Consider the following 57,671-nt stretch of genomic DNA (forward strand, 5'->3'; position numbering starts at 1 on the left):
GCTACGAATACAACTGGCTTGGTGAGAAACATCCGCTGAACAGCCCCGGCGAACAGTCCCGCCAGTATTCCCGTGCCGATAATGACAATTGGAACGGTACATTGACCTTGAATTACCGCATTGCCAGAGTCCACATGCTGACTTTCAATCATGTGTTGAGTGCATTCCAGCGTGATAATACTTCACTGTTGGCGGTGGAAGAACAGACGGATGCCATTGCCAAGCAGACCCGCAAGAATATCTCCGGTTTGTCATACCGCCTGATGCCTTCCGAAAAGTGGAACTTCTCGGCATTCGGCAAATACTACCGCCAGTATGTGGCAGGACCTATGGCCGAGGATGATACCGGTAGTAATTATGTACGCACCAGCCGTACGGTAGACTCTTGGGGATATGGTGCTGCCGGAACCTACTTCATCCTGCCCGGCTTGCAGGCGAAGCTCTCTTATGAAAAAGCTTACCGCCTGCCCACTATCGAAGAGATGTTTGGTGACGAAGATCTGGAGAGTGGAGACATCGGCATCCGTCCCGAGAAAAGTGACAACATCAACTTGAACCTGAGTTATTCCCGGAGTTTTGGAAAACATTCCGTCTACGTGGAAGGCGGTGTGGTATACCGCAATACGAAGGATTATATCCAGCGCAATATCCAGGACTTGAGCGGAGGAAAAGAAGGGGCCACTTATACCAACTACGGCAAGGTGCTGACGAAGGGATACAATGTATCGGCACGCTATGGCTTCGGACGCTGGCTGAGTGTGGGCGGCAACTTCACGCAGATGAATGTGCGTGACAATGAGAAGATGCAAATCGGCAGTACCGGCAACTCTGTGGAAAATCTCGGTTACAAGGCACGCATTCCCAATGTGCCCTATCAGTTTGCTGATTTTGACGTAAACTTCTATTGGCGCGACCTCTGGAAGAAAGGGAATATGCTGTCCGTGACTTACGACAACCAGTACATGCACAGCTTCTCCTACTATTCGCAGGCCATCGGTAGCAAGAACAAGGATTTCATGGTACCCGACCAGTTCTCCCATAACCTGACATTGAGCTATAGTCTGAAGAATGGCCGCTATAATATCTCGTTTGAATGCCGCAACTTCACGAACGAGGATTTGTACGACAATTTCAGTCTTCAGAAAGCCGGGCGTGCGTTCTATGGCAAGGTACGTGTACATTTTGGTGATTAATAAATATAATGGTTTTAATAGGTGTAATTAATAAGAAGAACAAATGAAGAAGAATTATCTTTTGTCCGGCCTCTTGGCAATGGCAATGACCGGAATGGCTTTAATTTCTTGTACAGACACAGACGAACCGGGTTCCGGCTCCGGTTCCGGTTCAAAGGGTAACTATGTGATAGCTGCCACGGCTACAGTTTCAGGTAGCTCCGTTCCTGTCCTGCTGACAGCCGAGTCACTGGAAAGCGGTGAAATTACTGCTGCCGGCAATGGCCTTGTGAACGATGGGGCTACTTACTGGGTGTTCTACGGAAACAAATATCTGTATGCCTTGAATTATCACCAGGGAAATGCAGGCACTACCCAGTCGTTCATTATGAATACAAACGGTGAACTGGAAAAACGTAGCCAGGAGTATAACGTCAATCGTTTCACTACCTACGGCTATTATGACCAATTTATAATGACGACTTCTACCGGCGACGGCCCTACGGAACTGAATGATGCAAATGGATATACTCCCCAATCTTTTTTGATTTCCTATCTGGATGTCGAGAAACAGACTTATACAAAGAACTCGGTAACAAAGGATACTCCATTTCTTGCCGAAAATTTCCTTGAAAATGGTGAATACGTAACACTGGCCGGTATAGAACAAGTGGGCAGTAAGGTTTATGCAGCAGCCATTCCCATGGGGCTTAGCCAGTATGGTTGCATGCAGAAGAATGAAGACGGTAGTTACAAGTGGGTGCTTTCCGGTAATGAGGATTTAATAAAGACAGAATCCGGCGGGCAGGGTAGCGGTGCCTATGAGAAGGACGAATTGCAATGGACCCAGTATCCTAATGAATGCCATATCGCTATCTTTGGTGATCAGACACTGAATTCTCATAAGGTCATCACTACAGACAAAATCAGTTATGCTGCCGGACGCATGAAGTCACAGTACTACCAGATGAACTGGCTTGCCGACGACGGCTATGTATATGTATTTTCTCCGAGCTATGCCAAGACCATGAGTGATTCGCGTCAGCAGACTACATTGCCTGCTGGAGTTGTACGCATCGATACCAAAGCAGAGGAATTTGATGCCGCCTATTACTATAATCTTGAAGAGAAAGCCAATGGCGCCTCTTTCTTGCGCACTTGGTATATTTCAGGTAATTATTTCCTGTTGCTGATGTATGATAAGGCAATTACGGCATCAGACAAGGTTGCCAACCAACTTGCCGTCTTCAATGCCTCCACCGGAGCTTTGACTTATGTGAACGGCCTTCCAAGCGATGTCTCCGGCTTTGGTAATACCCCGTACATGGAAAATGGCAACGCATATGTGGCAGTCACTACCTCTTCCGGCTATCCTGCCATCTATAAGGTAGACCCTGCCAATGCAACAGCTACCAAGGGTCTGGTTGTCAATGCAACCCAACTGAACGGTGTAGGTAAACTGGAATAAAGCTCCTATGAAGAAAGTTTTTCGTAAAATACATTTATGGCTTTCAGTCCCCTTCGGGCTACTGATTACCCTTATCTGTTTTTCCGGAGCCATGCTGGTATTCGAGACGGAGGTGATGGAGCTCTGCCGCCGCGACCTCTACTATGTGGAGAAAGTCGGGCCGGCATCGCTTCCCATGGGCAAGGTGGCCGAAAAAGTGGCCGCTACTCTGCCGGATAGTGTTTTTGTGACGGGTGTCACAGCCTCGTCTGCTCCGGAGCGTGCCTGGCAGGTGAACCTTTCCAAACCTCGTCGTGCTTCCGTCTATGTAGACCAGTATACGGGTGAGATAAAGGGCAAGTATGAACGTGCGCCGTTTTTCACGACCATGTTCCGCCTGCATCGCTGGTTGCTGGACAGCATGAAGCCCGATGGAGGCATCTTCTGGGGAAAAATGATTGTGGGCACTGCCACGCTGATGTTTGTCTTTGTCCTGATATCGGGCATTGTTATCTGGTGGCCCCGTACAAAAAAGGCTTTGAAGAACAGTTTGAAGATTGTTTCCGGTAAGGGTTGGTGTCGGTTCTGCTATGACCTGCATGTGGCAGGCGGTATGTACACGCTGGTTCTTCTGTTGGTAATGGCGCTTACGGGACTGTCATGGTCTTTCTCCTGGTACCGCACCGGCTTCTACAAAGTTTTCGGAGTGGAAACCACGCAAGGGGGTGGAGGACATGGTGCTTCGGCACAAACTGCTGCCCAGGGAGGAGAACGGGCTCAAGGCCGGTCTGGTGGCAGACCAGGAGGTGAGCATCGTGAAAGAAATTCTTTCTCTCCTTTTACAAGCTGGCAGAAGGTTTACGAAGAACTGAAGGAACTCAATCCTGATTATAAACAGATTACCGTGTCCAAAGGCTCTGCTACGGTTTCTTTCAATCGGTTGGGCAACCAGCGTGCTGCCGACCGCTATACGTTCAATCCCCGTAGCGGTGAAATCACCGGGGCTACCTTATATAAGGATGCCGACGCTTCAGGAAAAATCCGTGGCTGGATATTCTCCGTTCATGTAGGCAGTTGGGGAGGGCTGACCACCCGTATATTGAGTTTTCTTGCCGCTTTGGTAGGGGCCAGCTTGCCGCTGACGGGCTATTATCTTTGGATTCGCAGATTGGTTCGGAAAGGCAGTAGGAAAGCGAACATGCAATTAAAGAAAGTTGCTTAGAAAAAGCAGGCAATTTTATAAAAGGATGAAGATGTCCGCAAGATGCGCAGGCGTGCGTGTTTTGTGGGCGTTTTTTTATAAATACTTTTGGGCGGAGATTTCATTTATCCGCATTTCCTTCTCTTCTATCCGGATGCATCCTTCGCTTGCCAGCTCCGATAAGGCACGTGCTAGCGAGGGACGAGCCACTCCCAGTATTTGTGCCACTTCCTGCTGGTTGAGTATTGTGCCATGCATGCGTAGATAGTTCAGTATGCGCGATTTTAGGCTTTGCAGGGCAAAGGCATTCAGCTTTTTGGAGAGAAACAGAGTTCTGTCCGATACCAGTTGCAGAAAGTTGCGCATCACAGTGGGGTGTCGATGCAGGAATTCCAGGAAGACATTCTTGTTTATGATGAGTATCTCACATTTCTCTTTTGCTTCGATATTTACCGGGAAGCGGTTTTCGGAGGCAAAGACAAAAGCCGGGGCAAGTAGTTGCGGGGCTTTCAGCGTTTCTATGGTGAGTTGCTTTCCCTCTGCACTGACCATTTGGGTACGCACACTGCCGCAGCACAATATGAATAGAGAACGGTATGCTTCTCCCTGCATGGCAATAAAGTCAGCAGGTTTGTATTGCCTGCGTGCATGTTCGGGTGCCAGGATGAGGGATAATAATTCTTCTTCTGTTATGCCTTGAAAAGGAGGCATTTTCAATAATGTATGGATTTCCATTCTCTTTTTTACTTTTTTGTGATTCGATGTAACATTCGTGACAGTTTTCGCGTTGTAGAACTCTCATCTTTGCACAAAGATAATGCAAACCGAAAGTAATAGAAAATAAGCTTGCTTATTTTTATTGCTGAGGTGCCGCTTATCTTATGGAAAGATGATGTAAACTTTTAAATGAATAAGAATATGGAACCGAACATGTTTTGTTATCAATGTCAGGAGACAGCCAAAGGAACCGGCTGTATACTGAAAGGTGTATGTGGAAAAGAAAGTCATACGGCTCAAGCTATGGACTTGTTGCTGTTTGTGGTTAGAGGTGTCTCTGTCGTTGCCGATGTTTTGCGCAAGGCAGATTGTCCAGTCTCCGAAGAAGTGAATATCTTTGTGACGGATGCTCTGTTCTGCACTATTACGAATGCAAATTTCGATGATGAAAGCATTTTGAAGCGGGTAGATAAAGGAATCACCATGCGTAATGGATTGATTCAAGAGGCCAAGCATAACAAAGTGCTCTTACCCAAAGTAGATGAACTGACTTGGCAGGGAACGCGTGATGACTATGCCGGAAAAGCGAAGACAGTAGGTGTTCTGCGTGAACAGAATGAAGACCTCCGCTCGTTGAAAGAATTGCTTGTCTATGGCTTGAAAGGTATGGCTGCCTATCTGGAGCATGCCATGCGTCTGGGATTCAATGATGATACGGTTCATGTTTTCATGCAACGCGCACTGGCTACCATTGCAGTTGAGTCTCTATCGGCAGAGGAGTGGGTGAAGCTGGTTCTCGAAGCTGGTGAGTTTGGAGTAAAGACAATGGCTCTATTGGATGCAGCCAATACTGGTACTTACGGTAATCCTGAAATTACAAAGGTGAATATCGGTGTGAAGAACCGTCCGGGAATTTTGATTAGCGGCCATGACTTGAAGGATATGGAAGAATTATTGAAACAGACTGAAGGCACAGGAATAGATGTCTATACACATGGTGAAATGTTACCTGCTCACTATTACCCGGCTTTCAAGAAATATTCCCATTTTGTAGGCAATTATGGCAATGCCTGGTGGAAACAGCGCGAAGAATTCACTTCCTTCAACGGACCGATTCTGTTTACCACCAATTGCATCGTTCCTCCTCTGGCAAATGCTGTGTATAAAGAACGTATGTTTACCACCAACTCTACCGGCTATCCGGGTTGCAAGTACATTGATAAGGATGCTGAAGGTAGGAAAGACTTTTCTGAAATCATAGAGATTGCCAAACAATGCCAGCCTCCGGTGGAGATAGAGCATGGAGAAATTATCGGCGGTTTTGCCCATAACCAGGTGCTGCAACTGTCAGACAAGGTGGTAGATGCCGTGAAGACCGGGGCCATACGCCGCTTTATCGTAATGGCAGGTTGTGACGGACGTATGAAGAGCCGTGACTACTACACGGAATTTGCCAAAGCCTTGCCGCAAGATACCGTTATCCTGACCGCAGGTTGTGCCAAATACCGCTATAATAAACTTGGTTTGGGAGACATCAACGGCATTCCCCGTGTATTGGATGCCGGGCAGTGCAATGACAGCTATTCACTGGCGGTAATAGCCATGAAGCTGAAAGAAGTATTCCAGCTGAACGACATTAATGAACTTCCCATAGTCTACAACATAGCGTGGTACGAACAGAAAGCAGTTATTGTATTATTGGCATTATTGAGCCTCGGTGTGAAGGATATTCACTTAGGACCTACATTGCCCGCTTTCCTTTCTCCAAATGTCGTCAAGGTACTGGTTGATATGTTCCATGTTGCAGGTATCGGTAGCGTGGAAGATGATTTGAAGAAATTCGGATTGTAAATAAGATGATGGGGTGATATCCTGCTATCACCCCATCATCTTATCCTCTTATCACATTATTTATCGCTTCCTCCGTTCCGCAGAACGGCCCGTGCGATTGTAGCTTTATGGTACACATGGCGGCGGCAAAGCATCCGGCTTCTCGATAAGACGCGCCTTTGTCGCGCATATACAGATATCCTACCATATAGGTGTCTCCGCATCCCGTTGCATCTGTAATCTGCAGGGCAGGGTAGGCGGGTATTTCGTGGAATTCTCCTTGGGCATAAATCAGCGAACCTTTATCTCCCAGGGTCAGCAGCACTTCCTTCACGCCCCAGTCTGCAATCAGCAATGCAGCTTCGTGCGGTTCACTGCATCCGGTCAGCACTTCCATTTCAGCTTCGTTGGCTTTCAGGATATGGATATACTTCAATGCTTCTTTCTTTTCCGGCCAGTCTACGGCCAGCACCTTTTCATTCTCCACCTTGCGGAGAAATCCTTGCACGTCTACCGAGAGGAGTCCCTTGCCGGACAAGAACTTGATGACCTCCAAAGAGAAGTCGTCGGCAAGCAGACTGCCCAAGTGGATAATCCGTGCATCGGTATCTTTCAAACCTTCCACGGTGAAAGGGTCTGCTTTTGCCGTGACACGTTGTGTACGTTCGTTTTGATTTTCTCCATAAATATTCTCGAAACAGACGGAATGTGTGCTGTGCAAGGCTTTGACGGAAATACCTTCTTTCCGAATGTCTTCCACAATGCCCATGTCAGTATCAGCCAAAGCTGTTACCAATAGAAAATCGTTAGCATTCAAGTGCTTGATGGCATGTGCGAAGTAGAAGGAGGTGCCTCCCGGCATATATATGGTATTTTTAGGGGTTACGACTTTATCTTGGGTAATATAACCGATGCAACATAGACTGTGTGTGTTCATTTCTTTGTTGGCTTTTTATTTCTTTATTGTATTGATTCCGTAAATTGGGCGCGAAGATAGTGATTTAATAACAATTCGACTATATTTGCAGCTGTAAATGTAGCTTCATTGAATATGAATTCATTAAAAACGAAAAGAGTACGTATGATAGTTGGCATTATAGTGGGTATTGTGGCTGTTGCGGTCATAGCGGGATTCGTTTTTGTCAATCAGCCGAGTTTCGGGAGGGCTCCTCAAGGAGAACGGTTGGAGAGGATAAAGAAGTCGCCTCATTACAAAGACGGAGAATTCCGGAATCTGCACAGTACGGTGATGATGACTTCCCAAAAGGGACGTTTGGGAGCTTTCTGGGGATTCTTATTTAAGAAAGAAACCGATTTGCGTCCTGAAACGGAGATTCCGGTTATAAAGACGGACCTCAGCAAGATAAGCAAGGACGAGAATGTATTGGTATGGTTCGGACATTCATCCTATTTTATCCAGGTAGACGGAAAGCGTATACTGGTAGACCCCGTATTTTGTGTGGCTTCTCCGGTTTCGTTTGTAAACAAGCCGTTCAAAGGAGCGGATGCCTACAAGCCTGCCGATATGCCGGAGATTGACTATCTGGTGATATCACATGACCATTGGGACCATCTGGATTATGAGACGGTGATGCAGCTGAAAAACCGGGTAGGCAAGGTGGTCTGTCCTTTGGGGGTAGGCGAACATTTCGAGTATTGGGGATTTGACAAATCATCCCTGGTTGAGCTAGATTGGTTTGAAGATACTGTACTGGATAAGGGATTTCTGCTTCATTGCTTGCCCGCCCGGCATTTTTCGGGCCGCTCGTTGAAGGCAAATCAGGCATTATGGGCTTCTTTCCTTATCGAAACCCCTTCGCAGAAGATTTATATGGGTGGTGATAGCGGATATGACACGCATTTTGCCGAAATAGGCAAGCAATATCCCGGCATTGACCTTGCCATATTGGAGAATGGGCAGTATAACGAAGATTGGAAATATATCCATACCATGCCCCAATATTTGGGGCAAGCGGCCAAGGACTTGAATGCGGAAAAGATTCTGACTGTTCATCATTCCAAATATGCTTTGGCTAGACACCGCTGGGACGAACCGCTGAAAAATGCCATGAATCTGAAAGAGAAAGACTCATTGAACGTGTTGATGCCTATTATAGGGGAAGTGGTCCGGTTAAAATAATGAGTGATATTGATTATAATACACCTGGCAACACGGCTATTGACGAGTTATTAACGGAAATATATATCCCTATCGAAAATAAAAGTAAGATAATATGTTAGAATTACCCGAAGTTATCACCTTGAGCAAACAAGTGAACAACGCCTTGAGCGGTAAAACAATCACGCAGGTATTTAATGCCACCAAACCGCATAAGTTTACGTTCTATAACGGTGAACCGTCGGAGTATGGTAAACTGCTCGTAGGCAAAACCATCCTTTCATCCGAAGGATATGGCATGTTTGTCAATTTCAATCTTTCGGATAATGTGATCATGAACATAGGCGACGGAGTCAGTGTCCGTTATTATAGTGCGGGAGATGAGATTCCTGCCAATTACCAGTTGTTGCTGACGTTTAATGATGATTCATTCCTTGTCTTCACGGTTGCAATGTATGGTTTTATCAATGTTTATTCTGATAGCTATATCGACAATAAGTACTATAAATTGAGTCGGGAAAGCATTTCGCCGTTGAGCGATAAATACACCGAAGCGGAATTTGAGAAACTCGTTGCCGAAGCAAAGAAGACCCTCTCTGCTAAAGCTCTATTGGCAACCAATCAGCATATTCCCGGTGTCGGTAATGGCGTAACGCAGGATATTCTGTTCAATGCACGGATAAATCCCAAACAGAAAGTGCTACTTCTGTCGGATAATCAGAAAGAGGTTCTTTTTAATGCTCTAAAAAAAAACATTGGTGGATATGACTTCCGAGGGCGGACGCGATACGCAAACAGATCTTTATGGCAACGCCGGAGGTTACAAAACCATTCTTTCTGCCAAAACATGGAAGAATCCTTGTCTCCGTTGTGGCAGTACCATCATAAAAGAGGCTTATATGGGTGGTTCGGTATATTATTGCCCGACGTGTCAACAGATAAAAGAATAAATGTCCACATTCTGTTAGCTCCCTTTATGTACGATGCAAGGAATTAATATTCTGTATAACAGTTTATTAATTCCTTGTATCGCATTCTGTTAATATCGTGTCTACACGATATTCGTATCCTGCGAACACGATATGAATATCTTCTTTTCTTTATACTTTGTACGGACAAAAGGGGTATTTTATAAAGCCCGCCCTTTGTAAACGTTTGACTGGGACAATGGAACCAGGACTCCGTTCAGCGTCAGGGTATTCGAATTGAAGTTCGGGCTGATTCTTGCCGATGCATTATTGCCGCCCTTGGTCAGTGTGATATACACTTGTGCGGATATTCCGATGCCTTGTACGCTGAAGCTGCAATTCACGTTTCCCTTTTTGTCGGTCGTGATTTTCATTTCCTTTCTGCTGCCGTCCACTGTGATGCCGCCTATTCCGTTGGGGCCTGCAAGGGCATTGTTGGCAGCTATTTGTACGGATGCGTGTTCACCGTCCATCAGAACGAAGTTTGTTGTCGATGAAACAAATGCGCTCCGTCCTCTCTTGAACACCAGCTGGTCTGCTTCCAATACAAACTTGCCCTCTTTCAATGCCTGGACGGCAATGGCATAGTTCCTTTCATTTTCCGCTTTTTCGCGTGCTTTCTGGGCTTCGCGTTGGGCTTTACGCTCTGCTTGGCGTGTTTCGCTGCTACTCTGTGCATACATCAGGGTCGATGCACTTACCAACACCAGTGTGATTAATGTAATGATTCGTTTCATAATTGTTCTTTGTTATTTAGTTAAGACCTTCTGGTTAATTAACAAATGAAAAACCAAAAAGATGCAGCTTGAATCTTAAATAAGCGTAAGACTTAACACTTCTTGGGTTTTGTTGGAAGTTTGTATTAAATTTCTTCCAAGGCATAATACTGGTAGTCCCGGAGAATGGTTTGAAGAAAGTTTTCCGGGTTACCGTCATGAGGAGTGATGGAGAGAAGTACCTGCACTTTTTTCGCAAGGGAGGCAATGTGTCGTGTACGGTCTTTCTTACCCGATTGCAGGGTCCGAGTAATGACGTTGATTTGCTCCAATGACAAGTCGGAAGCTTGTGGATAGGTAGGCCGGTAGTCTTTGGTCAGGTAGTCGAACTCATCGAGGCTGACGTGTATCTTGCGGTAATTCTTTTCCTTGATTACCATGGTGCCGGCAGCAAGGTCGCCCATTCGCTGGCTGTTTTTGGTCAAAAGGACGACCAGAAGTCCCAGGCCACCGGTCACCGGTCCGTCGATAGGAAAGAGAAGCCATCGGAGCAGGTACGAGCCTATACCGGGCGTGGAACCGTCTGCTTTTACGACACGGATGTTCATCAGCCGCTTGCCGAGACTTTGTCCCTGGTTGAACATTTCGCAGAGAAATGCGTAAAACAAGACCGGCAGGTAGACGATAGCGAGGAAGAAAAGCATCGTGAAATCAGAGGGCAGATGAATCCGTGAAAACAAGGCCAAAGTAGAAAATACATAGAATCCGAGCAGAATATAGTCTATGACCAGTGCAATGAGCCGTTCACCGATACTGGCAGGCGTTTGACTGATGCGGACAAACTGCCCGGTGATAATTGTAGATTCTGCCATTCCTGATAAAACATTTTTAGTATTTCATTGCAAATATATCATTATTCTCTTATTTTTGTTACCGATTTCAGACAAAACTTCTCTGAAATATTCATGGGGTATGAAAGAAGTGACGTTTATCCGGCGGAACATCGAAAAATGGAAACAAGCAGAAAAAATAGTGGAGCAGGCGGACAGTCTGTCTCCCGATGAGCTTGCCGACGCATATACGGAGCTTACGGCAGACCTGGCTTTTGCCCAAACGCATTTCCCCGCTTCCCGCATCACTATCTATCTGAACAATCTTGCCTCGGCATCGCACAACCGCATTTATAGAAACAAGCGCGAGAAATGGTCAAGAATTATCACCTACTGGACCCGTGAAGTGCCTTCGGCCATGCACGATGCACGCCGTGAGTTAGTGGCTTCCTTCATTATATTTGTGGTCAGCGCATTGATAGGAGTGGTATCTGCTGCCGGAGACCCCGATTTTGTGCGTTTGATTTTAGGAAACTCTTATGTGGATATGACTTTGAACAATATCGCTAATGGTGAACCCATGGCTGTATATAACGGTTCCTCCGGGTTCCCCATGTTTCTGAGTATCACGCTGAACAATATCATGGTCTCCTTCAACTGCTTTGCCATGGGGCTGCTGACCAGTTTTGGCACCGGATACATGCTCCTTAACAATGGCATCATGATAGGGGCTTTCCAAACCTTCTTTTATCAGCACGACTTGCTTTGGGAGTCCTCCCTTGCCATTTGGCTGCACGGGACACTCGAAATCTGGGCGATTATTGTAGCCGGTGCCGCCGGTCTTGCCTTGGGCAACGGATGGCTCTTTCCCGGAACCTATTCAAGGCTGGAATCTTTCAAACGGGGAGCCAAAAAAGGACTGAAAATAGTGGTGGGTACGGTACCCGTATTCATCATGGCAGGATTTATAGAAGGATTTGTTACCCGTCATACCGAACTTTCGGATGCTTTGAGGTTCGGCTTTATTCTACTTTCTTTGTCGTTTATCTTTTTTTATTATATTTATTTACCTAACAGAAAGAAGCATGGAAGCACAGAAACCTAAAATCGCACTGTATGTACAACGTTCTTTTGGAGAGAAACTAACTGCTACCTTTGATTTTATCAAAGAGAACTGGAAGCCGTTGATGAAATTCACTACATATCTGATGTTGCCGCTTTGCCTGCTTCAGGGGCTGAGCCTGAACGGGCTGATGAGCGGTACAATGGTTTTGGGTGATATGACCGGAGGCTCGTTCGACTCTTCTGTTGTCGGAGCGTCCATCATGGCGCTGGTGACTTATTACAGTCTGTATGCCGTTCTATATCTGCTGGGAACTGTCATGCTGACCTCTTTGGTCTACGCATTGGTCCGTACTTACAATGAACGGGAAGAACGCTTGGAGGGAGTGACGTTAGGGATGCTGAAGCCCTTGTTGTTCCGTAATGTCAGAAGGGTATTTCTGATAATGATTGTCAGTGTGCTTTTGGTGCTGTTTGTAGGGCTTATTGTTGGTTTTATAGCCACCATCATTCCGTTTATAGCGCTTGCGTTCTTGTTCGTTCTGCTTGTTGTGGTGGTGTCTGTGCCACTGGCTATTTGGGCTCCAGTCTATCTGTTCGAAGATATCTATATCATAGATGCCTTGAAGAAGGCCTACCGACTGGGTTTCGCTACCTGGGGAGGTATCGTACTGATTTCCATTGTTATGGGATTCATTGCCGCCATCTTGCAAGGAGTGACGATGATTCCATGGTATATCGGGACCATTGTGAAATATATCTTTGCAATGACTGATGCAGGTGGCGGTGCCACTGTATCGGCAGCCTATAGCTTTGTGCTTTATCTGCTGGCGGTGGTCCAGGCATTCGGCGTTTATATGTCCATGATTTTCTCATTGCTGGGACTGGCTTATCAATACGGTCATGCTTCGGAAAAGATAGATTATGTGATGGTAGAGAGTGATATTGACAATTTTGATAAACTCTGATAACGGACTATGAATATGGTTCCGGCTGATACACTGGTTTGTGATACTGCACAGATTGCCGTTTGGCAGTCCGACCCGGCGTTTGCTTACAGCCGTGAGCTGATAGCTCCCGAAATTAATGTACTTGAGTGGTTCAGCAGATGGTTCGGCAAGCTGCTGGACAAGATATTCGGGAATACGTTGGTGGCAGAATATTCGGAGGTCGTGTTGATATGCATTGCCATTCTTATCCTTGTATTGGTCATCTGGTTTGTGTACAAGAAGCGTCCGGAACTGTTCATGCATTCGCGCAAGAGTACCCTGCCCTATACAGTGGGGGAGGATACCATCTATGGAGTGGATTTTGCGGAGGGAATTGCCGATGCGCTTGTCCGGACGGATTATCGGGAGGCGGTGCGTTTGCTCTATCTGCAGACGCTGAAACAGCTCAGCGACGGAAAACGTATAGACTGGCAGTTATATAAAACGCCTACACAATATATCTATGAAGTCCGTCTGCCAGCTTTCCGCCAAATGACCAGCCATTTTCTACGGGTACGTTACGGAAATTTTGAAGCGACCGAAACATTGTTCCATGCGATGCGGGATTTGCAGAAAGAAGTGGAGAAAGGAGGGATGGCATGAAGGGGAACCATTGGTTTATAGCCGGTATCATTGCTTTTCTGGTGTTGATGTTTGCGATAGAGTGCCGTCTGCCGAAGAAGTTTGTCTGGAACCCTACGTTCAGCCATTATGACAAGCAACCGTTCGGCTGTGCCGTGTTCGATAGCCTGGTGTCTTCATCGTTGCCGAAGGGATATTCGTTGTCGAGAAAGACTTTTTATGAGCTGGAGCAGGAAGATACGACGCTTCGCCGCGGAATACTGGTTGTTACCGATAACCTGCATCTGACGGATGTAGATGTGGAGGCGATGTTGAAGATGGCGGGACGGGGAGACCGGATTATGCTGGCGGGGAGCTCTTTCAGCCGTATTTTGAAAGATACGCTGGGATTTGAGTGCAGCTATTCCTATTTCAGTCCGTCGGCTTTGAAAAAATATGCCACTGCATTGCTCTCGAAAGACAGTTTGTGCTGGGTGGGGGATTCGGCGGTTTATCCGCAGCAGACTTTCTGTTTCTATCCCCAACTTTGCCAGTCTTATTTCTTTGCAGATTCCATTTCTTGTAAAGTGTTGGCGGAAAAAACTGTTACCGGAGAAGCTGCTCATCCGGTTGCCATGTCAGTTTCTTGGGGAAAGGGGGAGGTTATACTGGCTTCCACTCCCCTGCTTTTTACGAACTATGGTGTGCTGGATGGGAAGAATGCGGCTTATCTTTTTCGTATATTGTCCCAAATGGGTGGATTTCCCATTGTCCGTACCGAAGGCTATATGAAAGAAACAGCCCAGGCACAGATGTCTCCTTTTCGCTATTTCCTTTCGCAGCCTCCGCTTCGCTGGGCATTGTACTTGAGTATGGTTTCCATCCTGCTCTTTATGATATTTACAGCCCGTAGGAAGCAGCGTGCCATTCCCGTTATCCGCGAACCGGAGAATAAGTCTTTGGAGTTTGCAGAGTTGATAGGTACCCTTTATTATCAGAAGAAGGACCATGCTGACTTAGTCCGCAAGAAATATCTCTATTTTGCGGAGGAACTGAGGAGGGAAATGCAAGTGGATGTGGAGGAAGTGGCAGAGGATGAGCGCTCTTTCGGCAGGATTGCCCGGAAGACGGGTATGGAAGCGGGGGAAATTGCCGCATTCATCCGCGAGGTGAGGCCGGTGGTGTACGGAGGGCGCAGCATCTCTGAGGAGGAGATGAAACGGCTTGTCGATAAAATGAATGAAATAATCAATCATATATAAAGAAGATATTTATGGAAGAGAACACAGAAAAACGGGTGGACTTGACTCTCTTTTCCGAGAAGATACAAGCGTTGAAGGACCGGATTGCTACGGTCATAGTGGGGCAGGAGCAGATAGTGGACCTGGTACTGACGGCTGTCCTGGCAAACGGCCATGTGTTGCTGGAGGGAGTGCCGGGGGTGGCAAAGACGCTGCTTGCCCGTCTGGTTGCCCGTTTGATTAAGGCGGATTTCAGCCGCATTCAGTTTACTCCGGACTTGATGCCGAGTGACGTGTTGGGGACTACGGTCTTCAACATGAAAACCAATGACTTTGACTTCCATCAAGGACCGGTATTTGCCGACATCGTGCTGGTGGACGAGATAAACCGTGCTCCTGCCAAGACGCAAGCCGCCTTGTTTGAGGTTATGGAAGAACGGCAGGTCAGCATTGACGGCACCACGCATCAAATGGGAGAACTTTATACGATTCTGGCAACCCAGAATCCGGTGGAACAGGAGGGTACTTATAAATTGCCCGAAGCGCAATTGGACCGTTTTTTGATGAAGATAACCATGGGATACCCTTCGTTGGAGGAGGAGGTGGATATTCTGGAGCGTCACCACACGAATGCTTCGCTGGTGAAGCTGGATAGTCTGACGCCTGTCCTTACAAAGGAAGAACTGCTGTCATTGCGCAGGCTGATGGAGCAGGTGTTTGTGGATCGTACACTGCTTCAATACATCGCGCTGATAGTGCAACAGACGCGTACCAGCAAAGCTGTGTATTTAGGAGCCTCTCCACGTGCATCTGTGGCAATGATGCAGGCTTCGAAGGCGTATGCACTGTTGCAAGGACGTGATTTCGTGACACCGGAGGACATAAAGTTCGTTGCTCCGTATGTACTTCAGCACCGCCTGATATTGACGGCAGAAGCCGAGATGGAAGGTTATTCACCGGTAAAAGTGACGCAACGTCTGATTGATAAAGTGGAAGTTCCGAAATGAGACTGGGCCGCCGCTTCTATATGACTCTTGTGCTGATTATCCTGCTGATGGGTATCGGGTATGCTTTTGCTCCGTTCTTTACAATCGGGCAGTGGGCGCTGTTTGTCCTGGCCTTGTCGGTGCTGGTGGATGGGGTTATGCTCTATCGCGTTCGTGGCATCCGGGCTTTCCGTCAGTGCGCTACCCGTTTCTCCAACGGAGATGAGAACGCTGTGAACATACGTGTGGAGAGCAGTTATCCGTATCCGGTAGCTGTGGAAGTGGTGGATGAGATTCCTTTTGAATTCCAGTTGCGGAATGTTGATTTCAGGATGAAGCTCCGGGCGAGTGAGGGCAGGACGATTACCTATCATCTGCGTCCCACGCGGCGGGGGATTTACTCTTTCGGACGGATTCGGGTGTTTGTGGCAGGCAGGATGGGACTGCTTTCCCGCAGATATACTTGCGGTGCTCCTCAGGATGTCAAGGTATATCCGTCCTATCTGATGCTTCATCGGTATGAGCTGCTGGCCATCAGTGACAACCTGACCGAGCTGGGGATAAAGCGCATCCGCAGGGTGGGGCATCATACGGAGTTCGAACAGATAAAGGAGTATGTGAAAGGGGATGATTACCGCACGATAAACTGGAAGGCGAGTGCCCGGCGGCACGAACTCATGGTCAATGTCTATCAAGACGAACGTTCCCAGCAAATCTATAATGTGATAGACAAGGGGCGGGTTATGCAGCAGGCATTTCGCGGAATGACTTTGCTCGACTATGCAATCAACGCCTCCCTTGTCCTTTCATACGTTGCCATGCGGAAGGAGGATAAAGCCGGACTGGTGACGTTTAACGAGCACTTTGATACATTTATCCCCGCTTCCCGACAGCCCGGACAAATGCAGGCGTTATTGGAGAACCTTTACAGCCAGCAGACTACTTTTGGGGAGACCGACTTTTCCTCATTGTGCGTACACTTGAACAAGCATGTCAACAAACGGAGCCTTTTGGTGCTGTACACCAACTTTTCCGGTATAAGCAGCCTGAACCGCCAACTGGCTTATCTACAGCAGTTGAACCGTCAGCACCGGTTGCTTGTCATCTTCTTTGAAGATACCGATTTGGAAGAGTACATCGCCACGCCTGCAAAAGATACGGAAGGTTATTACCGTCATGTCATTGCCGAGAAATTTGTATTTGAGAAGCGGTTGATTGTTTCCACCTTGAAGCAGCACGGCATCTGTTCTTTACTGACTACACCGGAGAATCTTTCTGTCGATGTGATAAACAAGTATCTGGAGATGAAGTCACGTAACCAGATATAAAGACAGTAACTAAGGTTATATAATCCGTAATAAGGGTAGTGAAAGTATCCGGATTTTCCTCTAATTTTGTAATTGGGATATTGTGAACGTTTGGAAAACATATCCTTAACGATTTTAGATATCTGAAGTTGCAATAATTGAGAATGGCTTTATAGGTGATGAAAGACAATACATTGGACATAAAGACTGTATGTGAGTGTAACCGGTGTTTGGGATGCAAAACGCTGCATCCCCAGGTAAGCATTATTAATCTGGAAAATCCTAATGTGTATCAGGATGCCGTGAAGTTTGAGTTCTATGCTATCCTGCTGATAGAGGATTGTGAAGGGGGATGCGACTGTTGCGGGCGGAAATATTATGATTATTCCAATGCTACGATGGTATTTCTTACTCCCGGCGAGATATTCCGGATGAACAAGAATAATACGCTTCCGGACAAAGGCTGGCTGCTGGCATTTCATCCCGATTTATTGCTTTGTACTACGTTAAAGAATCATATCGACAACTATACTTTCTTTTTCTACCGCAAAGAGGAGGCGTTGCATCTGTCACAGCGCGAAACGGCCAAAGTGACGTGTTGCTTTGAGAATATCGAGGATGAACTTCATCATTCCATTGATACGCATAGCAATACCATCTTGTCCCGTCACATCGAATTGCTGCTGGATTATTGCTCACGTTACTATGAGCGGCAATTCATCACCCGTGAGAATAAGAACAAGATGATTCTGGGGAAAATGGAAGGGATATTGGACGAATATATCACTTCCGGAAAGTTGCAGGAGGGGAAGCTGCCCACTTCCGGATGCTGTGCCGGAAGACTGAATCTTTCGACGGCTTACTTTGATGATTTGCTGAGGTTTGAAACCGGCAAGACATTGGCTGAACATTTCCAGCTCAAATGCTTGTACACGGCCAGGAAGATGTTGTCGGAAGGCGGTAATACACCTGCTGCCGTAGCGCGTCGGCTGGGCTATCCGAGTGTGCAATATTTCAGTCTGGTGTTTAAGAAAGCAACGGGAGTTGCACCGAATGAATATAGATATTCACAAAATTGAGATGAGGGAAATATATATAATTTATTAGACCAAAATATTTTATAATGGAGACCAAAGCTATATTTTTAGATGTAGACGGAACATTGGTGAGTTTCGACACTCACCGCGTTCCGCAGTCGGCTATCGAAGCGTTGCAGCAAGTTCATGAATCCGATATAAAAATCATAATAGCAACTGGGAGGGCGTTTACCGATCTTCACGAACTTGAAGAGATTCCATACGATGCAGTGATAGCTTTGAATGGGTCCGATTGTGTACTGAGAGATGGCACTCCTATATCTCGTAAACAGATTCCCGAAAAGGATTTTCAGAGGGTACTGGTATTGGCTCAACATTATGGGTTTGCTCTGGCTATCGAAACGAATAAAGGTATTTTTGTCAACGAACTCAATCCGACCGTCGTCGAATTGGCCAGGCTGGTCAATCACCCTACACCGCCGGTGGCAGACATTGAAAAGGAATTTATGGGAGGCGAATGTTGTCAGTTATGCATATATTGTGATGAAGAAATGGAAAAAGAAGTTATGGCACAACTTCCCGGACTTTCTGTTTCCAGATGGAACCCTTTCTTTGCGGATGTCAATGTGACGGGAGTAAACAAGGCTATGGGTATCAATGAGTTTGCTTCCTATTATGGATTTGATGTTTCAGGAACCATCGCTTTTGGTGATGGCGGGAATGATATTTCCATGATTCGTGCAGCCGGGATGGGAATAGCTATGGGAGGAGCTTCTGAGGCTGTGAAAAGCGTTGCCGATTATATAACGGAGACGGTGGATGAGCATGGTATCCGGAACGCTCTGGTTCATTTTGGTATTGTGGAATAAAAATCGGCTGTCAAAACTTATAAAAACTATAGTCAGTGAATATTATGCTTTTAGAAAAACTGCTTAAAGAATTTAATTTTAGCATCAATACTTTTAATTTGGAGGAATCTAAGTTATTTGACCGATATTTTGAGCGGATATTGATTAGTAAAGATACATTTTTGATTAAGGAAGGAGAAATAGAAAGATATAGTTATTTCGTTTATGATGGGATGTTACGTTGTTGGCTTTTGAATCATAAAGGGGAAGAGCAGATTTTTTGGTTTTGTAAAGAAGGTACGTTTTCAATGTCGAACATATCTTTTACCTTACAAACAAAATCTGCATTTAATGTGCAGACAATTGTAGATAGCGTTATTTACCGAATAGACAAGAAGCGAGTAGATGAACTGTATACTGCTATTCCTAAGGTGAAAACTGTATTTGAAGATTTGAATGCTATACTACTGAATAAACTCTTGAAAAGAAATATCGACCTGATTAAATATTCTCCTGAACAGTATTATCTACAGATGATTGAAGAATATGGCATTACATTAAACTATATACCACTCAAAGATATAGCTTCTTATTTGGGTATCACGCCGCAAGCACTAAGCAGAATCCGTAAACGTATTTTTTAACCTGGGTTCAGTGCATTGAATGTATAAGTTCCGAACTTTGCGGCTTTAAATAGCAATTACAATTATGATTAGAAAAATTAAAGTTACGGATTATCCACGTTTGATAGAAATTTGGGAAAGTGCAGTATTGAGTACACATGATTTTCTTAAAGAGGAAGATTTTCTATACTATAAGGAACAGCTTCCGGTATATTTTCAGTATGTCACTCTATTCGGATTTGAACAGGAGGGAATCTTAATCGGATTTATGGGAATTGCAGAAGGAAATCTTGAAATGTTGTTTATTGACAATAATTATCGAAGCATAGGAATTGGGAAAAAACTGGTTACTTATGCCATAAATCATTTGCAGGTAACGAAAGTCGATGTGAACGAGCAGAATATTCAAGCTGTCGGTTTTTATAAATATATAGGCTTTAACGTATACAAAAGGTCCGATTTGGACGGAGAAGGTAAAGAGTATCCTATTTTACACATGCAGTTGTAGCCCGCATCCAATTTTAAATAAAGATGTAATTGACAGCACTACTTTTTCTTTTCATTTACAGATTTAATTTCTGATAGTAAGAACTTAACGATGCTTTTTTACCCTAATATCTATTAACACCGATTTAGGGCTTATTCTTCACTTTCTTCGTACAAATACTGCATTTAAGGGGGCAATCCCGTTGCATGCAGTGTCGGAAGTGTGGCTTTTACTCTCCGGATGTGGGTACTTTTTCCCTTGATGTTCTATGTGTAATGTGGAGAAGCTTGATGTATAATTCCCAAATCCTTATCATAAAACCTCCGTGATAAAAAGTATGGGATATTATGGATTCTGCCTATATCTTCTTCAGGTCTTACCCTTATCCAGGGGGCGATCTATCCATTCATTGCTGCTCAGTTTCTTATTCTTGCGATGTAAATCTGAGAAGGCTGAAACCCGAAAGTTGCTTGTGCACCGGATATTTCGACTTCCCATTTTTGTCGGAAGAATAATAAAGTAAACCTCTGAAATTTAATAATTTCAGAGGTTTACTTTATTATTCGCGGTGCGTACGGAAGATGAACCTTAGTTTTATTCTTCACATACTCAATATCTTAGCAATCTCTAAAATCTTTCTCCCACTAATAACCCCACGTGCGCAATTCTTTAGATTGCTTGGTGTTGCGGTGGTTGTTTGAGTTGGTGCAAAGATAGTAATATTTAGAATGTATTTCTGCTTTTAGGCAAATTAATCTTCAATAAGTTGTTCAGTTTCCTTTAACTTATTCTTGGTGATGTCTGCACACATTCTTAATATGATTTCATTATCTTTCTTAATTTGCTGTTTTTGATGTTCATCAAGGGAATTATCTTCATCTACTCTATTATTAGACTGATTAATTATACATTCAACAGCTTTATCTACCGTTGTAGATTTTATTTGAGATTTATATCCCATTGCATTAATAATAATAACATTTAAAAATTCAGCGCATTCAGGAATGCGAATGAAAACTTTTAAACATTTTACCATGTTTTGCGATTGTGTATCTTTATTTTTAGACAGAATATCTATAAACAAATCTACTATTGTAACATTTTTATTTTCCATTTTATTACTATTATATGATATTTACTTATTGAACAAACCTAATCTTTGAGCAAAATTTACAGCCTCAATCGAATTATTGGCTTTTAGCTTTTGCAATATATTTTGTCTATGAGTATTCACCGTATTGATGCTAACTTTCAAAGTGTTTGCTATCTCTTTACTTAACAAGCCTTGCTTCATCAAACGCAAAACCTCCAACTCTCTATTTGTTAAAGGTTCATCCAATGTATCAGATAAATCTATAAAAATCTGTTCTCCAGTTTTAAAGTTATATAGGTGGCTTTTAATAATTTCTGATTCATGGCTTGCGTCAACATCAATAACCGACAGCATAAGCCAAATATTGCCTGATTTATCCAACTCAATGACCTGTTCCTGCTCTATTATACGGATATATTCACCTCGTAGATTCCTCACCCGCATTTCATGAATGGCTTTATAGTTCATTTTTTCTTCATTGGAGAACGAACTCAATATCGAATAGATTTTCTTTCTTACAATTAATCCGTAGTATATATCATCTGGATGTATAACCTCTACTACTGGCTGATGCCCGTCTATAAACAATCTATGGGAATCAAGCCCATATAATTCAGGAATGTTATCAGAAACAAATACAAATTTTTTAGTGTAGCAATCAAACGCCAACACAATACTGTGCGTAACTTCCGAGAGTTTTTTCCAGTCCTTTTTCCTTTCTTCGAGAATGGAATAGTCTACCTCATCAAGTAGTATGTTTGATGTCGGGAGTAAGTTTATTATTTGCTTCTCAATTTCCTCAATTATCATATTTTAAAAATATCTGATTATTAGATATTTGCACGTTCTCTCATTATAAATGACTATTGCCTTTAGAGTCTATTGCTTCTATCTTTGCACAAAGATAATGAAATCAGTATAAGTATAAGATAAATAGATGTTTAATATTTTAATTCATGTAGTATGATAAAGAAAATTTGTTTAATGACACGTGGCGGAAAAGAGGTTGTAGGACGTAGAGTAGTTGTTACTTCTGAGTTTGAAGCTAACAGGGAAAATATTTGGTGTAAAATTCAGGATATTGATACCTTAAGAGAAATTTGCAAGCCAAAAGCCAGTTTTGTATCTTATAATAATACTTCTCCTACTTGGAAAGAAGGGAAATCTTTTTGCTTTAAAATGTTCCTACATGGATTTATTCCAGTAGGAAAACATACAATAAACGTAATCAAAATGGATAAAAGCACAGGAGAGATAGTAACAAATGAGTATAATAAAAAAGTAACTATATGGAATCATTATATCAACATGGAAGAAATTTCTCCTAATGTAACAAGATATACAGATATGGTTGATTTATATGCAGGTGGTTTAACAGCTCTTGCCGCTTGGTGGACGCTTAAATTTTATAAACATAGGCAGAAAAAATGGCAGAAGATAGCAAAAAACTTATAAAACAATTACACTTTTTCTTCTAAGAAATATTATGCCAAAATGGGATTTAACAGAAAAGCAAATATATAAATTGCTAAAGCATCCTTGCCAAAAGGAAAAATCTGTGATAGAAGAAATAACTTCTGCATATCTTGAATTTGTTGAAGATTTATTCGATTATCTCAATAAAGAGCACGATAATAAAATACGTATCAGGCAATTAAATATGAGTTATATAGATTTTGGAACAATAAAAGCATTAGAAGAAACTTCTCCTACTGAAAATAGTAAACTGAAAATTATATATCTTGATAAACTCTTGTCTTTAATAAATATGGAACAAGAACTAATCTATCGCCAAATGGAATATCCAAAATTTTTCATCAATATAGAATCTGATTGGAAATCTCCATTCTACTTAAACAATGAGGTTATTAAAATTGTAGATATAATGGAATTGGTTTGTGGTATTTTTTACATCAAAGATGGAATAGTTCGGATTGATAACAAGGACATATTTTTAAGTGATGTTGCCCGGATTTTTGAAAAGATGTTCAACATTAATTTTGGAGATATATACAAAAAAGAAAATGCGGTTATCAAAAGGAAACCTACTAAAATAACAGAATTTTTAGATAGCTTGAAAGTCGCTATTATAAAAAAGAGCAGAGATAATGGTTATAACCATTTGTAAAAAGGAATTTTCTGTTATATTGATAATCAACGTACTACAAATTATTTATGGGGGATTAGGTGTACCATTCCCCCATTTTCTTTGCTTCCCTTTTCCGAACTTTGCTTCATCAATCGATTGGTAAGCATTAGTGTATAACCTGAAAAATGAAGCAATATGTATGTAGATAGTTACGAGTTCAAAGACTGGATGCAAAAGCTACTTGATAAACTGGAAGAAGTCGGCAAAGATGTAAAGAGTTTGCAAACCAACCCAGAAGTAATGCCGAATGACAAACTTTTGGATAATCAGGATTTATGCCTGCTGTTCAAAGTCAGTACCCGGACATTACAGAGATTAAGAAGCAAAAAACTGCTACCCTTTATGATGATTAGCGGAAAAGCCTACTACCGGGCTTCCGATGTGCGTGAGTTCATAAAGGAACGGTTCGATGTGGGCACGCTCCGAAAGTTCGAGAAAGAACACGGAGCGAATAAGTAAGAGTGAAATTCATCCCGGAGCTGTACACGTGGCAGTTTCGGGATGTTTTTCTTTTGGCAAGTCTGTATTTACTTCCCTGCTGATATTGTTCCCTCTTCCCTATAAGATGCTTCAAACTGTTTGGTAAGCGCAATAATCTGCTGGTTCGTCTTTACCAGTTCAACAGTATATCGTTCCAGTTTGTAAAGCAAGGCAAGTGCTTTCTTTTCCGCAAAATTGGAATGGAGTTCTTTCACCGTTTGGTTATACAGTATGCCTATGCTCCTGAATTGTGAAAACAATTGGGAGAGTTGGATGTAATAATCTACCTTGCTTTTATCAATTCTAAGCACCTTAAACGATTTCCCGAAAATACAGTTCTTAATGAAATGCGCCTTTACCTTGTAGCCTGATTGGTCATAAAAGGCTAAGAACTTAGCGTTCTCCACATCGTCTAAATTAAGAGAATAGCGGTGTGTTCGTGGGTCAAGTTTAGGCTTGCGCCCACCTTTGTTAAATGGCTTCTTTTTCTGTTCCATAATGATAATTATTTACTGATTTTACGACTTCGGAGTAAAACCAACCACCTTAAAAGGTGGCAAGGTTTTGAGGCACAAAAAGCGAAGCGCGGGCCTCAAAACACAACTTGCTGTTATCATGTGATAACAAAAATCTTCCCTATAGTCAGATTGCAAAAGCAAGCGGTTTGGCTTTATCCTCTGTCTGTTTATCAGTTGCAAAATTACAGACAGTAATTCCCTCCCGAAATATAGGCGGTTGCGCCAAATTGTGACATAAACAGACAAAGTAACCCCATTTTTAAAAGCGTTTGTTTTTACCTCTTTCTTTGCTGAAAAATGATTGAGTGGTGGCAATATATAAGACAGTAAAACAAGGTCTGAATATAGTTTTAAACCATGTTTGAAAGCTATTTAAAGATAAAGGGACATAGTTATAAAACTGGTTTGCATTTTTTCAATCAGTATCGGGAATCAATCAACTTATTTATAAATCATTAAAAATTAAATGTATGGAAGAAGTAAAACAATCATTACAGGAAACAGCAAGTAAGGAACGGGAAAGTTATAAATCGGTGTTCCTTAAAAAACGGTCGGTTTGCAACCGTCAAAGCGTGTACATAAGCGGAGAGATACAAAAACGTATCGTTCAGATTGTAGGCGTGATTACAAACAAACAAGTAAGCATCGGAAATTTCATTGATAACGTACTGGAAGAACATTTAGGTGCGCACAATGATGTCCTTTCGGCTCTCTACCGGGAAGAAATACAAAAAGGAATATTCAACCAGCCAAAAGAAAAAGACGTATGAATATCGTAACTATTGAGGAACAGACTTTTAAACAAGTATGTGGGCGGTTCTCCGGTTTCATCAGTCAGGTGGAACGGATTTGTAAAGAGAATACCCACCAGCCGGAGAAATGGTTGTCAGGTCGTGAAGTGTGCGCCCTGCTCGGTATCAGCATCCGAAGTTTGCAGAACTACCGGGACAGTGGCAAATTGGGTTACTCCCAAATCGGTAATAAACTGTACTATAAATCTGCCGATATTGAAAGACTGATTGCAGAATGTACGGAAAACAAGAAAGCGAATTATAAATCAAACAATAAATAAATATTGCCCTATGAAAAAGAAAGAAGAAAATAATACAGGAGTAAACCAGTCATTCAAATTGTCTGTTATTGTCGGAATATGGGAAAGTTTAAATCTTCATCCTACGGTGATGATATACCAAAGCAAGAGAAAGTATTTCCTTTCGATGCTCCATTTATCGGATAACGGACAGGCAAAACCAGCCGTTTACGAGATACAGAAAGAAGATAGCCGTTACTTCATCGTTTCAGCCTTTAAACGGCTTTATATAAGCTATGATGCGGTCAAAGATAGTATTTCCTTATCTTACTATGGCGAGTATCTGCGTAACTGACAAGGTGTGTGCCTGTCATCATTTAAACCAATTATAAACCAATAAAACGATATAACAATATGGAACTGATAAACGGCAACAGTGAGATAATTAAGGATTTCTTTCAGTCTATGGAAAGAATGTTAGAGGGTATCGGTAAACTGGTAAAAGAAAGCAAACCACACCTGAACGGCGAAAAGTTTCTAAGTAACCAGGAAGCATCCAAATATTTGAAAGTAAGCATCCGGACGCTGCAAGAATGGAGAGATACGGGCGTTATCCCTTATATTCAGATAAAAGGCAAAATAATCTACCGTGAAAGCGATATAGAACGGCTTTTGCAGACCTATTACAACAAGGAACGACAGGAATGACCTACCGTCCTAAAAAAATACATTTTTTCCGAAACTGACTAAGAACATTAACTCTACCAGTGTAGTAATCCGTCTGTGCAAGCCTTTGGAAGAAAATACTACCCGGAGCGTAGCGCAGGCGTGGAGATTTTCTTTCAAACCCGTAGGGCTTGGACTTGAACGGACGGAATACGGAGCTTACCTTTGTTAATGTTTTATTCAACTTCGGAAAGTCTATTTACAGAATGAATACTTATAGTAAATTTATGGTTTATCATATTACGAAATAGCAAAATCTATTATTCATCATGTGTCGTTATCAATCTAATCATTTTGTCTAACAATGGTTTTGTCTTTATTTCGACATCTTTTGATTTATTGACCATATTTGAGAAAGCTATGAAAACAAGAAAAGCTTTCAATATCGCACTATCAATATTAGTTGTTATCAGTGGTTCATTATACTGTATTTGCATTAATCCTGATATAGAGAGAAATAAGAAGTATGCTAAATAAATAAGAAAATTCACATTATTCTTATTGATAACATAGAGAGCTAATTCAGTCTGAACAGCTTCATATTTATGGTTTTCCCAATTCTTCAATGGAGAGTGTTCTTTTATCATCCAATGAATAAATTTTGCCCCGTGAACACTGATAATAGAACCTACTGCAAGTGTAATGAAAAACATAGTCTCCCATGAAATATTCAGACCAAGCAAGAAGTTTAAAACTATCACAATTACTATAGGTACTCCAAATGCATATGCCCCCAGACACATGTAGCTCATTAAAACTATTATTGTTGGATGCATTAAATTGAACAATATCTTAGTAATTACTATTGGTAAAGAAATTGCAAAATTAATTGTCTTTACTATTCTATTTTTACTCTTACTGATTAGTGATTGTAAAAGCATAAATATAACGATATATCCAATAAAAAAAACAATGGCTTTCCATTCTAATTTTATTATTATCCATGAGTATAAAGAAGTTAAAGCAATACCTATGCTAACAAATGCGAGTATAATTAATGAAAGTTTTACTTTTTCGGGTATTGTAATCTGTGTCCACCATTTAATAAGACTCCTTATTTCTATAACTTTTTTATGTTCAGGATTTATACATTGTATGGGTCTTTTTATAAACTCATGATATGCATGTTCTGTTTTTGTAGGCTTATGATACTTCAATTCATATTCTAAAATTTCTCCATTAGATAATAACACTAACATATAAGTACCAGTTATAATACCGTATGTACCTTTTGTATCTTGATGGAATTTACGCTTCACTTCATAGACGTTTTTATCATACCTTTTTAATTCATTATGCAGACGTAAGTTCACATTTTTGTTCATCATCATCTCCTCTACCACTTCATTATCTTTACATGGATAAACACACCAGTACATAAAAGTAAACATAAATAAAAACAGTAGGGGAAATAAACTATAGGTAGTATTAAAGCATAGATATTCAGCAAGTATCACAGTTCCAATACATGCACCTATAATTATAATTATTAATGGTTTCTCCATTGGTTGTTTCATATTATAGCTAAAACAAAGATTTCCTTCTTTGTTCTTCCAAGTCCTTATGCTCTTTGTTGTCGTATTCATAAAAAATAAGTGCTTATATAATAATATCACAAATACAATTATCTGCTGCTTACCAAAGATATAGTTATTATATATATTATCAAAATACTCGTTAGAGATTTATTGATAAAAAGCAAACATCTACTGTTTTCTATTAAAGTTTTTTTCTACGTTTATCATATCACGCATAATGGAGCTATCCAATATCCGTGCATAATGCTGTGTCGTTCTGATATTGGAATGTCCCAAAATCTTAGATACATTTTCCATTGATACATCATTAGCGAGAAAAACAACGGTAGCCGCAGTATGACGGGCGGTGTGGAAAGAAAGAAGTAATATGAGTAATGGCAACGAAAAGAAATCATGACGCAATTTGTTGGTAATTAACTATTTCTCTATATTCTTCAACATGAGGAAAAAGCAAAAAAGCGAGGCTTATTGAGAATATTCAGTTACCAAATCGTTAGCAGGGCTGTTACCGGCAGGGATAAGGTAACGAAGAGTGGATCAAACAATTTAAAACAGCGATATATTACATTGATTGTCATAGTTTTGCATATCAAAGAACGCTTATAAAACAGGTAAATTTGCCACTAAAAATATAAGCGTATGAAAGTAGAAAAATTCAAGGTGTTGCTCTACCTCAAAAAGAGCGGACTGGACAAATCCGGCAAAGCTCCGATAATGGGACGCATCACCGTTAATCGGACGATGGCGCAGTTCAGCTGCAAGCTCTCCTGCACTCCCGAGTTGTGGAATCCCCGTGAAAGCCGTCTGAACGGCAAGAGCAAGGAGGCGGTGGAAGTCAACGCGAAAATCGACAAGTTGCTGTTAGCGATAAACTCCGCGTTCGACTCCCTTGTGGAACGAAAGACCGATTTCGATGCGACAGCAGTCAAGGAAGCCTTTCAAGGCAGCAAGGAGACGCGGATGACCTTGCTCAAACTCTTCGACAGGCATATAGGGGAAGTCAGGGCACGTGTAGGCATCGATGTGTCTCACCGCACCTTGCCCAACTACCTTTACACCCGTAACCGTCTCGCTGACTTCGTCAGCAGCAGGTTCAAAGTATCCGACCTTGCTTTCTGCCAGCTCAACGAGCAGTTCATCCGGGAATTTCAGGAGTTTGTCGTGATAGAGAAAGGTCTGGGCGTCCAGACAGTGCGCCATTACCTGGCTATCCTGAAGAAGATTTGCCGCATAGCCTTCAAGGAGGGATATTCAGACAAATATTATTTTGAACACTACAAATTACCCAAGCAGAAGGAAACTGCTCCAAGAGCGTTAAGTAAGGAGGATTTCGAGAAGATACGGGATATAGAGCTTACCAGATGCCGCCCGGAACACTCCATTGTCAGGGACATGTTCCTTTTCGCCTGTTATGCCGGAACCTCGTACGTGGATGTGGTGGCCATCACTCCCGACAACCTGTCAAGGGACGACAACGGGGCATTGTGGCTGAAATACCGCCGGGGGAAGAATGGGCAGTTGAGCCGTGTTAAGCTGCTGCCCGAAGCGGTAGCCCTTATCGAAAAATACCGTGACGATACACGGGGCACACTGTTTCCCGTAATCCCGTATCAAGCCCTGAAATGGTGTCTGACGAGCATCAAAATGAAAGCCGGTATCAAGGGGCGTCTGTCCTATCACATGGGACGGCACTCGTTCTCGACCCTCATGACCCTTGAAAACGGCGTACCCATCGAGACTGTCAGCAAGATGCTGGGGCACGCGGATATAAGGACCACCCAAGTGTATGCCCGTGTAACCCCTAAGAAACTCTTCGAGGATATGGACAAATACATCGAAGCGACAAAAGATTTGAAACTCATTCTCTAACCCTATAAATACACTTTGATTATGCGAAGCACTTTTTCCATTCTATACTACATCAACCGTGGCAAGGTCAAAACAGACGGAACTACTTCAATACTGTGCCGTATCACCGTTGACGGCAAGAGCAGTGTATTTGCCACCAGTTATTACTGCAATCCCAAAGACTGGAACGCCAAGGCAGGGGAAGTAAAGGATGCAAGGACAAACAATCTCCTTGTCGGACTCCGTTCCAAAATTGAGACCTCATATGACAATCTGTTGAAGGATGCGGGTATGGTCACGGCAGAAATGCTCAAGAACGAGATTACCCATGTAGCAACCGTTCCGGTCACATTGCTGAAAGCCGGGGAAGAGGAGCGGGAACGGTTGAGAATCCGTTCCGAAGTGATAAATTCCACTTCCTCTTACCGCCAGTCCAAATCCTCGCAGGCATACCTGCACGAGTATCTGCTGTCGCTGGGTATGCGGGACATCGCCTTTGAAGATATTACCGAAGACTTCGGCTGGGGCTACAAGCTTTACCTGAAAACCAAAGGCTGCGGGAATGGGCATATCAACCACTGCCTTACATGGCTGAACCGTCTTATCTATATTGCGGTGGACAGGGAGATACTCCGTTTCAATCCGCTTGCGGATGTCCCCTACGAGAAGAAACCGGACTACAAGTTGAAACACATAAGCCGGGCGGAACTGCAACGGATCATGGAGCTGCCCATGTCGGAGAGGTTACAGGAGCTTACCCGTAGGGCGTTCATCTTTTCAGCCTTCACGGGGCTGTCATATGTCGATGTAAAACGGCTTTATCCCTCGCATATCGGAACGAGCGCGGACGGCAGGAGGTATATCCGTATCAACAGGAAGAAAACCGATGTGGAATCCTTTATTCCGCTGCATCCCGTAGCCGAACAGATATTGTCGCTGTATAATACCACTGATGACAGCAGGCCTATATTCCCCCTACCCAAGCGTGACATGTTGTGGTACTGCATACACGAAATCGGGATAGTGGCAGGAGTGAAAGAGAATCTCAGCTACCACGCGAGCAGACATTCGTTCGGAACCTTGATGCTTTCGGCAGGTGTGCCGATCGAGAGCATCAGCAAGATGATGGGGCACACGAACATCCGGACCACGCAGGGATATGCCAAAGTGACCGATGATAAAATCTCCGAGGATATGGATAAGCTGATGACAAGGAGACGTGAAAACGGGGCATCTTCCAATTAGAATCCCTGTTTCGCGGTCGCCCGCTTCCTCGCCGCCCATGGAAGTTAGTACAGACTTCATTGAAAGTGAAAAAGTCGGGCGGCAGGCCGTTTCGGGCTGAATCTTCCTCCTTCGGAGCGTATTCAGCCCGAAAACTTTTTCCCTTTCACGTCTGTACAATGGACGCCGTCGGCAGCGGAAACAAGCGACCGACGGAAAAGTCGGAACAAAAAAACAAAAGAGAAACAGCATACGGTCAGTAGAATACTACCGGTCCGTATGCTGTTCCGATATCCTATAGGAGGGATATTTTTTTGACAGCCGAATGAAGCGGGCAGGCGGCAAACTGCGCTCCCTCCAGAAAAATCAATCCGTTTTTTCGACCACCTGCCAATATCCGCCTTTGTCTGGTCCGATTCGTCGGAGTACCCCGTCCGCTTTCAGCCCGGCAATCTGTTTTTCCACGGCTTTGGGGGGTATCCCTATCCGCTTGGCAAGTGCCGTTGCGCTCAGTGTGTTGTCCTGTGAAAGCAGGGCGATGATTTTCTCCCTGCTTTTTGAGTTTATACTACTTCTCTCTATTGTAAATGACATCCAAAAGTTCGTTTGCAAGTTTGATGTCTGTAACTTTTACAATACTATATTCTTCTGTTGGATAATCAAGAATATTGACGCTGACATATCAAATGGTAGATATAGTCAAGCAGCCAGATTATGACCGTATGGATAATGATTTGAAGTCTCGTCATATCAAGATAAAAGGCGAAGCTCCCAATAATATATGAATAGGCAGACATCTTTGAACTCAATAAAGATAACGATAAAATCCGCCAAGTGCGTAAATGCGTAAAGACGTAGAAATCTGCGAGAAAGCGGTACGAAAACGAACAGCTCTTACTGAACAAGTTAGAATCACATAACAGTCTGTAAAGGAGCAGTAGGACAAGGCAAAGTTTATCAAGGGCAAGACGATCCAAACAAATAAACCTAATTTAGTTTACAATAAGTATAAAAATATTATAATTTGTAAAAAAACAGAAGTCGCAAGATTGTATTGTTTGTTCGACAATTTCCTGTTTGATTATTTTACGGCTTTCATATTTTTGAAATAATACGCCATGTTTTTGAAATAATATTCCAAGTGTTAGCGATAATAATTGGGGAAATTACTACCTTTGCAAAATTTTAAATGGAATCATGCAACATCAAACATCCGTATCATGCAGAAAGGTGCAAATATCAATAGAATAAAAGCAGTGCTTGCGGAACAAAATAGAACCAGTAAATGGCTTGCTGGAGAATTGGGCAAAGATCAGGCCACTATATCAAAGTGGTGTACCAATACATACCAACCAAGTTTAGAAACTTTGGTAAAAGTAGCAGGGCTGCTTAATGTTGATGTAAGAGATTTGATTGTAAAAACTGAAATTAAATAAGTTCATGTATAAGATAGAATGGGATAAAGAAACAGGAGGTGTTTTGTTAAGTTCCAAAGTCTCGAAAGAGACTTTGGGCATTTCGCCTCGTCCTGTTTGGTTTGAAGAACTTGATTTACTTGGACTTGACAAATTAGGATATGTATATCCGCAGTCAGAGGCTCCACTTATGTGGGCAGTTAATAAACAATATTTCTATCGTGGCGACTTGGTGTTTCAGGCTAAAGGGGCAAATTTGTATGATTCGGCTACCATAACTATTATGCCGGGATTTGAGAATCTTGAACTTATCCCGATTGATGTCAAGAAAATGATAGAGAGAAACCGCGATATTATGTTCTTGCTGGAGAGCGAAGCCATTGAATTTATACGCGAAACATTCTTCATCTATTCTACAGCTTCTAAAAAATTCAATGAGATAAAAGCCAATCAACTTGATTTTGAAGCTATCGCTGCATCTATTGAGCAAAAACAAAAGCGGAAAATGGCTATTGTCAAGGAGGAGTGCGACAGCTTCGATGTAATGCCCTTGGATATTGCAGAGCAACAAGGTAAACAACGACTACTTGCCACCAAAATTGATGTTTTTTTGGCATCATTTTCAGGCGGCAAAGATTCACAAGTAGTCCTTGATCTTTGCACAAGAGCTTTACCGCCCAGCGTTTTCGAAGTGATATATAGCGACACTGGGTATGAATTGCCGTCATCGCTCGATCTTTACGAAGATGTCAAACGACACTATTCTGCGCTTTATCCTGGACTTAAATTTTCCACCGCTCGCAACCACGCTTCGGTGTTAAGCTATTGGGATAAGATTGGTACGCCGAGCGATACCCATCGTTGGTGCTGTTCAGTAATGAAAACCGCACCTCTTTACCGTTCTCTTAAAGTCCAGGGTACAAACAAGCAAGCTAAAGTTCTTACTTTTGATGGTGTAAGAGCAGAAGAATCTGCCCGTCGTGGCAATTATGAACGTATGGGTAAAGGTGTAAAACATTCAACAGTTGTAAATGCTCACCCGATATTATATTGGAATACATCGGAAATATTTTTATATTTATTCTCTTATGCTCTACCTATTAATGATGCTTATCGTTTAGGAAAATCAAGAGTAGGGTGCATTACTTGCCCTTACTCTTCCGAATGGGATGATATGATAGTAAGCCGTTGCTATGGTGCAGAATTAGAACCTTTTATTTCAAGAATTTATGATTGGTCCAAGCAAGAGGGTGTCAAAGACTTGGAAGTATATCTAAAAGAGCGTAAGTGGAAATTTAGAGCTAGTGGTAAATTTATGAAAATTTCCACGCAGGTGAATTTCAAGAACTCTCCTAATAATTTCTACGCCCAAGTAAAATCTGCAAAATTACCCATTACTGCGTGGTTGCCCGTCTTGGGTGAATTCACTCTCTTTAATATCTCTAATGAATTTCACGGAGATATAAAATATAAAAATACTGTCTATTCTTTTGAGATTAAGGGGAATGATACAGATTATACTTTTTATATTAAAGGGATTAAAGATTTATCTCTTATCTCTTTATTGAAAAGAGTTATATACAAAGCGGCATATTGTATTAATTGCGAATCATGCGAGGTTGAATGCCCAACAGGGGCATTGTCCGTTTTTCCAAAAGTAAATATTGATTTAACGAAGTGCATCCATTGCCACAAATGTTTGAACTTTCACGACAGAGGATGTATCGTTGCTAATTCTATAAGTATGACAACAGAAACAAATATAAAAGCGAAAGCAGGAATTGATAGATACAACACCTTTGGACTCCACGAAGAATGGATGAGCGAGTTTCTATTAAATCCTACTGAGTTCTGGGACTATAATGGACTTGGACCAAAACAAGTTCCGAGTTTTAAAAACTGGCTCAAAGAAGCTGAAATAATAGACGCTAAATTAAATCTCACTGAGATTGGGAACGTTTTATCTGAAATATATGTTGATGACCCCAACTTGGTTTGGTCTGTGGTTCTTACTAATCTTGCTAAAAACTCATTCATTGTGAATTGGTTCTTAACTCATATTGTGCCCGGACAAATTTTCGATAAAAATTCTATTTCAGAAAACATTTCGGAAGAATATCCAGTTTACGGAAAGCGAACAGTTGACAATGCAGTCTCGGCGTTATTCCAATTATTTAAGTATTGTCCTACGGACAGTGCTTTTGCTATAGCTGAAGAAATTGAAGGTAAGCAATATCGACGTAAATCTTTTGAAGATTTATCCGATACCGCTTTAGCTTATTCTTTGTATCGATATGCTGAAAATGTTGGATATAAATCTTTTCGCGTTTCTGATTTAAAAGATTCAAAATCAGAACTTGGTCCATTCGTTGAATTTGGAATTTCGCTTTCTGGATTAGAGAAAATATTACGAACCCTGAACTCAGCTAACAACCGTTTACTTGTAGCAGAGTTGAATATGGGGCTTGACCATATTACCTTGCGAGAAGATGTGAATCCAATCTCTATTCTTAAAACTTTGATTTAATTATGGCTACTAAGTATTCTGATATCGTTGATTTGCGCTCTGGGCGTAGCACATATTACCTCGAAGAAGAGAAAGCTGGGGATTGGAGTGTATTCATTGTAAACGACCAATTCAATGATATACTGCGTACTGTAGTCCGCTCTGTAATGAACAATGACCTCGATGCGCATAAGTCTTTTTGGATAGAAGGAACATATGGTACGGGAAAAACTCATGCCGGAGCGGTGCTAAAGCATCTACTTTGTGACGATGTTAGTGCTATTGAAGAATGGTTGCTTGGGGAATACAAATTACCGAAATTTGAGGGCTTGTGCCAGTCTGTTTTCGATCTCCGTAAAAAGAAACGGCTGTTTCCCGTTACCTTGTATGGAGCAAGTTCAATTGCCCATCCTGATGACCTCTCCCTACAACTTCAACAAAAGATACAAGAGGCTTTAATCAAAGCCGGACTTACAGACCTTGAAGTAAAGACCGACTATGATACCTATATCAAGCACATTGATGAAAATCAGCAGTTTTGGGAAATGCTTATAGAACAATCTCCAAAACTTTCAGCGGTTACTCCCAATGTGGATAAGTTGCGTAAAGAACTTTCCGACCTTGAACCAAAAATATTGCGTGTGGTGCAAGATGCTTTGCGCGATGCCGGCTTTCATATCCGTATGGAAAATGCCAATATCACACAATGGTTTTTTGAAGTTCAAGAGAAACTGAAAGAGAAAACCGAATATGACGGACTACTGATTATTTGGGACGAGTTTACGACCCTGCTCACTCTTGATATAGGTCTTAATATCTTGGTTCAGTTACAAGAGCTGACTGAACGTGCTATGGCACAAGAGAATGACAGTTATTTCCTTTTCATTTCTCATCCATCGGCTCTCAACTCTCTAAAAGCGGAAGAACGTCAAAAAACTATTGGTCGCTACCACTATATGAAGTACAACATGGAACCCGTGTCGGCATATAAGATTATGTCGCGCAAGTTCCGTATGACTGGTACCAATGAAGAATATTTGTCTGTTTTCAGTCCCGTTTTAGATAAGTTTGATAATCTTATCAACCACTATACGGAAAATTTGCCTAATGCAGTGGAAACGACACGCGATATCAAGAGTTTGATGCCAGTACACCCTGCAACCGCTTTACTCGCCACATTCTATGCTCGTGAAGCGGGTTCATCTTCTCGCAGTGTATTCCAATTCTTGGGAGAGAACGAAACCGTAAGAGAGTTCTTGAACAACGAAGTCGTTTTTGCCAAACGTGATACAATTACAGCAGATTTTCTTTGGGACTATGTGATTGGTGAGTTTAACGAAAATGTGACAAAATTCGGAGCTGTTACCGAACGCTACAACACCTACTGCTCAAACATTGAGAATGAAGGTGAAGTGGCAATGAAAGTATTCAAAGGAACACTTTTGCTTAATGCACTTAATAACATTGCTAATCATAAAGAGGTAACTCCAAGCGAGGAGAATATTCTTCGTTTGTTTGAGGGTACTTCGTTTGCAGAGCAAGTTGTCGATGTCCTTACAATGTTTGATAACAAAGGCTATATTCAACGTGCACCAGGTAACGTGTTTTCTATTCAGTTCACAGCTCTTCCCACTAAAGAAATCGAAGACGCAAAAGAATCGTTGCGCAACCGTGAATTTAAATACTTATCACAAGTTCTTACTTTCAACGACTCAGCATCTAAGGAAGTCGACAAAATTCTCATTAATCTTTGTCGTCCGTATACGTTTAAATTCTATTCGTTGGATATAAATGAATATACCTTATTCAATAAGATAGAGAACGGTAGAAAAGATGCTAAAGGTTACGAACTATTCTTAGCTTTGTTGTTTGGCAAGACAACTACTGAAATTCAGACTTTGCGTGAATATGCAGAACATGCTTCTGTTGATCCACGCTTTGCCGACACTTGCTTTATCGTTTTCGATGCTCCTTTCGGAGAAAAAGAATATGAGCGTTTCATTGAATATCAGGCAAATGCTAAGTGTGCACAAAAATTCAATTTCACCGATCAATATCAGGCACACGTTAAGAATGCGGCAAGTATTCTCACCGACTATATCATCAAGAATGTGCGTCGTGAAAATTTCTATCTGTATTTGGGAGAAAGTCATAATACGTATTCGGCTTCAAAATTGACCTCTACGCTTGATCGTGTCATTGCGCCACGACTGTTTTGCAAAGGTCCAGAAGCGTTGGAGCAATGTGTGGGTAAATCTAAAACCTATTGGAAGAAAGAATCTACCAAAAAGATTGTGCAGTTAGTGTTGAGTTTTAACACGAAAACAGACATTATAAATCAGCTCAATGCTCAACAATCATTGGTAAAGATACTTCTTGAAGCAAGCGTGGACGAAAATCTTGAGTTCAAGCCGGATATTGACCAACAACGTAATCCATTGTATCTTGTTTACAAGTTTGTAGAGGACAAGATAAAAAGAACGGATAAGCAGAATCTTTTTAATCTTGCTGAAAAGTTTGAAGAACTTTCATATCCTCCATACGGCTTGTTCCAAACGTGTTCTTGTATGGCGATGTTGGCTTTTGCCCTCCGTCCGTATATCGGCAAGATGTTTGACACTAACGGTAAGCCTCGTGAAGCACAGCATTTGGTTGAAGATGTAGTAGCCACATTTGATTGTTGGGAAAAGGGTAATAAAAACCCAAAAATTTCATTCAAATTTGAAACCAAGGAAGAAGGACAGTTATGCAAGTCACTTATCAAATGTTTTTCTTTAGATTCATTGAATGGCTATCACGACATAAGCAGTTTGAAAGATGCTCGTTGGGCTATTTTGCATGAATACTCCGTTCTAAAGGGGTATCCTCTTTGGGCGTTGAAGTATGCCATACCAGCAACAATAAAGAATGCAGGTCTTGAAGAACCTGCTCAAAAGCTCATAGATGATGTACTTACTATTTGTTTTGAAACCACACACCGCAACCCATCTATGATGGTTGACATTGTGGAGGGTATCAAATCAATGAACTTTGAAATCAGAGCATGGTTCAAAGATAATACCTACTTCAAACAAGGCTTTGAGCAATTCCTTATGTCAGAGCCGAATGTTGCCCTTCAGTCCGAAGATTTAGATAAAGCATTTGCCTTTATCAAACAGAATATGCAGGGAGAAATTGGACTTTGGGGAGAGACTGAAGTGCTTGATCAACTTAAGAACTGGGCATTGTCACAAAAGCCAGCACCTACTCCTACACCTCCTATACAACCTATACCGGGTGGTGCAGCCCCTATTCCCCCTGTGCCACCGACAGCGCCCGCACCGGGAAGACGTGAACAGGCTAAAGAAAAAGTTCAGTTTATAAACAATGTAGAAGATGCTAAAGACATACTTCTTCGGCTTATAGAACTTGATATGGAAACGATTATAGACACCATACTCGAATAATTATGTACCAAGCATTCGAGAATTTTGACTATCTTCTACAATGTGTCGAAGAGGATAAAGTTTCGACAGGGATAAACGCTGCTTCGGCAGGGCGTTTCCCCGTCAGGTTTGTCATGTTCAACAACTTCAAGGATTGCTATGATTTTGTTGACCACCTGACCGATAATGGTGTGGAACTTCAAAGCGTGGATTGTTGGTTGGATTCACAATATCCGGATTTATTGATTACATACAGCAAACTTTCTGATAAAATTTGCTCTTTCGTTCGCAGTAAGGAAGACAATGATATTGTCATTGCACCATTCTCCGAACTTGCTCGTTTTTATAACAACAATAAACCCGATATAGAATTTGATACGCTAATTTCTGACATTAAAGCGATTCAAGCATCGCATATTGCCTATAGAAATCATCAACGAGTTTACATTCCTATAGTGGGATTGGAAGCGAAGATGTCGAAGTTTTATAATGATAGTCAGATAACGGTTTGGGATTATAAAAATCCTAAACCACAGCGAAATTATCGGTTAATACTCACTAATGGTTCTACGTATGGGGTTAATGGTTTGGATAATAATTATAGCGTGGTAAGCTCTGTTTCAGAATGGCTACGCCTTTGGCGTGACCAAAGAATGAAACGGGATATCATTTGCACCTCTCGCTCCATATTTGCTTATGCAGAGTACGCACAACCCGACAATGCTTTCGATTTTGTGCCATGTAATTCAGTCCATAAGTTTCTCACCAATGGATTAGGGCTTCACCTTAGTTTTTTATCTAGCAAAGAAGCAGATAAGCATTGGTTGGAGTTAGCTAAAGAAATCAATATTGAGTCTTTTGATTTCAAGACTTTTTTCAATGCTAAATTCGACATACACGCTCTTGCTGGTTTTGAAGTTTTTGTCAAAACTTGGTTTGAAAACGAACTTCCATTTGATCGTTGGTTACTCACTTCATACTATCAGGAAAAGTTCTGTTCAAAAGGATATATTTGTGAGTCCATTAAAAATTTGAATGGATATACCAATTCTGACTTGACTCAAGCAATAGCTCTTACAATCTTCAACCTTGAAAATCCCGAAGATTATTTGTATGAGCGAAGTGCTATCCTATCTCATATATACAAAGAGAAAGTGGTACTTTCTGAAATAATTCAGCACAAACTGATTGAAAAAATCAATCAAGTTGTTGAAACTTCCGGATATAGTACAGCCTTGCAATATGTGTCACTTGTCACTAACGCAGAAAAAGCACTTTTGATTGACTGGGTTAGCCATTCCTATATTTCAAAAGAAGATATTCGAGAACTTTATCCGCAGTTGTACTACTATCTTGGCACTTCCTTTGGTATAAAAGAAGCCGAAAGCAAGTGGGTTCTCAAATACATAGATGCTTATAAAAGAGCGAAAGTCTGTAACGTGTACACAGATGAAGTGCTTAATACCATCTGTGAAAAGAATCATGACACTATTAAATTCAACTCTTGGTATCATAATTTCAGTACTACTCGAACCGTACTCAATAGTCGCAAGGATATTGATGTATTTTATTGGATAGACGGTTTGGGATTGGATTGGTTACCATTCATCCAATATGTGATAGGGCTACGCAAACACGACAATTTCTTCTTGAATGAAGTTTATGTTTCTCGTGCAGATATTCCTACCAAAACAGAGAATAACAAAAAATCATTGTTACTTCTTGCAAATGACAACTTGCCGAAAGAGGGAGATTTAGACACTATTTCTCATAAAGTTCGGCAATATCCGCAATACATCATAGATGATATGGAGAAGATTGCTGAAATTATCAACAATATTCTTGATAACAATCCTGATAAGAAAATAGCTATTGTTTCTGACCATGGCATTTCTTATCTTCCGCAACTCTGTTCCGGTCTGAATTTGCCCGGATTTGAAAGTGATCATGGTGGAAGAATTGCCTCGGTGAAGAAACCTACTATTGATAATCGCTATATTATTCTTGATGATAACACTACCGTTTGTGCATTACAGCACAATTCGTTATGTGCAAAAATTCATGACGGTTCAGGTTGCCATGGTGGATGTACTCCCGAAGAAGTACTCGTACCGATATTGATAATTTCTTCGCAACCAAATGCCACTAATTGGACTGCAAAATTGCAGGATTTTGAAGTCTCTGCTTCAAATCCCGTTCTCAAGTTTGACATTCGCGGACTTTCATTTAATGACATTCCGATTGTTGAGTATAATAATGTACACTATGAATTGATTGCTCAATCAGGGAATAGTTACATTACCCCATGCCTGCCGTTGTTGCAAGATGCTAAAAATATTCGATTGATTATTGGAGATAAGTACCGCGACTTCAAACTCGAACTTAAATTAGGTTTAGAGGAAGAAGATTTGTTCTAACTGCAAAATTTTTATATTATGCGCGAAATAATATCAGAAAAGGTGCGTCAGCATTTTGCACCAATGTCTATACATAAAGACCCCAATTCAACAGATAGTTTGTTTGCGGGGCGAAATCTTCCTGCATTTGTTAAGGACTTTCTGTTAAAAAAACATCTAAGTCCAGACGGGAGCGTTGATAGAGGAAAACTGACATCATTCTTAGATATAGTTATCCCCAAAAATTCAACGGATGTTAAAGATAAATTAGCACAAGGCGAAACCCTCACTTTGTTGGTTCGCTTCATTATTTATATTGACCTCGTGAAAGGTGTTCGCCGCTTTGCTATTCCTGACATGGGTATCAAACTTAACGAGGGCGTTATCCCTGAATATGTTTATAGCCAACATACAGGAACACTTGTTGACGGAGAACGTTGGGGTATCATTAAATTGGCTCTCTTACCTGATGATGACGGCAAAAAGAACCATGTAGAAATGGTGGACTATAAGCCATTTAAGCCTTACAAGTCAGTTGATGTTAATTATTTACGTGATGCTCGTAAATCGTTTACTACCGATGAATGGATTGATTTGTTGCTATCCGCAATGGAATACGATGCAGATTCTTTTGAGAATATGCACCAAAAATTGGAATTTCTTACTCGTCTGTTCATCTTCGTTGAGCCTCGATTGAACGTAGTTGAATTAGCCCCTAAAGGAACTGGTAAAAGTTATGTTTTCGGTAACCTCTCCAAATACGGATGGCTTGTCAGTGGCGGAAAAGTTACTCGTGCAAAACTTTTCTACGACAAGCAGAAACAGCAGAATGGTATTATAAAGAACCATGACTTTACTGTTTTTGATGAAATTCAAACAATCACTTTCCAAGAGCCTTCTGAAATTCAGGCAGCGCTAAAATCATACCTTGAAAGCGGTAAGACCACCATAGACAATAATGAATTTTCGTCAGAGTGTGGCTTAATGCTGATGGGAAACATCCAACTTACTTCCGAGCGTCTGCCTCAAAGTAAGAGATATTTTGATGCATTACCTTTGTATTTCAGAGAGTCAGCTTTGCTTGACCGCTTCCATTGTTTTATTGAGGGGTGGTATTTACCGCGCATCAACAAGAGTATGATTTATAAAGGTTGGACTATCAACGTAGAATATTTCTCTGAAATATTACATTCGCTCCGTACCGAAAATTCATACGGGCTTTTGTTTGACGACCTTGTCGTATATGACAAGAAAGCAGATATGCGCGATTTCAAAGCTGTAAAGAAGATAGCCACAGCAGCTATGAAATTGTTATTTCCTCATTGGAAATCCGTTGAAGATGTTAATCTTGAAGAATTCGACCTTTACTGTTTGCAACCAGCAATAGAAAGACGCGGCATCATTAAGGAACAATGTCACTACATTGATTCAGAGTTCAAAACTTCTATGCCTAATTTTGGGATTAACAAGGGCATCATGAATAATACAGACCCAGATGGTCAGGGTATGGAAGAAAATGAGTTATTTTAAAGATTGAATTATTTTCAAGTGATTTTATAGGCATATGGAGAATTTGGATAAGCTTGTACTTGAATTATGTAAACTGCCACAAGAAACAGGTTGGGTAGAGTTTAAACATAATAATTGCGACCCTAAAATGGTTGGAGAGGACATTAGTGCCTTAGCCAATAGTGCAGTTATTGCGGATAGGAGTTATGCCTATATGATATGGGGTGTTGATGATAATACACACGAGATAATTGGCACGAAAGTCAGTTTGAAAAAAGAAAAGAAAGGTAATCAAGAACTTGAGAACTGGTTACGTTATCTACTTTCCAAAAATGCCGATTTCGAAATGCACTCTGTTGATATTGATGGAAAGCATATTGAAATGCTTATTATCTCAAAAGCAGTAGGAGTTCCTGTTACTTTTGAAAAGGTAGATTATATCCGAATAGGTAGTTACACAAAGAAAATCATTGAATTTCCTGCATTACAGGCTCAATTGTGGGATAAATTGAGAAATCAGCAATTTGAAGATGCTTATGCTCTAACCGATATACAATTGCAAGATATTTCTCACTACTTAAATTGTGAGATGTATTTTGATATCCTAAATATGCCGATTCCAACAAGTCCTGATAAATATGTGCATTATTTGGTAGAAGACGGTATTATTGCCAAACTTGATAATGGTTTGTATGCCATAACAAACCTTGGGGCTATTCTCTTCGCAAAGAGACTATCTGAATTTCCACGTGTAGGACGAAAAGCAATAAGAATTGTACAATACGATGGGCTTAATAGACTTGTAATATTAAAAGAAGAAACAACGACAGAAGGGTATGCCATTAGCTTCGAGAATGCAGTAAAATATGTAAATACACTGTTGCCTTCAAAAGAAGATATTGACTCTGTTCGCAGAAAGTCAATAAGTACATTCCCTATGCCTGCTATTAGAGAGGCTATAGCCAATAGTCTTATTCATCAGGATTTTTTCATTACCGGAACAGGACCGCTTATCGAAGTATTTGAGAATCGGGTAGAGGTTACAAATTCGGGAACGCCATTAGTTGATATTATGAGAATTGTGGATAATCCACCTAAATCTAGAAACGAAAAATTAGCATCTTTAATGCGTCGGTTGAACATGTGTGAAGAATTGGGACGTGGATGGGATAGAATGGTTATTAGTTGTGAATTGCAAAAGTTGCCAGCTCCACGAATCCAAATTTATCAGGAATCTACTAAAGTTTCATTGTTTTCTCATTTGGATTTTACAAATATTCCAATGGAAGATAAAGCATGGGCAACATACCTGCATGCTTGTGTTAGATATATAGAGGGAAATGCATTGACAAATAGCTCTTTAAGGGAACGATTCGGTGTTGCGGAATCTTCATCAGGTAGTATCTCACGATTGATAAAAGACGTTTTAAATAGTAAATTAATAAAACCTGTAGATCCTAATACCGCCCCTCGTTATATGAAATACATTCCAATATGGGGTTGATTTAACTTGCTGGTAACTTGCTATATTAGTGGTATATATATATATATTACTGATTTGCAGTTGTTTATACATCAAATATAACTTGCTGGTAAGTTGCTGGATGGAGTTGATGGCAATAATGTAATTACTGATTTTGATAAAAGTCAGAAAATAGAGAATCCATTATTTTCCATACCTTTATCATCTGCTAGTCATTATACTTTTATTTGAAGCAAGATAAAGAAGATAGCACGTTACAAATCCATTACCTATTCCCTTAAGATGGATTTGCAGACATTTGAAAGATAGTGGCATACATTTGAGAAAAAGAATTGTTGTTAATTCGTTTCTCTCTTTTTATGCCTTCTTTCAAACCTCCTAAGACAAAGGAGATTTGGAAGATCTTTTAGAATTAAACAAAAAAGTTTTAGTATTGAAGGAGATTAAAAATGATAAATAAATCGTTGTTGTTTTATACATGTTTTATTATTTATGATTACAATATATTTGGATAAGCAAGTATTCAGTTATCTATTCAATGTAAGGGAAGAGAAATACTCCCTCTTGCGTGAAAAGATATTATCTCACAAGGATGAGTTTATTTTTCTCTATTCAAATGCTCATTTGTTTGATTTGCAAGATGATAAAACGGATATTAAATATGCGGAAATGGAATTTATGCAATCGATAGTTGGCGAAAATCGTTTAATATATGAAAGCAATAAACTGGAAGTTCTGAAGCAATCCCCACGCAAGGCTTTTGAGACTATAGGCAAAGTAGGTGATTTCTCTTGGCTTGAAAATTTTAATTTCTCACAAATAACAGAAGAACAGCGGAATGCTATCAACAATATTGTTGATATTAGCATTAAGGATTTAAAAGGAGAATTGGATTTTGATTGGCTAACAAAAAGAGTTCCGGTTTCAGCTAATGAACTCCAAATAGATCCCCCATTTTTTACATCATTAATAAAATTTGTATCCCACAATTTTTATGAGAATAAGGAGTCATACAAAATTATAAGAGACAATACTATTGCTAGATATAATCCTACATTAATTACAGCGGAAAGTGAAAATGTTTTTAACGAACAGTTAGCCTCGTCCCCATTAGGATTATCCTTTCTAGATATAATTAAAGCCACTTTAACTCAAATTGGGTTATCATCTACTGATTTTGCAACGGAATATTATATGTCCTATATGATTCTTGACCTATTGGGAATAAATAAAGAAACTCGGAAGAAGGTTAAGTTTAAAAATATGCAAGCTGATTGTTGTCATAGTTTCTTCGGCTCATACTGCGATTGTATAGTTAGTGATGACGAAGGTATGCGCCGAAAGAGCAAAACATTATACAAACTTTTCAATTTCGGTACTAAAGTATATTCAATAGATGAGTTTATAGAAAAATTTGATGAAGCAATAAATAACAATAAAAAATCTGCGCGTGAATATTTTGATGAAATCCTTTGCGATTATACTAAAAGGCAAGTAATTAGAGTCGAAACAAAACCTGGGCAATCTCTAACTTATTTGAATACTTCCAATAAGTACTTCGGATATTTCAATTGTATGATAGAAAGAAAATCGAAAGATGAAACAGTTATTATACTTCATAAGAACAATGACTTGAAGCAACCTATTCTGATGAGAGAAATAGAGATTATAGTTAATCGAATTGTTAGAGTATTTAATGGTATGGGAGCTGCCTTTACTTTATTCGATGAAGTGGTAGAAATTCCTCAATTAAAAGCTGACAATTGGAATAGAATCCTAATGTTAAATGATGCTGATGTGTGTTTGACTAAATTCAAAGATACACCTATGTTGTGTTTATGGGTCAAGTTAAAACGGCCAATATCACAGAATCAAGATTAAAGAAACAAAAAAATCTTGCAACAAGCAACTTTCTTTTTTGACATAATATCATAAAGCAAGTTGCTTTCACTCGTAATTTCTATACCAGAAGGTAGTTTCACGGAATAAAAGCAACTTTACGAGGGTAGATTCAAGCTCATCCATTCATACGGTACGCCTCCCTGTACTCGTCCATCAAAGTGCGTTCTATGTCGGAAGCCCTGTACAGAATCCTGCCACCTATCCGGGTGTATGGCAGTATTCCGTTGTTGCGGTAGTCCTGAAGGCTCCTGCGGCTGACCTTCAGTTTCACGGCCAGTTCCTTGTCGGTGTAATAGCGTTCCCCGTCCAGCGACGGCTTGTTGTTGTCGTGTATTTTCTCCACCCTGTTTGAAAGGCTTTCCAGCGACGAGAAAAAAGATCTCACGCGCATGTCGTTTTCCGGTGTAAGCAGCCGGATGTTGTCGTTTTCAGTCATAAGCACGATGTTTATTGGTTGCCTGTATCGTTATTCCATTCCCTTCCTTTATTGGCGACGATACGCCGTTTCATTCCCACTGCGGGAAAGACGGCCTTCACATCCTCCGGTCTGTAATACACCTTGTGGCTTATCTTGCTGTAAGCCAGCGTGCCGTTCTCCCGCATCGTTTGCAGTGTTCTCGGGCTGATGCCGAGCAGCCTGCACACGTCGTCGCTGTCAAGCCATTCCCTCTCTCCCAAATCCTCATGTTCCCGGCAGAGCCGTTCCACCTTTTTAGCGAAATCCTCGAACCCCGAGAGCATCCTCTCGAAAGTCGCCTTCTCTATGACCACTACTTCCATATTCCTGTAAATTTAAGTTTGACATTGATTCTGCTGTAAAACGGAACGGCGGACAAATGGTATCTGAAAAGGGACGCATGAGCCCGCCAAACCGTTTCGGAAGCGAAGAAAGCAAAAAAACAGGAACAGACCGCAAAACGGACGGCACATGTCACCGGCAGACATCCCTTTTCACCGGCCGTCTGTAATTCCGAAGGTGAAAACAGAAAAGGACACCCTTATTTCTTTGAAGCAAAGGTAGCCGTTCCCTTCCGGGGCGCAAGGCCGGAGCCCTGCGGACCGGTCAGGAAAAAATCATCCTCGCTACGCTCCGGTATTTTTTCCTGCCGGGCCTTGACGCTTTTCCGGCGGGAGAACGGCTGTAAGGCACACAAAGAAACAAGAGTGCCCGTACCACGGGCCGGATGTCTAACAGATAAAAGCAAAAGGATATGGCAACAAAAGACGTGAAAGACTTCAACGGATGGTTCAACCGTTCATACGCGAGAATGAAAGAGAGACTCTTCATCTATGGAAAAACCGACGAGGATGCGTTCCATGACGCTTATCTGGCAGTCAGGAAGCAGGTGATGTTCTCCGGTGGAATCGAGGACTGGGAATCCTACTTCTTCGGGTGCTACCGGAGAATACTCCAATCCGGGGCGAGGGACGGCCACCGTTACTCCTGTCCCGGGGACGAGTATTTCGTGAGACTGGGTGACACGGACCGCACGGAAGAGACTGGGGAGCGGGAAGAGATGCTTACCGGTTGTGACAGGCTGGTGAGGGACATACAGAATTTCCTCAGACGTCACTTCTCCTACGAGGATTACAGGATATTCATGCTGCGGTTCTACGAGACCGGCAGCTCGTTCCGCACCATTGCCAGACACATGGGAGAGAAAACATCGGCGGTGACACGACGGGCACAGGCGATGATGGAATCCCTTCGGGCAAACCGGAAGTTCATCGCCAGAAGAAGGCTGATTATGGCCGGAGAGGCGGCATGACAACTATGATGACATATATATAACAACTATAAAATACGAATGATTATGAAACTGACAGTTTATGACAAGAGCAATTCCCATCCGGCACTGACCTACAAGGGGAAACGGATAATCACGGTATGCCGAGACGGCAGCATGTACCTGAGCAAGATTTTGAGCAGGGAACTGGGTCTGCACGCCGGCAACAGGCTGTGCATCGCCAGGGACGACGACAGGCCGAAAGACTGGTACATGTTCGTTTCCGACGACAAGAACGGATTCACGATATGGAACGACCCGCGTTGCGCCCGCTTCTCGAACAGCTTCATAGCCGGCATGATACTCGATGCTGCGAAGGTGGAGAGGTGTGCGGGTTTTATGGTAGCGAAAGAGCCTGTGAATGTGGACGGCAAACTTTGCTACAGGATAATCCTTGACAACCCGATACCGAAAGGGCTGAGGGCCATAAATGCGGGATAGGCGCATACCTGTAAGGGAAACAGAGGGATGTCCGGCGGAAAGAATAGATTCCGACCGCCGGGTGTCCCTTTTTTCATGCGGCGGGATGTATCATAACGGTTTCAGGTTGATACGGCTGCTGTAGATGGCGTTCAGCTCGTCACGGTATTGCTCCAGATGGGCCGTGAGTATATTGTCGATGTAACACGAGATACTGACTGTCGGCGCGATCACGGAAAGCAGGGTGCGCACCCGTTCGTAGTTGTCGCTGCTGACATAGGTCTGGCGACGTTCCCGCACAACGTTGTTGTCAAACAGATGTCCGGGGTATTCCTGCAAGCCGTTCCTTTTCCGGCGGACTTTCTCCCGGATGACCGGAGACGGCGTTTCTTCCTCACTGTCAGGCACACCGGGAGCCTCCACCTTGTCGGGTACGGTCTCTGTTTCTGATCCGCTGTCTTTTTCTTTTTCGGAGCCGGGAGTGTTATCCCCATATAGACTGTCCATGACGGCGGCAGGAATATCCCCCGTCATTATGCTGCGTATCTGCTCCTCGTTGATTTTAACCTCTTTTCTCTTTACCATAAATTTCATATTTTAGATAGTTGAACAATTCGTTTCCGGTTGACTGGCATTTCCGTCACGTCGTGAATGCGAGAATACGACCGTTATTATATGTTTGCATCATCTGACGGGTATGTACATCCGCCCGGCAAGTCGGTCATGTGCCCAATCCCCCACGTGTTCCGTCTGACATCAGGCCGGTCACGCATTCACACATGGGCGGACGGTTGCATTATTATGTTCTTGTATGTTCACATTCACCCGTTACCGAAAGGTATGATGCAACCATGCACCCCGTATCTGACGCACACATGGGTGTTTGTGTGAACGAACGCATTCGGACATGCGTCAAAATAACGATAAAATTTCCGGATTGGCACTCTCATGGCAGCCTGACGACGGCCTGTGACACCATGTGTCATCCTGTTACACCGTTCCGGTGTCCCGATGGTGCCGGTTTTGGGTATTCAAGGAGTTATAAAGATGACGGAGAAAGAATTTTCTCGTATGGAAGAGAATAGTCCGCTGTATTACAATTTTTCGGATGAAAAATTCATGTTCAAGCGAACATGGCAAGTTGTGTTTTGGGGCACCCGAAATATTTCCAGCGCCCCAAAACTACTTGCTAAAACCTTTCCCTCCAAAGTTGGGGAAATAGATTGAAAATTGGTTATCAAATCGTATCGAAAATAGATACAATCCAGATTGCCTCAAAGAAATCCAAGGAAACAACATAAAATGATTCTTATGGACTAAACCGTCTTCATTTATCATTGACCACACACTATAGGAATAATTCTGTAACCCGTTAACTTAGAATGAGGAGACACAAGACTGTCATAGAAACATTTTCTATCGTGTTCCCATGTCCATATCGCTAAATCTCTAATTACAAGCTCCGACCATAATGCTTTGTATTAAATTTTTAAAATTAGAACAGATACTCTTTTATCCATTTGCAAAACAATGATATACCTTCCGAGAAGTTAGTTGCGGGAGGTAATGTATAATTTTTCCGAATTAGGTCTGTTGATGCATATGTGTATTTGACATCACCTTCAAGTGCTTTTGAAGAAATATAGTTAGCTTTTATGCCTAATTTATGTTCTATAGTATGGAGTAATGTAATTACCGAATGTGGATTTGATGAACCAACATTATAAATTGAATAATTTTTGTCAATATCTTGCTCCAACACTGCGGTTATTGCAGAGGTTACATCATCAATATATGTGAAATCACGAATCATTTTACCTTCATCGTATAAGGTGATTACCTTATTTTCAAGAATGGATTGTGCAAAAATCCATGGAGCCATATCAATCCGTCCAAATGGACCATATACTGAGAACAAGCGTAATCCGATTGTCTTGATACCAAATGCGGAGGAATATACATATGCTAGTAATTCGTTAGATTTCTTAGTCATTGAATAAACACTCTGTGGATGATTTGTATCCATATCTTCAGTTAATGGTATGATTGCCCCATTTGTAATCACATCCCCATAAACACTACTTGAACTTGCATAAATAAATTTACCTATTCTAGCACAATGACAAAGATCAATAACATTCGCAAAGGCGTGAATATTATTTTGCATATATGGCTCAGGTGTTTTCATTGATTGTCGTACACCAGGAGAAGCAGCTAAGTGAATTACAACATCGGCTTGTGAAAACACATCTATTAAGTTATTATTCATTAGCGAGAGATCTACATTCACAAACTTGAATGCCTTGTACTCCTGAAGAATTTCAAGCCTACGTTGTTTTAAGCGTAGGTTTTCTCCAGACCCAAACATTGCATCTATTCCGATAATTGAATATCTTTTATTAAGTAGTTTATCAGCTAAAGAATAACCGATGAACCCTGCTACTCCAGTAATAATAATAATGTTATTCATATTTAGCATTAAATATTCTTACCAATTAAACATAGCAACTCTTGAGAAAAGTTGTTGATTCTTCCTGCTGCTGGCATTAATGTCATTTCGCTGAAATACGCACGTCCATGATATTCATATAAGTCCACACGACAAAATGAAATCTCAGACGAGAGTCTTTCTACCACCTCCAACATCTTCATTAAAGAAGTTGGTTGCGGTATCTTCATCCGTCCTTCATTTTTAAGAATATATCCGGGACATTGAATCCAACCATTGGTCTCATATATTTGAGATTTCTGCTCATCATAACATTCAGTGTCATAAATGACTTGACAAAATTTGGCCTTCCCATGAACTGAGAAAAATTTATAAGAAACAAGTCCTGATGAGAACTGCTTGTCATTCTCAAGCAACTCTTCAGCAAAAACAAAGGGCTTGATGCCCAGATAATGCGGCTCTGCAGTTTCAATGCCGAAAGGTAGCGATAGTTTTCGGCGATAAAAGTCTTCAATGAATGACTTATCTACAGAAAACTTATCATACACAAGAATAGTAGAACCGTTATCGTGATTGCACTTTAAGACAAATGAATTTGGTAGTGATGAAAAATCAATAACCCCAACATTATCCCAATATTTATAAACGGTCAGCAGTATATCTGCACATCCTTTAGATTTTACAAATTTTCTTACAGCCAATTTATCCGCAAGAGTTGTCCATATATCAACTGGATTAAAGAATGCAAGATTAAAAAGCTTTCGATTTAGAGAATTAATAGGCTCATTTTCTATAGAATAACCAAATTTTTCTTTAAATAGTATTTTTGCTAATGACATAGGATTGAACTTTCCAATAATGATATTTCTATAATGATTGTATAGTTCCTTAAATGTAGTTATTTGTGGCTGAAATATCCCATCTTGCATCTTAACAATCACATAGGCTGAACGCGCATCTTCATAGTCCCTGGACAGATTAAAATTGGCATCAATATTTGTTGACAGCAATAAATTAGAAGGTATTGTTCTATGCCAATTTTCCAAATACCATTGCATCTCGTCGATGTCTAATCCTCGTTCTTTAATCTTGTACAAAAATTCTCTTCGTGCGAGATTATTAACAGGCATATTTTTTTTAGAACAGAAATGGAGAATTTTGGCATTAGCTAAATATAATGCACCAAATCGAATTTGACAATTCCATATGCCATTCATTTCACAAATGATTCCGTCCAACTCCTCATTGGTTTTAGCCAGCGGTGGTTCGTCAAGTTTAACTCCTGATTTCAAAGATTCCAGATAATTATTATACCAATGAGCATAGAAATCATGAGAAGATTCATCATCCTTTGAATACATGACACCTCCACTATAATATGAAAGGACTTCATCAAAATTATAGTTGAGATGTTGATTCTGTTTCTTAAAATATGAACGCATTGGATGGGACTTAAGCGGTTGATGCCCATCCAAAACAGCTCCTATCGAAAAAGTAAAATTATCAATTTCTGATAAGTCATTTACAATTATCGTATCACAATCTATGTATAGGAAATCTCCTTCAACATATTTTCGGAGATTCACTTTCATTAATCTAGATCTTTCGACCTTATTTACTGGCCTTTCAAATTGTATGGATTTCAATTCATTGATTAGCAACTTAATATCTTGTCGATTACCATTTAGTGAACTTTCAGTCGTGTCGTCACAAACAAGAACGACATATGCTTCTGGATTATATTTCCTAAGGAATTTTAGTGAAATAAGACATTGCTCAAGAAAATAATCTTCTTGAGAACTTGCGAGAACATATACAATTTTAGTTTTCATTTGCGTTGATGATTATATAATTCTCTTATACTGCTGTCATTAAGAAGCCAATCATGTTCCTTGTTACCGAAGAATTGTTCTATTACATTCATTTTAAGATCACTTATGGCCTCTATGAAAGCATCAATTTCTGTTTCTGTCAATTTGCTTAAGTAATTCTTGTACTTTCTCAATACTTTAAGATAGTATGACGAAAGATGATTTTTAATGTTTGGAGATGCATGCTTTTCTAATAGAAATTGAAGGGATTGAGTGCAAAAGCGAATAGTATCAGCGTATTTCTTTCCGCTCTGAACGCCCCTCATGTCCGAATTGGGGGTCTGAATATAGATGTATCCGATAACTGGGTGATAAATAACTGTATCAGCAAGATAAAATGCTTTTAAAGTGTGGACTACATCCTCCCAGAAAACACCTTCCTCATAAAAGAGATTATTGCATAACAGATATTCTCGGCGAAACCATTTGGACCATGATGCTCTGATTCTGTTTGAATAGGCATTCATTGCTTCAAATTCCAAATAGTCAATTCCTGACATAGGCCCAATTGGCTTTTCCCAATAAGGTTCAATGACGATGTTATTGGATTGGTCTTTCGATGCCGCATGGAACTGAAATATATCAGGGGTAGAACTAAGTTCTGATGAATGTAGATATTTTAGGATTCCATCGCCAATAGAATCATCGATATCAACAAACCACACATAATCTCCATTAGCAACACGCAATCCAGTATTACGGGCTGCCCCTTGTTTCCTATTAGTGTGATGACATATCACTTTGCCATTACTTAGATTAAGATGATTGAAATATTCTAAAGTTCGTTCTATTGTATTATCTGATGAGCAATCATCTACAATGATTATCTCATATTCTGATTGAGATATTCCTGACCTGATAGCTTCATTATTTATGGACAATAAACACCTCTCAACATATTGAGCAGCATTGTATGCCGGGATTATTATGCTAAGTCTAATCATATTGGTATATTATTTGTCAAATAATTCTTTAAACGGCAACAGATTTCCGTCATCTTTCTTTCTACTCAAAGATATAGAATCATCAAGAATCGCAAATACTACTTTTTTATATTTATTAAAAAACTCTTCTTCTAAAAAGACCTCTTTGAATAATCTAGCAATATCTCGTGGTGGGTTATGAAATATGCCACAACCCCATGCCCCGAGAACTAAAGCGTCATGAGAATTTATCAATCCAAGGCGTAGGATTGTCCGGATTTTATCCTTCGCTATAATGATATCTCTTTTATTGAGCATTCCGTCATTTAAAATTGGTTCTCTGATTGCCGGAACAGAAATAAAAGACATATTAAACGGATTTTGAAGCAGTTCATATCCTTTATTTTCGGCTTCCCTGAAAATAACAGCATCTCTTACGTATATGCCGTCAAAATTGCCATTTAGCGGATATTGAGGATGTTTAGACTGCAAGTTACACTCTAAGGCATGGGGCGAATAAGGATAAAGATACACATAAAGATTACTGCGTCTAAAAAGGCTTTCCTCTTGACCATAGCATCCTCCAATTACCCCACCTCCAGGACCGTCCTCACATGCCATATTTAAAACAGCTGGATGATAGCCCTCTTCTTGAAGCATCTTACCTGCATCTATACAATCCATATTCAAAACTCCGAATATGGTTTCTGCTTCAATTCTTCTAATATGATTAACAGTTATCGGTTGCTTATATATTTTATCATATGATTGAAAAATCGGCATATTTACCAATCCTTGATGAGTAACATAATTGCCTTTATTGACAATAAACTTATTCGCCGCAAAAACTATGGCCCTTAGTTTTCTCATAGATCTTTTACGAGAATCGCCATCAGTCATATTTTTAACATCCTCCATTAACCGAGACCATTTCTCTGCATTCCAAGAGTTTGTAATAGAAAATTCAGATATAAAATTGTCTATCATATCGATAATGTTATTGTTATCTAATATTAAACATTGCAAATATGTCGTCAGTTGTTGCATCTTCAATTTTGAAACACCCAAGTTGAGACGGATCTATATAAATATAGCCTATACAAGAAAGTTTGCTATATTCATCACAAAATTCCGGGAACTTATTTCGCACCAACGTTTCGGTATTCGCATCAATCTCTTCTCTATGAGAAATAATCTCACATTGTATTAGCCCCGCATTATCCCTTTTATTGGAGTTGCTTGTAAATAATCTAGTACCTCTTGGAATGCTTATAATAATAGAATCTGTACATGCAGACACAAAAGCATATGTTATAGAAGCCTGCACTTCAATACTGCTTTTTGCTGTTAGCACAATAAAGGGAGCATGCAACTGAAATAGAGGTTGTGACAACTCGTTCATAATGTTGTGGTTATTTAGTCGGCATTGATGATGTATTGTTAAGAAGAATCTCCATTGCTATTGCATTCCCTGGAATAAAACTTCCAATTTTATCACTTTCTTTAGGTATGTTAAGCCGTTTTATTAGTCGTACGAGTTCATCTTTTGTCCAATTGGACTCAGCCATAAGGCAACAATCATCATGAAGCAAGTTTACATTTTGTCTCTGTTCTACTACTCTGTACCTATCGCCAGTCACAAACGTAATTGCAGGAATATCAAGATATTTAATCTCGCTCAATGTATTTCTCCCAGAACGGGTAATAATGAGTGAGGCATGCGCATAATAGTACTGAGGGCTAATGATATCCTTATATAGGAATACATTGTCCGTGATACTCATTCTGTACAGAGCATCATATATATTTGCACTTGAACAAACGATATGCATTCGATATTCTGATAACTCCTCGGCAACTTTGATACATAATTCCCCAATACGTATTGAAGATTCGGTAAATTGACAACTCACATTAACGGTCCCGCCTCCTAAAATGCAATAAATATCTTTGGACGGGATATTTTTGAGTTTAAGAATCTCCCTGCGCAGAATCGTGTTAAGTGAATAGAACTGTTTATAATCGTAAAACAATGGCTTTCTGATTTTCCGAAGCCCATGAACGATGGCAACATCTGCCATAGAATATAATGAATTAAAGTAGTCCATCGCTTCTTTGTCATTATATGAATTGTCGACATCAGAAGGATTTAATAACACTACAATTTTCATTCTCGGGAAAGACAATTTAATGGAATGAACTATCAAGGGCTCACCATCTATTAATATTAAATCCGGGGTATATTCTTTAATTGTGGTATGAATGTATGCTCCCATCTTATTTGTCGGGACTAAGCCAATCGAACAATAGTCCATGGGGGTGGCTTCGTGCAAATCTGCATAGCCCTTGGACTTAAGATATTCATTACCTTGAAGATAACTAATCATACGAATATTAGCTCCGTATTGATCTCGAAGTTCCTCCAATAAGGAGACTCCTGCTACAACTCTCCCAAGTCCGGGAAAACCGCGAAATATTCCAAGAATCCTCATAAACCGTTTATTATTTGATTAATCTCCGAGATGTAATATCTATGAATTTTATGCGCATCTGTGTTCAAAAACACTCCGCCTTGCGTTAAAAGGAACGCATAATCGTAGTATTTTTTCACCTGTGTCTCAATGTAGGGGCTTATATCTCCATAAGGGTAAGCATAAGATATTACCGGACCGAAAAGCTCTTCAAGAATCTTTTTGGATTCTTTTAACTGCCATTCTATATCGGCATCATCCAAACGTAACAGAGACTCGTGAGTTACTCCATGCGAACCGATTTCCCAACCGGCACAAATTAATTCCTTAAGTTCTTCTACATTCAGATGCATTCGTCGAGACTTATCCTTAAAATTCCAATCATTGGATTTTCCTAAATAATCTGTACATACATAGACCGAAGCGGTAAAACCGTATTTGTTTAGAATAGGTAAAGCATTATCAAGTAACCCTGTATAACCATCATCAAAAGTGCAGACAATCCACCTTTCTCTTTCATCTATCGATTTCTGTACATAAGACTTCATAGAGCATAAACCAAGTCCCTTCTGATGGACTCGATCTACAAAAGATTCAAAGACTTCTACTGGCGTTGTGATATTATCATGCTTATCACCACTTACATCGTGCAATGTAAGAGATAAAACCGCGCTAGGTTTATACTCAAAATTCGTTTTGGGGGTATCGCATTCAAGAAATTGTTTCCATCGAGAAGCAATCTTGGAGGGTGTTATTCCTGAGAAGAACATTGAATAGAAATTTCCATATCTAAAATCCCTATCTTTAAGACTAACTAGTATCGAAAGTTCATCTGCCATACTATGTGGATTCAGAGAACTAAATACAATTTGAGGAAAATGTTCTTGCGCAGCTTCTGCTACATAACCGGTATTGGATATCATAATAGGCAACCCCATAGACATTGCATCAACTACAGAGTTACCCATTCCTTCGCAAACAGAAGTTTGAACGTACATGTCCCAAGTCATTTGTCTATTTCTAAATTCATCTCGGCTCAACCTACCTAAAAAGTTCACATCACTTGAAATGCACAATTCATCCATCTTTGCTTTATACAGTTCCTTTACATCATTGTCTATGTGGCCAACGAGTTCAAGCGAAAGATGTAAATCTTTCATTGTTCTATTTACAACAGCGACCATTTCCAAAAGATGTGAGATTCCTTTCTTTTCATTGAGATGTGTCGCGCCAGTTCCTAATGTAATATGCCTACTGGATATAGACTTGATTTGCTCGGATTTCCTACTAGCAGAATTGGGAATAACATGAATATCAAGTTTGTTCGATGAAAACAATTGAACATTATCTGCAATTTCCTTAGATAGAGCGAAAATTTCAGAGGCGCAATCAACCACGAATTTATTATAATAAGATTCAATAGGATTCCATTTGCTGATATTAGCATCTGAACCTCGGAACATTAGCCATAATTTAAGTCTCGATTTGGACGCCAAAAGAGCGGCATAGTAGGCGTTAAAACCACCTCCAAACGATACAATAAGCCCACCAGAGGCAAGTGATTTAATATTCTCTTTGAGCTTTTCCTCCATTGCTAGTTCATATCCAAGAGATGGCTTATATCCTCCGGATGTAATAGATTCTGATGGAACAGAACTAGAAATAATTGTGATATCATGTCCTACTTGTTCCAGCATATTCACAAAAGCATGACAACTGTAAGCTAAGCCGCCACCTTCAATACTATATTCGTTTGTAACTATATAAATGTTCATCTTTTCTCAATTACATATAGGCGCTTAGTCCTCTTGTTTTTTGGATATTTATATGTTAGATAAGACGATATTTTTGACATCGGAAACATTGATTCAACATCTTGTGGATTTAGTCTAATACATACAGGGAAATCCAAATCTTCGCAAGTATAAGAAGCATCTATTACTTCGAGTATAACCAACTTTGGTTTTCCCGCTTTGTTATAGAAAGAAACAAGTCTTGAAAGATATTCTTCTTTAGTTGTGCAACCATCTGCATAAGCACAATTCACCATGATAAGAATATCTGCACATTCATCCTTGAGATCTACCTTTGCGAAATCTTGCTTTTCTATGATTGATATTCTGTGAAATAAGTCGGAAATCTTAGCTTCAGCTATATTAGCAGCCTCAATGTTTCGTTCATATGCAGAGATGAAATCAAACCCTAAATAACAAGCTATAGCTGTAACATCTCCTTGTCCAGCACCAATTTCGATTATACGTTTTTCTCTATCTATAAATTGCAACACTTTGTATGTAATCTCCCAATACGAGGGGAAAGTAGGCTGTAAAAATTGCTTGCTCCAGGATGTCCTCATATCCGTAGGAA

The 57,671-nt window shown here is 40.8% G+C and carries 55 protein-coding genes and 2 pseudogenes (2 of these 57 cut by a window edge); 35 read left to right on the plus strand and 22 right to left on the minus strand.

The window, feature by feature from the left end; translation table 11 throughout:
- The 3 genes in view from DWY57_RS16145 to DWY57_RS16155 are tightly spaced (at most 43 nt apart) and all read left to right on the plus strand, a layout consistent with a single transcriptional unit that may run on beyond the window.
- Nucleotides 1-1,193, plus strand: partial view of a TonB-dependent receptor gene (locus DWY57_RS16145; RefSeq protein ID WP_243634706.1) — the 3' portion only. Its footprint begins 1,114 nt before the window's first position; 1,193 of the gene's 2,307 nt are visible here — the last part of the coding sequence; its start codon lies beyond the left edge, outside the window; its stop codon occupies nucleotides 1,191-1,193.
- A gap of 43 nt (nucleotides 1,194-1,236) precedes the next feature.
- Nucleotides 1,237-2,640 carry a DUF4374 domain-containing protein gene (locus tag DWY57_RS16150; protein WP_119962075.1) on the plus strand — a complete coding sequence of 468 codons (1,404 nt, stop codon included), beginning with the start codon at nucleotides 1,237-1,239 and terminating at the stop codon, nucleotides 2,638-2,640.
- Nucleotides 2,641-2,647: 7 nt separating this feature from the next.
- Entirely contained in the window at nucleotides 2,648-3,841 is a 1,194-nt protein-coding gene (locus DWY57_RS16155; protein WP_117600343.1) for a PepSY-associated TM helix domain-containing protein, read from the plus strand.
- Between the two features lie 75 nt (nucleotides 3,842-3,916).
- On the opposite strand, the gene DWY57_RS16160 is transcribed toward DWY57_RS16155, so the two are convergent.
- The gene (locus DWY57_RS16160; RefSeq protein WP_117600342.1) at nucleotides 3,917-4,555 is read right to left on the minus strand and encodes a Crp/Fnr family transcriptional regulator; all 639 of its coding nucleotides are present in this window, start codon (nucleotides 4,553-4,555) and stop codon (nucleotides 3,917-3,919) included.
- A gap of 183 nt (nucleotides 4,556-4,738) precedes the next feature.
- Between DWY57_RS16160 and hcp the strand changes: the two genes are divergently transcribed.
- Nucleotides 4,739-6,388 carry a hydroxylamine reductase gene (gene hcp / locus DWY57_RS16165; RefSeq protein ID WP_119962102.1) on the plus strand — a complete coding sequence of 550 codons (1,650 nt, stop codon included), beginning with the start codon at nucleotides 4,739-4,741 and terminating at the stop codon, nucleotides 6,386-6,388.
- A 40-nt stretch (nucleotides 6,389-6,428) separates the two neighbouring features.
- Here hcp and DWY57_RS16170 read toward each other — a convergent pair whose 3' ends face one another.
- The gene (locus tag DWY57_RS16170; protein WP_061412187.1) at nucleotides 6,429-7,304 is read right to left on the minus strand and encodes a PfkB family carbohydrate kinase; all 876 of its coding nucleotides are present in this window, start codon (nucleotides 7,302-7,304) and stop codon (nucleotides 6,429-6,431) included.
- A 114-nt stretch (nucleotides 7,305-7,418) separates the two neighbouring features.
- Here DWY57_RS16170 and DWY57_RS16175 point away from each other — a divergent pair, with 114 nt between their 5' ends.
- On the plus strand, nucleotides 7,419-8,507 hold the full coding sequence (locus DWY57_RS16175) for an MBL fold metallo-hydrolase (RefSeq protein ID WP_317126737.1): 1,089 nt from the start codon (nucleotides 7,419-7,421) through the stop codon (nucleotides 8,505-8,507).
- Between the two features lie 94 nt (nucleotides 8,508-8,601).
- Nucleotides 8,602-9,436, plus strand: a pseudogene (locus DWY57_RS16180) (DNA-formamidopyrimidine glycosylase family protein).
- A 179-nt stretch (nucleotides 9,437-9,615) separates the two neighbouring features.
- Here DWY57_RS16180 and DWY57_RS16185 read toward each other — a convergent pair.
- Together DWY57_RS16185 and DWY57_RS16190 are read right to left on the minus strand one after the other, a co-directional pair.
- Nucleotides 9,616-10,191 carry a DUF4251 domain-containing protein gene (locus DWY57_RS16185; RefSeq protein WP_119962077.1) on the minus strand — a complete coding sequence of 192 codons (576 nt, stop codon included), beginning with the start codon at nucleotides 10,189-10,191 and terminating at the stop codon, nucleotides 9,616-9,618.
- Between the two features lie 125 nt (nucleotides 10,192-10,316).
- The gene (locus DWY57_RS16190) at nucleotides 10,317-11,042 is read right to left on the minus strand and encodes an RDD family protein (protein ID WP_117600340.1); all 726 of its coding nucleotides are present in this window, start codon (nucleotides 11,040-11,042) and stop codon (nucleotides 10,317-10,319) included.
- A 100-nt stretch (nucleotides 11,043-11,142) separates the two neighbouring features.
- Between DWY57_RS16190 and DWY57_RS16195 the strand changes: the two genes are divergently transcribed.
- The 10 genes from DWY57_RS16195 to DWY57_RS16240 all read left to right on the plus strand — a co-directional run bounded on the left by DWY57_RS16195 (nucleotide 11,143) and on the right by DWY57_RS16240 (nucleotide 20,162).
- Complete coding sequence (locus DWY57_RS16195; protein WP_119962078.1) at nucleotides 11,143-12,105, plus strand: stage II sporulation protein M; 963 nt, start codon at nucleotides 11,143-11,145, stop codon at nucleotides 12,103-12,105.
- The gene (locus tag DWY57_RS16200) at nucleotides 12,086-13,030 is read left to right on the plus strand and encodes a hypothetical protein (RefSeq protein WP_117600338.1); all 945 of its coding nucleotides are present in this window, start codon (nucleotides 12,086-12,088) and stop codon (nucleotides 13,028-13,030) included. Before DWY57_RS16195 ends, DWY57_RS16200 begins: the two co-directional genes overlap by 20 nt.
- Nucleotides 13,031-13,039: 9 nt before the next feature.
- Nucleotides 13,040-13,654 carry a DUF4129 domain-containing protein gene (locus DWY57_RS16205; RefSeq protein ID WP_117689197.1) on the plus strand — a complete coding sequence of 205 codons (615 nt, stop codon included), beginning with the start codon at nucleotides 13,040-13,042 and terminating at the stop codon, nucleotides 13,652-13,654.
- On the plus strand, nucleotides 13,651-14,874 hold the full coding sequence (locus tag DWY57_RS16210; RefSeq protein ID WP_117965320.1) for a DUF4350 domain-containing protein: 1,224 nt from the start codon (nucleotides 13,651-13,653) through the stop codon (nucleotides 14,872-14,874). The genes DWY57_RS16205 and DWY57_RS16210 overlap by 4 nt, the downstream gene beginning before the upstream one ends.
- 11 nt (nucleotides 14,875-14,885) lie before the next feature.
- Nucleotides 14,886-15,860 (plus strand): MoxR family ATPase, encoded by a 975-nt coding sequence (locus tag DWY57_RS16215; protein ID WP_119962079.1) that lies wholly within the window; start codon nucleotides 14,886-14,888, stop codon nucleotides 15,858-15,860.
- On the plus strand, nucleotides 15,857-17,167 hold the full coding sequence (locus DWY57_RS16220) for a DUF58 domain-containing protein (RefSeq protein ID WP_119962080.1): 1,311 nt from the start codon (nucleotides 15,857-15,859) through the stop codon (nucleotides 17,165-17,167). Before DWY57_RS16215 ends, DWY57_RS16220 begins: the two co-directional genes overlap by 4 nt.
- A gap of 158 nt (nucleotides 17,168-17,325) precedes the next feature.
- Nucleotides 17,326-18,225: a response regulator transcription factor gene (locus DWY57_RS16225; protein WP_119962081.1), complete on the plus strand. Its 900-nt coding sequence runs from the start codon at nucleotides 17,326-17,328 to the stop codon at nucleotides 18,223-18,225.
- A gap of 44 nt (nucleotides 18,226-18,269) precedes the next feature.
- Nucleotides 18,270-19,052, plus strand: coding sequence for a Cof-type HAD-IIB family hydrolase (locus DWY57_RS16230; RefSeq protein ID WP_117974365.1), 783 nt, complete (start codon nucleotides 18,270-18,272; stop codon nucleotides 19,050-19,052).
- Nucleotides 19,053-19,096: 44 nt separating this feature from the next.
- A complete protein-coding gene (locus DWY57_RS16235) occupies nucleotides 19,097-19,675 on the plus strand; it encodes a Crp/Fnr family transcriptional regulator (RefSeq protein ID WP_117600331.1) in 579 nt (192 codons plus the stop codon).
- A gap of 64 nt (nucleotides 19,676-19,739) precedes the next feature.
- Nucleotides 19,740-20,162 (plus strand): GNAT family N-acetyltransferase, encoded by a 423-nt coding sequence (locus DWY57_RS16240; protein WP_117600330.1) that lies wholly within the window; start codon nucleotides 19,740-19,742, stop codon nucleotides 20,160-20,162.
- Nucleotides 20,163-20,892: 730 nt separating this feature from the next.
- Here DWY57_RS16240 and DWY57_RS16245 read toward each other — a convergent pair.
- Nucleotides 20,893-21,255, minus strand: a complete 363-nt coding sequence (locus DWY57_RS16245; protein ID WP_008777158.1) for a hypothetical protein — start codon at nucleotides 21,253-21,255, stop codon at nucleotides 20,893-20,895.
- Between the two features lie 21 nt (nucleotides 21,256-21,276).
- Nucleotides 21,277-22,044, minus strand: coding sequence for a LuxR C-terminal-related transcriptional regulator (locus DWY57_RS16250; RefSeq protein WP_008777159.1), 768 nt, complete (start codon nucleotides 22,042-22,044; stop codon nucleotides 21,277-21,279).
- A 153-nt stretch (nucleotides 22,045-22,197) separates the two neighbouring features.
- Here DWY57_RS16250 and DWY57_RS16255 point away from each other — a divergent pair, with 153 nt between their 5' ends.
- From DWY57_RS16255 to DWY57_RS16265, 3 genes are all read left to right on the plus strand, one after another.
- On the plus strand, nucleotides 22,198-22,689 hold the full coding sequence (locus DWY57_RS16255) for a hypothetical protein (RefSeq protein ID WP_119962082.1): 492 nt from the start codon (nucleotides 22,198-22,200) through the stop codon (nucleotides 22,687-22,689).
- A 31-nt stretch (nucleotides 22,690-22,720) separates the two neighbouring features.
- Nucleotides 22,721-23,362, plus strand: coding sequence for an RteC domain-containing protein (locus DWY57_RS16260; protein ID WP_119962083.1), 642 nt, complete (start codon nucleotides 22,721-22,723; stop codon nucleotides 23,360-23,362).
- A 156-nt stretch (nucleotides 23,363-23,518) separates the two neighbouring features.
- Nucleotides 23,519-23,842 carry a helix-turn-helix domain-containing protein gene (locus DWY57_RS16265; RefSeq protein WP_008777162.1) on the plus strand — a complete coding sequence of 108 codons (324 nt, stop codon included), beginning with the start codon at nucleotides 23,519-23,521 and terminating at the stop codon, nucleotides 23,840-23,842.
- A 68-nt stretch (nucleotides 23,843-23,910) separates the two neighbouring features.
- Here the strand turns inward: DWY57_RS16265 and mobA are convergent, their stop codons facing one another.
- The gene (mobA, locus tag DWY57_RS16270) at nucleotides 23,911-24,360 is read right to left on the minus strand and encodes a conjugal transfer protein MobA (RefSeq protein WP_008777163.1); all 450 of its coding nucleotides are present in this window, start codon (nucleotides 24,358-24,360) and stop codon (nucleotides 23,911-23,913) included.
- 491 nt (nucleotides 24,361-24,851) lie between these two features.
- Here mobA and DWY57_RS16275 point away from each other — a divergent pair, with 491 nt between their 5' ends.
- The 4 genes from DWY57_RS16275 to DWY57_RS16290 are packed head-to-tail and all read left to right on the plus strand — an operon-like array spanning nucleotide 24,852 to nucleotide 26,119.
- On the plus strand, nucleotides 24,852-25,151 hold the full coding sequence (locus DWY57_RS16275) for a DUF3408 domain-containing protein (protein ID WP_008777164.1): 300 nt from the start codon (nucleotides 24,852-24,854) through the stop codon (nucleotides 25,149-25,151).
- A complete protein-coding gene (locus tag DWY57_RS16280; RefSeq protein WP_008777165.1) occupies nucleotides 25,148-25,453 on the plus strand; it encodes a helix-turn-helix domain-containing protein in 306 nt (101 codons plus the stop codon). The genes DWY57_RS16275 and DWY57_RS16280 overlap by 4 nt, the downstream gene beginning before the upstream one ends.
- 10 nt (nucleotides 25,454-25,463) lie before the next feature.
- On the plus strand, nucleotides 25,464-25,766 hold the full coding sequence (locus DWY57_RS16285) for a DUF3876 domain-containing protein (protein WP_008777166.1): 303 nt from the start codon (nucleotides 25,464-25,466) through the stop codon (nucleotides 25,764-25,766).
- A 59-nt stretch (nucleotides 25,767-25,825) separates the two neighbouring features.
- Nucleotides 25,826-26,119: a helix-turn-helix domain-containing protein gene (locus DWY57_RS16290; RefSeq protein ID WP_008777167.1), complete on the plus strand. Its 294-nt coding sequence runs from the start codon at nucleotides 25,826-25,828 to the stop codon at nucleotides 26,117-26,119.
- Nucleotides 26,120-26,397: 278 nt separating this feature from the next.
- Here the strand turns inward: DWY57_RS16290 and DWY57_RS16295 are convergent, their stop codons facing one another.
- The gene (locus tag DWY57_RS16295) at nucleotides 26,398-27,723 is read right to left on the minus strand and encodes a hypothetical protein (protein ID WP_008777168.1); all 1,326 of its coding nucleotides are present in this window, start codon (nucleotides 27,721-27,723) and stop codon (nucleotides 26,398-26,400) included.
- A 120-nt stretch (nucleotides 27,724-27,843) separates the two neighbouring features.
- Nucleotides 27,844-28,035: pseudogene (locus DWY57_RS16300) on the minus strand (tyrosine-type recombinase/integrase); the annotation flags it as partial.
- 279 nt (nucleotides 28,036-28,314) lie between these two features.
- Between DWY57_RS16300 and DWY57_RS16305 the strand changes: the two are divergent.
- Both DWY57_RS16305 and DWY57_RS16310 read left to right on the plus strand, forming a co-directional pair.
- Nucleotides 28,315-29,544 (plus strand): site-specific integrase, encoded by a 1,230-nt coding sequence (locus tag DWY57_RS16305; protein ID WP_119962084.1) that lies wholly within the window; start codon nucleotides 28,315-28,317, stop codon nucleotides 29,542-29,544.
- Nucleotides 29,545-29,565: 21 nt separating this feature from the next.
- Nucleotides 29,566-30,768 carry a site-specific integrase gene (locus tag DWY57_RS16310; RefSeq protein WP_119962085.1) on the plus strand — a complete coding sequence of 401 codons (1,203 nt, stop codon included), beginning with the start codon at nucleotides 29,566-29,568 and terminating at the stop codon, nucleotides 30,766-30,768.
- 345 nt (nucleotides 30,769-31,113) lie between these two features.
- On the opposite strand, the gene DWY57_RS16315 is transcribed toward DWY57_RS16310, so the two are convergent.
- Nucleotides 31,114-31,341 (minus strand): winged helix-turn-helix transcriptional regulator, encoded by a 228-nt coding sequence (locus tag DWY57_RS16315; protein ID WP_243634702.1) that lies wholly within the window; start codon nucleotides 31,339-31,341, stop codon nucleotides 31,114-31,116.
- Nucleotides 31,342-31,967: 626 nt separating this feature from the next.
- Between DWY57_RS16315 and DWY57_RS16320 the strand changes: the two genes are divergently transcribed.
- The 7 genes from DWY57_RS16320 (at nucleotide 31,968) to DWY57_RS16350 (ending at nucleotide 45,362) form a co-directional block, all read left to right on the plus strand.
- Complete coding sequence (locus tag DWY57_RS16320) at nucleotides 31,968-32,183, plus strand: helix-turn-helix transcriptional regulator (protein ID WP_016268717.1); 216 nt, start codon at nucleotides 31,968-31,970, stop codon at nucleotides 32,181-32,183.
- 4 nt (nucleotides 32,184-32,187) lie between these two features.
- Complete coding sequence (locus DWY57_RS16325; RefSeq protein WP_119962086.1) at nucleotides 32,188-34,689, plus strand: phosphoadenosine phosphosulfate reductase family protein; 2,502 nt, start codon at nucleotides 32,188-32,190, stop codon at nucleotides 34,687-34,689.
- Between the two features lie 2 nt (nucleotides 34,690-34,691).
- Nucleotides 34,692-38,114, plus strand: coding sequence for a hypothetical protein (locus tag DWY57_RS16330; RefSeq protein ID WP_119962087.1), 3,423 nt, complete (start codon nucleotides 34,692-34,694; stop codon nucleotides 38,112-38,114).
- Between the two features lie 2 nt (nucleotides 38,115-38,116).
- Nucleotides 38,117-40,510 carry a BREX-4 system phosphatase PglZ gene (gene pglZ, locus DWY57_RS16335; RefSeq protein WP_119962088.1) on the plus strand — a complete coding sequence of 798 codons (2,394 nt, stop codon included), beginning with the start codon at nucleotides 38,117-38,119 and terminating at the stop codon, nucleotides 40,508-40,510.
- Between the two features lie 18 nt (nucleotides 40,511-40,528).
- Nucleotides 40,529-42,019, plus strand: coding sequence for a BREX system Lon protease-like protein BrxL (gene brxL / locus DWY57_RS16340; protein ID WP_119962089.1), 1,491 nt, complete (start codon nucleotides 40,529-40,531; stop codon nucleotides 42,017-42,019).
- 34 nt (nucleotides 42,020-42,053) lie between these two features.
- Entirely contained in the window at nucleotides 42,054-43,502 is a 1,449-nt protein-coding gene (locus DWY57_RS16345; RefSeq protein WP_119962090.1) for an ATP-binding protein, read from the plus strand.
- A gap of 471 nt (nucleotides 43,503-43,973) precedes the next feature.
- Nucleotides 43,974-45,362: a hypothetical protein gene (locus DWY57_RS16350; RefSeq protein ID WP_119962091.1), complete on the plus strand. Its 1,389-nt coding sequence runs from the start codon at nucleotides 43,974-43,976 to the stop codon at nucleotides 45,360-45,362.
- A gap of 136 nt (nucleotides 45,363-45,498) precedes the next feature.
- Here the strand turns inward: DWY57_RS16350 and DWY57_RS16355 are convergent, their stop codons facing one another.
- The 3 genes from DWY57_RS16355 to DWY57_RS20740 all read right to left on the minus strand — a co-directional run bounded on the left by DWY57_RS16355 (nucleotide 45,499) and on the right by DWY57_RS20740 (nucleotide 46,588).
- The gene (locus tag DWY57_RS16355) at nucleotides 45,499-45,819 is read right to left on the minus strand and encodes a helix-turn-helix domain-containing protein (protein ID WP_119962092.1); all 321 of its coding nucleotides are present in this window, start codon (nucleotides 45,817-45,819) and stop codon (nucleotides 45,499-45,501) included.
- Between the two features lie 11 nt (nucleotides 45,820-45,830).
- Complete coding sequence (locus DWY57_RS16360; RefSeq protein ID WP_119962093.1) at nucleotides 45,831-46,163, minus strand: helix-turn-helix domain-containing protein; 333 nt, start codon at nucleotides 46,161-46,163, stop codon at nucleotides 45,831-45,833.
- Nucleotides 46,164-46,381: 218 nt separating this feature from the next.
- A complete protein-coding gene (locus DWY57_RS20740) occupies nucleotides 46,382-46,588 on the minus strand; it encodes a hypothetical protein (protein WP_133302460.1) in 207 nt (68 codons plus the stop codon).
- Nucleotides 46,589-46,594: 6 nt separating this feature from the next.
- Here DWY57_RS20740 and DWY57_RS16365 point away from each other — a divergent pair, with 6 nt between their 5' ends.
- Complete coding sequence (locus DWY57_RS16365; RefSeq protein WP_119962094.1) at nucleotides 46,595-47,152, plus strand: sigma-70 family RNA polymerase sigma factor; 558 nt, start codon at nucleotides 46,595-46,597, stop codon at nucleotides 47,150-47,152.
- 45 nt (nucleotides 47,153-47,197) lie between these two features.
- Entirely contained in the window at nucleotides 47,198-47,611 is a 414-nt protein-coding gene (locus DWY57_RS16370) for a hypothetical protein (RefSeq protein ID WP_119962095.1), read from the plus strand.
- Between the two features lie 90 nt (nucleotides 47,612-47,701).
- Here DWY57_RS16370 and DWY57_RS16375 read toward each other — a convergent pair whose 3' ends face one another.
- Nucleotides 47,702-48,175: a DUF3408 domain-containing protein gene (locus DWY57_RS16375; RefSeq protein ID WP_119962103.1), complete on the minus strand. Its 474-nt coding sequence runs from the start codon at nucleotides 48,173-48,175 to the stop codon at nucleotides 47,702-47,704.
- Between the two features lie 462 nt (nucleotides 48,176-48,637).
- Between DWY57_RS16375 and DWY57_RS21110 the strand changes: the two genes are divergently transcribed.
- Nucleotides 48,638-48,817 carry a hypothetical protein gene (locus tag DWY57_RS21110; RefSeq protein ID WP_133302461.1) on the plus strand — a complete coding sequence of 60 codons (180 nt, stop codon included), beginning with the start codon at nucleotides 48,638-48,640 and terminating at the stop codon, nucleotides 48,815-48,817.
- A 268-nt stretch (nucleotides 48,818-49,085) separates the two neighbouring features.
- On the opposite strand, the gene DWY57_RS16380 is transcribed toward DWY57_RS21110, so the two are convergent.
- The 8 genes in view from DWY57_RS16380 to DWY57_RS16415 are tightly spaced (at most 16 nt apart) and all read right to left on the minus strand, a layout consistent with a single transcriptional unit that may run on beyond the window.
- A complete protein-coding gene (locus DWY57_RS16380) occupies nucleotides 49,086-50,060 on the minus strand; it encodes an NAD-dependent epimerase/dehydratase family protein (protein ID WP_165853616.1) in 975 nt (324 codons plus the stop codon).
- Nucleotides 50,061-50,068: 8 nt separating this feature from the next.
- Complete coding sequence (locus DWY57_RS16385; RefSeq protein WP_119962097.1) at nucleotides 50,069-51,871, minus strand: ATP-grasp fold amidoligase family protein; 1,803 nt, start codon at nucleotides 51,869-51,871, stop codon at nucleotides 50,069-50,071.
- A complete protein-coding gene (locus DWY57_RS16390; protein ID WP_117945674.1) occupies nucleotides 51,868-52,854 on the minus strand; it encodes a glycosyltransferase family 2 protein in 987 nt (328 codons plus the stop codon). Before DWY57_RS16390 ends, DWY57_RS16385 begins: the two co-directional genes overlap by 4 nt.
- Nucleotides 52,855-52,863: 9 nt before the next feature.
- Nucleotides 52,864-53,820, minus strand: coding sequence for a TIGR02452 family protein (locus DWY57_RS16395; RefSeq protein ID WP_165853617.1), 957 nt, complete (start codon nucleotides 53,818-53,820; stop codon nucleotides 52,864-52,866).
- Nucleotides 53,821-53,836: 16 nt separating this feature from the next.
- Nucleotides 53,837-54,235, minus strand: a complete 399-nt coding sequence (locus DWY57_RS16400) for a hypothetical protein (protein WP_117945672.1) — start codon at nucleotides 54,233-54,235, stop codon at nucleotides 53,837-53,839.
- 10 nt (nucleotides 54,236-54,245) lie between these two features.
- The gene (locus DWY57_RS16405; RefSeq protein WP_119962098.1) at nucleotides 54,246-55,325 is read right to left on the minus strand and encodes a glycosyltransferase; all 1,080 of its coding nucleotides are present in this window, start codon (nucleotides 55,323-55,325) and stop codon (nucleotides 54,246-54,248) included.
- The gene (locus DWY57_RS16410) at nucleotides 55,322-57,079 is read right to left on the minus strand and encodes a polysaccharide deacetylase family protein (protein ID WP_119962099.1); all 1,758 of its coding nucleotides are present in this window, start codon (nucleotides 57,077-57,079) and stop codon (nucleotides 55,322-55,324) included. The genes DWY57_RS16405 and DWY57_RS16410 overlap by 4 nt, the downstream gene beginning before the upstream one ends.
- Nucleotides 57,076-57,671, minus strand: the 3' portion of a protein-coding gene (locus tag DWY57_RS16415) for a dimethyladenosine transferase (RefSeq protein WP_117945669.1). The gene runs 43 nt beyond the window's last position; the window shows 596 of its 639 coding nt (coding positions 44-639); its start codon lies off the right edge, out of view; it ends in the stop codon at nucleotides 57,076-57,078. Before DWY57_RS16415 ends, DWY57_RS16410 begins: the two co-directional genes overlap by 4 nt.

The sequence above is a fragment of the Bacteroides sp. AF25-5LB genome, from assembly GCF_003602965.1.
In the GTDB taxonomy this organism is placed as follows: Bacteria; Bacteroidota; Bacteroidia; order Bacteroidales; family Bacteroidaceae; genus Bacteroides; species Bacteroides uniformis.

Excerpts from the sequence above, each read along its gene's own strand:
- mobA (WP_008777163.1), bottom strand. The coding sequence starts at position 24,360 with ATGGAACAGAAAAAGAAGCCATTTAACAAAGGTGGGCGCAAGCCTAAA.
- DWY57_RS16380 (WP_165853616.1), bottom strand. The coding sequence starts at position 50,060 with ATGAATAACATTATTATTATTACTGGAGTAGCAGGGTTCATCGGTTAT.
- DWY57_RS16375 (WP_119962103.1), bottom strand. The coding sequence starts at position 48,175 with ATGGTAAAGAGAAAAGAGGTTAAAATCAACGAGGAGCAGATACGCAGC.
- DWY57_RS16240 (WP_117600330.1), top strand. The coding sequence starts at position 19,740 with ATGATTAGAAAAATTAAAGTTACGGATTATCCACGTTTGATAGAAATT.
- DWY57_RS16290 (WP_008777167.1), top strand. The coding sequence starts at position 25,826 with ATGGAACTGATAAACGGCAACAGTGAGATAATTAAGGATTTCTTTCAG.
- DWY57_RS16255 (WP_119962082.1), top strand. The coding sequence starts at position 22,198 with ATGATAAAGAAAATTTGTTTAATGACACGTGGCGGAAAAGAGGTTGTA.
- DWY57_RS16395 (WP_165853617.1), bottom strand. The coding sequence starts at position 53,820 with ATGATAGACAATTTTATATCTGAATTTTCTATTACAAACTCTTGGAAT.
- DWY57_RS16305 (WP_119962084.1), top strand. The coding sequence starts at position 28,315 with ATGAAAGTAGAAAAATTCAAGGTGTTGCTCTACCTCAAAAAGAGCGGA.
- DWY57_RS16190 (WP_117600340.1), bottom strand. The coding sequence starts at position 11,042 with ATGGCAGAATCTACAATTATCACCGGGCAGTTTGTCCGCATCAGTCAA.
- DWY57_RS21110 (WP_133302461.1), top strand. The coding sequence starts at position 48,638 with ATGACGGAGAAAGAATTTTCTCGTATGGAAGAGAATAGTCCGCTGTAT.
- brxL (WP_119962089.1), top strand. The coding sequence starts at position 40,529 with ATGCGCGAAATAATATCAGAAAAGGTGCGTCAGCATTTTGCACCAATG.
- DWY57_RS16185 (WP_119962077.1), bottom strand. The coding sequence starts at position 10,191 with ATGAAACGAATCATTACATTAATCACACTGGTGTTGGTAAGTGCATCG.
- DWY57_RS16200 (WP_117600338.1), top strand. The coding sequence starts at position 12,086 with ATGGAAGCACAGAAACCTAAAATCGCACTGTATGTACAACGTTCTTTT.
- DWY57_RS16280 (WP_008777165.1), top strand. The coding sequence starts at position 25,148 with ATGAATATCGTAACTATTGAGGAACAGACTTTTAAACAAGTATGTGGG.
- DWY57_RS16325 (WP_119962086.1), top strand. The coding sequence starts at position 32,188 with ATGTATAAGATAGAATGGGATAAAGAAACAGGAGGTGTTTTGTTAAGT.
- DWY57_RS16330 (WP_119962087.1), top strand. The coding sequence starts at position 34,692 with ATGGCTACTAAGTATTCTGATATCGTTGATTTGCGCTCTGGGCGTAGC.
- DWY57_RS16220 (WP_119962080.1), top strand. The coding sequence starts at position 15,857 with ATGAGACTGGGCCGCCGCTTCTATATGACTCTTGTGCTGATTATCCTG.
- DWY57_RS16355 (WP_119962092.1), bottom strand. The coding sequence starts at position 45,819 with ATGACTGAAAACGACAACATCCGGCTGCTTACACCGGAAAACGACATG.
- DWY57_RS16175 (WP_317126737.1), top strand. The coding sequence starts at position 7,419 with ATGAATTCATTAAAAACGAAAAGAGTACGTATGATAGTTGGCATTATA.
- DWY57_RS16230 (WP_117974365.1), top strand. The coding sequence starts at position 18,270 with ATGGAGACCAAAGCTATATTTTTAGATGTAGACGGAACATTGGTGAGT.
- DWY57_RS16295 (WP_008777168.1), bottom strand. The coding sequence starts at position 27,723 with ATGAATACGACAACAAAGAGCATAAGGACTTGGAAGAACAAAGAAGGA.
- DWY57_RS16155 (WP_117600343.1), top strand. The coding sequence starts at position 2,648 with ATGAAGAAAGTTTTTCGTAAAATACATTTATGGCTTTCAGTCCCCTTC.
- DWY57_RS16210 (WP_117965320.1), top strand. The coding sequence starts at position 13,651 with ATGAAGGGGAACCATTGGTTTATAGCCGGTATCATTGCTTTTCTGGTG.
- DWY57_RS16320 (WP_016268717.1), top strand. The coding sequence starts at position 31,968 with ATGCAGAAAGGTGCAAATATCAATAGAATAAAAGCAGTGCTTGCGGAA.
- DWY57_RS16260 (WP_119962083.1), top strand. The coding sequence starts at position 22,721 with ATGCCAAAATGGGATTTAACAGAAAAGCAAATATATAAATTGCTAAAG.
- DWY57_RS16385 (WP_119962097.1), bottom strand. The coding sequence starts at position 51,871 with ATGAAAACTAAAATTGTATATGTTCTCGCAAGTTCTCAAGAAGATTAT.
- DWY57_RS16170 (WP_061412187.1), bottom strand. The coding sequence starts at position 7,304 with ATGAACACACACAGTCTATGTTGCATCGGTTATATTACCCAAGATAAA.
- DWY57_RS16235 (WP_117600331.1), top strand. The coding sequence starts at position 19,097 with ATGCTTTTAGAAAAACTGCTTAAAGAATTTAATTTTAGCATCAATACT.
- DWY57_RS16390 (WP_117945674.1), bottom strand. The coding sequence starts at position 52,854 with ATGATTAGACTTAGCATAATAATCCCGGCATACAATGCTGCTCAATAT.
- DWY57_RS16215 (WP_119962079.1), top strand. The coding sequence starts at position 14,886 with ATGGAAGAGAACACAGAAAAACGGGTGGACTTGACTCTCTTTTCCGAG.
- DWY57_RS16360 (WP_119962093.1), bottom strand. The coding sequence starts at position 46,163 with ATGGAAGTAGTGGTCATAGAGAAGGCGACTTTCGAGAGGATGCTCTCG.
- DWY57_RS16150 (WP_119962075.1), top strand. The coding sequence starts at position 1,237 with ATGAAGAAGAATTATCTTTTGTCCGGCCTCTTGGCAATGGCAATGACC.
- DWY57_RS16285 (WP_008777166.1), top strand. The coding sequence starts at position 25,464 with ATGAAAAAGAAAGAAGAAAATAATACAGGAGTAAACCAGTCATTCAAA.
- DWY57_RS16205 (WP_117689197.1), top strand. The coding sequence starts at position 13,040 with ATGAATATGGTTCCGGCTGATACACTGGTTTGTGATACTGCACAGATT.
- DWY57_RS16195 (WP_119962078.1), top strand. The coding sequence starts at position 11,143 with ATGAAAGAAGTGACGTTTATCCGGCGGAACATCGAAAAATGGAAACAA.
- DWY57_RS16250 (WP_008777159.1), bottom strand. The coding sequence starts at position 22,044 with ATGATAATTGAGGAAATTGAGAAGCAAATAATAAACTTACTCCCGACA.
- DWY57_RS16245 (WP_008777158.1), bottom strand. The coding sequence starts at position 21,255 with ATGGAAAATAAAAATGTTACAATAGTAGATTTGTTTATAGATATTCTG.
- DWY57_RS16410 (WP_119962099.1), bottom strand. The coding sequence starts at position 57,079 with ATGAACATTTATATAGTTACAAACGAATATAGTATTGAAGGTGGCGGC.
- DWY57_RS16345 (WP_119962090.1), top strand. The coding sequence starts at position 42,054 with ATGGAGAATTTGGATAAGCTTGTACTTGAATTATGTAAACTGCCACAA.
- hcp (WP_119962102.1), top strand. The coding sequence starts at position 4,739 with ATGGAACCGAACATGTTTTGTTATCAATGTCAGGAGACAGCCAAAGGA.
- DWY57_RS16365 (WP_119962094.1), top strand. The coding sequence starts at position 46,595 with ATGGCAACAAAAGACGTGAAAGACTTCAACGGATGGTTCAACCGTTCA.
- DWY57_RS16160 (WP_117600342.1), bottom strand. The coding sequence starts at position 4,555 with ATGGAAATCCATACATTATTGAAAATGCCTCCTTTTCAAGGCATAACA.
- pglZ (WP_119962088.1), top strand. The coding sequence starts at position 38,117 with ATGTACCAAGCATTCGAGAATTTTGACTATCTTCTACAATGTGTCGAA.
- DWY57_RS16225 (WP_119962081.1), top strand. The coding sequence starts at position 17,326 with ATGAAAGACAATACATTGGACATAAAGACTGTATGTGAGTGTAACCGG.
- DWY57_RS16350 (WP_119962091.1), top strand. The coding sequence starts at position 43,974 with ATGATTACAATATATTTGGATAAGCAAGTATTCAGTTATCTATTCAAT.
- DWY57_RS16275 (WP_008777164.1), top strand. The coding sequence starts at position 24,852 with ATGGAAGAAGTAAAACAATCATTACAGGAAACAGCAAGTAAGGAACGG.
- DWY57_RS16405 (WP_119962098.1), bottom strand. The coding sequence starts at position 55,325 with ATGAGGATTCTTGGAATATTTCGCGGTTTTCCCGGACTTGGGAGAGTT.
- DWY57_RS16370 (WP_119962095.1), top strand. The coding sequence starts at position 47,198 with ATGAAACTGACAGTTTATGACAAGAGCAATTCCCATCCGGCACTGACC.
- DWY57_RS16315 (WP_243634702.1), bottom strand. The coding sequence starts at position 31,341 with ATGTCATTTACAATAGAGAGAAGTAGTATAAACTCAAAAAGCAGGGAG.
- DWY57_RS16400 (WP_117945672.1), bottom strand. The coding sequence starts at position 54,235 with ATGAACGAGTTGTCACAACCTCTATTTCAGTTGCATGCTCCCTTTATT.
- DWY57_RS16310 (WP_119962085.1), top strand. The coding sequence starts at position 29,566 with ATGCGAAGCACTTTTTCCATTCTATACTACATCAACCGTGGCAAGGTC.
- DWY57_RS16265 (WP_008777162.1), top strand. The coding sequence starts at position 23,519 with ATGTATGTAGATAGTTACGAGTTCAAAGACTGGATGCAAAAGCTACTT.